Raw genomic sequence first — 57,671 nt, 5'->3', positions numbered from 1 at the left:
TAATTGCTGCACACCCGTACATTCGGGCAGGTGCTGGCAAAGTAGCCATTCAACGCGGCCCACTCGTTTATTGCATCGAAGAAGCAGACAATGGAGCACCGCTCACTTCAATCGCGTTGGCTGCGGGGCCACAATTAACCGAGTATACTGATCCAGATCTACTAGGTGGTTGTGTCATTGTAGAAGGTGACGGTCTCGTGACTGACGACAGCAATACATGGCTAGATGGGATGCCGTACCGTTCTTATATTAAGCAGAGAAAGGCTGTACGTTTCAAGGCCATTCCATATTATTTATGGGGGAATCGCCAGGCTGGTGAGATGAGCGTATGGCTCCGTTATTAAAGAGGACGTAGGATCACTGGAGGCTTTTTTCGCAGTCACTCGCCAAATAAGCATAATAGAAAAAACGAAGGCAGTTACCTTCGTTTTTTTTGTTTTGATGGACGCTACCGATTAGCCGCTCTTATAAAACTGAATTAATGTGACGATCGTGACTCATGACATTTGGATGCTGCTAACCGTGGCGATATTCAAGTTCTGACAGACATAATCAACAAGTTCAGGGAAACCGATAAGTGAGCAACTACAGCCCAATATCGATAAAAAAGTTGCGAAGCTTTGCAGCTTTGGATATGATTAATCAATTGATGATAAAGATAGTGAGGTAGAAAAAATGATCGCAAGAACAGAAGAAGATTTTAATGGTTTGAAGGAAATTGGCAAAATCGTCGGCTCTATAAGAGATGAATTGGTTCAAAGAACCATCCCAGGCGTAACAACTAAAGAACTTGATGATTTGGCAGGAGAGCTTTTTGAGAAAGCTGGCGCAGTGTCTGCTCCAAAAAGTGAATATAATTTCCCGGGATTTACTTGTATTAGTGTTAATGAAGAAGTGGCACATGGTATCCCGGGAGAACGAATTATTCAAGAAGGCGATATCGTGAATATTGATGTGTCCGGCTCCCAAAACGGTTATTTTGCTGATACGGGAATATCAATTGTCGTAGGCGAAGGCGAAGAAGTATTAACGAAAATATGCGACGTTGTTAAACTGGCATTCGAAGCAGGACTTAAGAAAGCAAAACCGGGTTCCAAAAAAAGTGGAATTGGAAAAGCGGTATTCCAAACGGCCAGACAGCATGGATTAACCGTTATTAAAAACCTTACGGGGCATGGTGTTGGACGTGCGATACACGAAGCACCTGACCACATCTATAATTATAATGATCCATCGGATGATGAATTGTTAAAAGAAGGCATGGTTATTGCATTCGAGCCATTTGTCTCAACTTCAGAAGAAGAAGTATTCCAGACCGGAGACGGCTGGACCTTTGCTACCAAAAATAGCTATGTAGCTCAAATCGAACATACGATTATTCTGACTAAAAATGGTCCAATTATTGTTACACTCTAAGATGTTTCAATTGAAAGTCGCTAATTTAGCGGCTTTTTTTGTTTTTGTTTTAATGGTACGTCAAAGTAAAACATAATATAAACGTTCACTTATTATTTTATGTTGAAATTTTGGAAGGATTTAACGTATATTTAGATCTGATCTTTATGTTATAGACAGAGGTGATTGATTGAGCACATCAAAAAAGCGTATCCAATTAATAGATGGACTGCGCGGATTCAGTCTGGTCGGCATCGTGCTGGCAAATATGCTGGCTTTCCAATACGGGATGTTCGGCCAGAGTAAACCCCAACTGTTCGGGATCGGCGGTGCAGACCAAGCTTTTCTCTCGTTCCTGCTTGTCACGGTGGTGGGCAGTTTTATGCCGATTTTTGCATTTATGTTCGGCTTTGGCATGATTAAGCTATCGGAAAGCCTAAAATCACGAGATTTACGACCAAAGTGTCATCTGGCTCGACGCTTTCTACTGCTGTTTGTTATCGGATTGCTACACATCATCTATCTGTGGGAAGGGGATATCCTGGCGTTTTACGGTGTACTGGGTTTCTTCCTGCTGATGTTTCTTAATCGGAAGCCCAAAACATTGCTTATATGGGCGTTAATACTACTCGCTGGAGCAGGGCTGCTAGGTCTACCGGCATCCAATCCAACGAACCCACTGGCTTTTGAATCCACGCATATGGAGAACTACATCGTTCAAAGTCAGGATGTATACGGCAGCGGCAGCTACGCGGAGATCAGGGATTTCAGCAATAACGGTGATCCATTCGGTGGGGATTTAGAGGCGTCATACGCCCTCATAGCCTTGGTGCTGGCCCCACTTATGACGATACCGATGTTCCTGCTCGGCATGCATGCTGCAAGAATTGGTACGTTTAACGATCCTCAGGCAATGCGACATATGTATCTTCGTCGTGCCTTGTTTTTGATTCCAGTTGGTTTGATGCTCAAAGCATATGGCGTACTGGCGCCACAATTTGGTGCGGAAGGATGGCCCGGAATCGGAATCAGGGAAACGCTTGGAGGAACGTTGCTTGCACTCGGATACATTTACGCTTTTGCGCTGTTGTATGCGGGAAGACACCGTTCCAGCCTGATGGGCAGGTTCGAGGCGGTTGGTCGTCTATCCTTGACGAATTACCTGATGCAGAGCGTAATCTGTACGACCATCTTTTATGGATACGGCCTCGGACTGTTTGGTCGTGCTGGCGTGTTCATCGGAGCAATTATTGCGCTTGCTGTCTACGGCATTCAATTGTGGCTTAGTCCACTATATCTTAAGAAATTCAGCACTGGACCGGTCGAGTATGTTCTACGGATCTGGACATATCTGTCCTGGAATGGGCAGCCAAGAAAGAAGAAAAGGTCGAACACAGATTTGCATGAAAATGCGCCTGGTATTCAGTGAGATAAGCAGTTGTTATCTTGACGTCAAAAGAAGCCCGTTCTGAAAGGGCTTCTTTATGCCGTAGCGATTCATGCTGGTAATTTTGATGCGTATATTACCTTTATTTGTTATACTCACTGAAGAATAAGAAATGTCCCTAATGTTTCCTATTAAGATTTTGTAGTTTTTATAGATTTAACAGAGCAACTCTAATACATAAGCTTACTATTATCGTGCGGGCAGTGGTGAGGTAATGCGAAATGAAAAATGTAGCATGTACATTCAAATTTTTCCACTCAGACTTGAAAGGATCGTTATTGTGTTAAAAATAATTAATTTTCTTCTTTTTTTGCTGATCATTTGGGTAGTCATCTTTTATCCTTTTCGTTTTGTTTGGTATGAAGGTGTAAAACAGATTCCCGCAGATCTTCATGGTGTTTATTTACTTTTCTTGTTCTTTGGATATCTGATCTGTTCATCTGCAATGGGACTTATGGTTGGCAAGATGTTTTTTAAACGAAAAGAACAATAATTGTGGGTAAGAATAATCTTCTTTGATCGATGTATTCTCCAAAACAGGAGGCGATATATGAATAACATTCTAACAGTTATAGAAAAGCTAAAGTTAAATGTCTTACATATTGAAGATGTTCCAGAGTCATTTAGTTCTGATGTATACAAACTTACTCTTGTCAGTGGAGAAAACGTATATGTGAAAATCCCATTTAATAAGGATAAACTATTCCGTGAATTTCAGATGCTTGAACAATTAAAGGATGTAATACCTGTTCCCAAGGTATTGGACATTTGGTACGGGGATGAAAGCGCTGTTGGAGCGTTGCTCCTTTCAGCAATTCAAGGTATACCTTGTACAGGAGAGATTGATGAGAATCTTTCTTTTCAGATTGGCATGTGTCACGCTATGCTCCATGAGGTTAAAACTCATGGGTATGGTTACCATGGATCCGATGGTTTTAAGTTACTTGACCAAAATAATTGGAGATTACATATCAAAAGTAATTTTGAAAAGTGGAAAGTACCCTGTAAAGAAATTCTCGACTCTGAATTGTATGAGAGATGTATCCATCACTTTGATGGCGTTTTCTCTGCTTTACCGCATCCTGACGGGCCGTGCATTGTTCACATGGATTTTAGACCAGGTAATATATTGGTGAATGGTAACGAGCTTGCTGGCATTATTGATTTCGAGAGTGCTCGTAGTGGTTCCTCGGAAATAGATTTCACTAAAGTTAATCGATATATCTGGAAAGTTAATCCGAGAACAAAGATCCCGTTCATAAAAGGTTATGAATCGATTCGACCTATGCTGGCTCTGAAAAGCGTGCTGCCATTTTACGATATGTACGATGCTTTCAGCGCAGTTGTTTGGTGTAAAACTAGAGGCATTGAAAAAAATCATGCTTTTCTTCAAAAGAATATTCTTATTCTAAGAAATTCGTTGGGTTTCAAATCAGGGTAATAGAAGGGGGATTTGACTTAACATGAATGAACAAAGTGCTAAAAATAAGGTAGCTTGGGAACATCGGGCATATGAATTTTGGAATAGACGAGATGGTTCACCTAAGGAAAAAGCACAACAAATATTAGCTAATCCCCTTGCACAGCTAAAAAAACATAAGCAGTATTTTGAACAGATTGCCGGGAAAAAGATTGCTAACCTTTGTGGTTCAAACGGAAGAAAGGCAGTCCCAATAGCATTGTTAGGGGCAGACGTTACCGTATTCGATATATCTGAAGAAAATAAAAAATATGCTCTAGAACTGGCAGATGCCGCCAATGTGTCTATTCAATATGTTGTTACTGATATTTATGATATAGATATAGAAAAGTATGGTGGTCATTTTGACATGTTATATTTGGAAGGCGGAATTTTACACTATTTCAATGACATTGAAAAATTCATGTCGCTACTGTTCTCATTACTTAATGATAATGGTGTAATGGTTCTGAGTGACTTCCATCCTTTAAGAAGATGTCTCGCTTCCTCTAATTCTCAAATCGAATACCCAATCCAACCAAACTACTTTGACGAAGAATTACATAATGGCGATGTAGCATATAAACATTATTTCGATCAAGATGAACAACAGGACTTTCCAGATGTTTCGATTAGGCTGTATACCCTTAGCGAAATAATAAATTCTGTTATTACTACTGGTTTTAATATAAGAAAATTTGATGAGCACCGTGGTTGGGAAAATGAGAATATACCATGGGAATTCACAATTATAGCTAATAAATAAATTAAAACTATTGTCCAAAACAGCCGATGTTGGAGATATTCAGAATGAAATTCCAATATTAGAGATGTGTGGGGAAGAATTTATGATATCCCTTAATGGGAAGTTCTTTTTCGATATACTTCGCAACATGGATTGCGCGAGTGTACGAATAAGATACGCAGGGAAAACCAGTCCCATCGTTGTACTTCCAAATGATTCGCTCATGTCCAGTTTGTTCTTAATTACTCCAGTGATGAGCCGGTGAGCCTTATCACCAATGGGTATAGGATAGATTGGACGATTATTTTATCTTGAGGGGGTTAGGTATGGATATTAAAATACGAGAAATTATATCAGATGATTATGCTGAAGTTGTTTTTTTATGGAACGATGTGCTTGGAATGAGCAATGTTAATATTGCAAACTTTCGAGTGACTATGGAAGAGATGAATAAGGCCGGGAATTACAAAACATTTGTCGCACTAATAGATAATGATCTCGTCGGTTTTGTAACTATGGTACAGTCACTATCTATAGGAGTCCCAATAGGTTATCTACATATTCAAGGTCTTGCTGTTAAAAGAACTGTTCAAAACAGGGGAATCGGTACAAAACTACTAAGACAAACTGAAAATTATGCCAAAGAACGAGGAATATCAAGTATTATTTTATGTAGTGGAATGAAGCGAACCGATGCCCATGCTTTTTATGAACATAACGGCTATGACAGAGATTCATATTGCTTTGATAAAGTGATTGATCTAACTAAAGGTTAAACGGCACTAAAAGGCTCAACTCACTCTGTAATCACAAGAGTAGGATGTTGGGCTTTTTCCGTACTGCATTGCACATATCATTCAAATAACCTATTTATACAAAGTTATTGATGAATCATATTTCTACGGTACTGATAGGGCGTAACCCCATATTCCACCTTGAACAACTGGATAAAATATTGATTTTTTCGGTAACCGACCATTTGCGCGATATCGGCTACACGGAGTTCCGAATCTTGAAGCAGTTGAGAAGCTTTCTCCAATCTCTTCTTAGAAATGTAGCTTGATACATTTTCGCCCGTCTCCTGTTTAAACAGTTTGGAAAAGTAGACCGGATGTAGATGGGCAACTTTGCCCAGCTCATCTAAGCTAAGGCCGTGTGACAGATTGTCTTCGATATACGTTTGCACTTTGTCGACAATCGTTTGAATGGACATCTGTTTGTTGTTTCGGATCCGACTAACCCGGTCCAGGAGAGTTGAGGATAGTTCATCAGGATGCCGTAATTGATTGAATATCCAATTCAGGGTTTCAAAAGAATTACGATCCTTATCCGTCTGATATACATATTGAATGGTTTCCATAAGAAAGATTATTTTTTGCTTTTGAAGACAGATTTGATCATATTTTTTGAGTATAACTCCGGCTGACTCCCAATCACCGCATGATGGAGAAGAGTTGAATATGCCAGTAAAGTCTTCTGAGCTTACATCCACATTATGGAAGAACCTGTAGAATATCTGTCGGCTCACTTGCCGATCAGTCAACACAAAGGGAGGAGACACGACCAATGACTCCAGTTTAATGGTCAGTTCTGAAGCAGTTTCTTCCGGAACAAAAGCGACCAATTGGGCTCCAGCAGCCCATACGAGACGGTCCCATTGTTCTCCTACAGCATGTTTTAGAATTCTCTCATCTTCCTGCGTAAAACCCTCCTGCTTGAGACAGCAAAAGCGGCGTTTCCCTATAAATTCAGCATAAGCCTCATATTCCCTCATTAATATCTCATTATGGCCAAGCAGTGATAGCAGAAATTCCAATCCATCAAAGTTCTCCCATGCGACAGTTTGAACGGGAAGTGTCTTTGTAACATTCTGAATGGCTTTAGACATGGCTTTCTCTACATCATCTTTGTCTACAGGTTTGAGCAGATAGTCCAGCGCACCCAAACGGATTCCTTGTTGCGCATATTCAAACTCGGAGTAGCCGGAAAGGATGATGACTTTGGTTGACAAGTTATGTTGGTGAATATACTGAAGCAGATCAATACCTGAGACCTCAGGCATTCGGATGTCAGTGATCAGGATATCAATATGGGTTTGAGTCAGCATGTCCCTTGCTTCAATCGAATTGGTCATCGTCTCGATCTGATGTATACCGAACGTTTTCCAATCGAGCAAGTGCTTCATATACTCAACGACATAGTGTCCGTCATCCACAATTAATAAACGCATGAACTATCTCCTTTCACTTCGGGAATGCTGATCAGCATCAGGACGGACAAGCCACCCCAATCATTCGTAGTAAAATGTAAACCGCTTTGTTCGCCGTACGTATTTTTCAGTCGTCGATTTACATTCCAGAGCCCTACGCCTTTCATTCCTTCAGGCGGGGTATCACTCTCAAGCCGAGTCTCCAAGCTGCGGATATCATCCAGCGAAAGACCTTTTCCGTCATCGGAGACCTTGATCATTATCGCAGTCTCTGTCTGTTTGACATCAATTGTCACCCGATGGGCACCTTGTTGTCCTTCAATTCCATGTTGAATCGCATTTTCAACCACTGGCTGGATGATCAGCGGCATGAGGGGAAGGGAGGACAGTTCTTGCGGCAGATCAATGCTGTACTCCATTTTTTTGCTGAGCGCCATAATAATCAGGAAATGTTCCGCGAACTGAAGCTCGCTTCCCAACGTGACTTCATGTCGATCCAACTTGGTTAGATACCGATAATATTCAGCCAGATGTTTGCTCATGCGCATGACCGAATCAGGTGAAAACTGGGCCACCGACATGATGAAAAACAAACTGTTGTACAAAAAATGAGGATTGATCTGAGCCTGGAGTTGTTGAAGTTCCGCACTTCGTCTGAGGTCCGTTTCGGTCTTCAGGGATACGAACAGATCCTGGATCTCGGTAACCATATGATTAAAACTTCTAAACAGGCTGTAAAACTCTCTATCCGTATTTTCGGTAATACGCGTGTTATGATTGCCTTGTTCGACCTGTGAAAACTTTCTCTCCAACAGACGGATATTACGGTAATAGTTCCGGTAGAACGTAAAGATCACTACCAAACCAAGCGTAAAAACAGCTAAAATGCTGGCAAAGAATACTTTACGGTTTCGGTCAAGCGGTTGCAGGAAATCATTCGTCTGTGTATATGTAATCAGGTAGGCGTCAATCGATTCAATATATCGCGAAAGAACATAGTAATCGTCCGAATTGGTGTGATAATCATATTTTAAAGTGACATCCGTCTGTGGAGAAAGCATATCAGTAACCGCTTTCAAGAGATCATTATCGACTTCTTTTTCACTCCATAGCTGCCGGGGATTAAACCAAAAAAAAGCGTTTGAGCTGTCGTTGTTCACAGCCTTTTTCAGCAGATTCTTCAAATAATCGGTATTCAGCTTTACACCAACGACGTACTGCGTCGGTTCAGTTTGTCCCGATTTTTGAATGTAAGGGTAGAGGGCGAAGTAATACAAACTATTGCCGACAATTTGCCATCCTCGCTGATGAACATCCTTGAACGGAAGTCTCGCCTCCGGCGTACTGTTGGTGGACAGAAATGTTTCTTCAGACTTCCAGTAGATGCCGATTGATTCGATGGATCGACTGGATAGGAGAGTTTGGCGCAGGCGATCAACGATATCGTTTTTCTTCATTTGGGAATCGTAATTGCTTAGCTCGACAACATGCCTCTGATAAAAGCGGACATCACTGTCAGCTGCATACTGAACCCCGTACATATTTGCCTCGTATATAATCCCGTCCAGAATACCTGTCACATAATCCAGCTGGTTTTTGGAAGCGCCTATCAGATTTTCTTCAAGTGTCTTGGAGCTCAAACGGTTCATTATGAAAAACAAACTCAATGTCAGCAACAGAAAAAAAACAAAGAAATAGATGAATCGCTTCATATACATTTTTCGGATCATATGTGTTTCCTTTCATATCGGTACACGTCGAGGTTAAAGCACGGATCGGATTAACTTTAATATAAGCCAAACCTTCCAAAAGCGGAAGAGCAATACCCACGATAAATGAAAGCGTTTTTAAAATGCTTCAGGGCGGGGTGATGATCTTGAAATTTTGGCATTTTGGATTGAAAGCGCTTTTGTTAAGCTTATCTTCAAGGATCGCTTTCGAAAAGCCATCATAGAGGAGGTATGCAACATTAACGAGATTGTGCCCGCCAGATCCGCAAGAAAAACAAAAGCAAAGATTCCCCAGCGGACTTCATTCAGAAAGGAACTCAAGAAAAGCTGGCCTTTGTACGTCCTGTGTATTCCCGCTTTTGTGTTTGTCTGCATCTTTTCTTATGGCCCGATGGTAGGTTTGCTTATGGCATTTCAGGACTACAAGCCATGGCTGGGCATCACAGGTTCACGGTGGATCGGGCTAGATAACTTCGAACGAATTTTCCAGTACAAAGAAGCCACACAAGCGATCGTCAATACGCTGATTATCGCCGTTTCTAAAATTATCGTTGGTATCATCGTTCCGATCGTCATGGCCATTCTGCTGAGCGAGATCCGAAATATGGGCATTAAGAAAAGTGTTCAGACACTGGTGTATCTGCCGCATTTCTTGTCCTGGGTTACTGTGGCAGGCTTGATGATCGACATTCTCGGATTAGACGGAGGCATCAATCACATCTTGACAAGGATTTTCGGGAACGATCCTATTTACTTTTTGGGTGATCCTGATCTGTTTCGATTCACCGTTGTAATTAGTGACGTGTGGAAGAGCTTTGGCTTCGGTATGATTGTTTATCTCGCAACCATTGCGGGAATTAATCCTTCTTATTACGAAGCGGCCGAGATCGATGGGGCCACACGCCGGCAGCAGATTCGATACGTCACCTTGCCTAGCATGTTGCCCATGATTATCGTCATTTCTACACTGAGTCTGGGCAATATTCTGGATGCCGGCTTTGATCAGGTTTTCAATCTGTACAACCCACTTGTCTACAGTACAGGAGATATCATTGACACCTATGTCTACCGTTCATCCTTGTTAAACGGACAATACGGCTTCGGGACCGCTGTAGGACTGTTCAAATCGGGAATAAGCCTGATCTTGATCGTTGTCTCCTACAGGCTGGCCTATAAATATGCCAATTACAAAATATTCTAACAAGGAGGGAGAGGGATCATGTACCATAAAACGACAGGCTATAGAGTATTCTCCTATTTTAATTACGCATTCATGATACTGGCAGGTCTGGCGTGTTTTCTACCACTGCTTCATCTGCTCGCGCAATCGCTCAGCAGCAAAGCGGCTATTAGCGGGAATATGGTGTCATTTTGGCCGGTGGGATTCAACGTGGATGCCTATGTAAAAACGTTCAACAATTCCAATTTCAACGGTGCCATGCTGACATCCATTACTCGGACCGTATTGGGTACGACCATCAGCATGTTTATCCTTACCTGTGCAGGATATGCCCTGTCCAAAGAATTCCGAGGGCGCAACGTGCTCATGTGGTTTTTTATCTTTACCATGCTCTTCTCGGGGGGCTTGATACCTTCTTACATATTGATCACAGCCCTTGGATTAAAAGACACGATATGGGCTCTTGTGCTGCCTGGCGCTTTCGGTGCTTATAACCTGATACTTCTCGTCAATTTTTTCAAAACGATTCCCAAAGCCTTGGAAGAGGCGGCATTCATTGATGGAGCATCCTTCTTCGTCATTCTCAGCAAAATATATTTACCATTATCTCTGCCAGGCATTGCGACCGTATCCTTGTTCATTATGGTGGGGCACTGGAACTCATGGTTTGACGGGATATTGTACATGTCCGATGCGAGTAAGTATCCGCTGGCCTCGTTCTTACAGACTGTTGTTGTACAGAGCAATATGCAAAATATGGCGATGAGCCAGTCCGAGGTGGCTGCCATGTCGGAACAAAGTATCAAGGCAGCCCAAATTTTTGTCAGTACGCTACCGATCATTTTGGTTTATCCATTTTTGCAACGATATTTTGTGAAGGGGATTGTACTAGGAGCCGTCAAAGAATAGTTAGAGTAAAGGGGACATGAATCCATGAGAAAAAAGAACGTTTTATGGAAAATGGTAAGTATCGTTATGCTGTCAGCTATTGTTGTAGCTGGCTGCAGCCAAGGGGAGAGTACTTCCGAGACCGCACCAGCATCGGTGCTTAAGGATGGAAAATATGATCCGCCGTTTACGATCACTATCGCCAAACAACAGGATGAGAATGCCGGGAAGTACATCAATGGGGAGACGTTGAATGACAATGTGTTGACCCGTTGGGGCGAACAAAACCTGGGTATCAAAATCCAAACCACCCTGCTGGGAGGTGATGCTTCACAATATAATACCAAGCTGCGGCTGGCACTGACAGGTTCCGAGAAACTGCCCGACGTTCTGCCCGTCTATGATACCATGCTGGTCAATGATCTGATCGAGTCAGGGCAGGTCAAGGAGATTACGGAAGACATATTAACCTACATGCCTGAACGAATAAAAGAAATTTACAAACAATACCCGACTACCTTCAATCCAGTGGTTAGGGAGGGTAAGGTCTACGGAATGGCGATTGCGCCGAATCTGACAGAAGGCGAAGTCATGCTGATCCGCCAGGACTGGTTGGACAAATTAAATATGAAAGCGCCAACAACGATTGAAGAGTTTGAGCAAGTCATCGCGGCATTCACCAATGAGGACCCGGATGGGAACGGCAAGAAAGACACTTACGGCTTTACATTTTCGGGTAAAGATTCCTACAATACGGGCTGGGTCAGCGATCCGGTCATGATATTCAGCGCATACACCGGCAAGCAACTTCCAAGGCAATGGCATAACGACAACGGCAAACTTACTTATGGATCGGTGGCTGATGGCAACAAAGAGGCACTTGCCAAGTTACGAGATTGGTATGCGGAAGGGTACCTGAACAAAGAATTGGCCACCCAAGGGGCCTGGGACGCTCTGTCCGATTTTACGGAGGGGAAAGCTGGCATCATCATTGGTCGTCCTTGGCTGTACGACAGTGTGAAGGACGTGGAGAAAAATGTTGAGGGTGCAAAAATTAGTGCATATCCGACCATTCAAGGCGTGAACGGTGACAAGACCTATCAGTCCGCCCAGTTGAACGATGGCGTGTTCATGTTTAACAAGGATTTTCAGAACATGGAAGCCTTCTTCCTGTACTACGATAAAATGTACGATGCGGCGTTCAGCACGGGAGATTTTAAATATGGCTACGCTCAAGGATACGATTACGATATCGTCAACGATGAGGTCACTTTCGATCCGACGAAATTTAATACGCCACTCGAGGCCGTGCAAGGCGTAGGGAAAATGGCATTTACCAAAAATACACCGAGTGTTGATGGTCCCGGGCAATCGTACTACGATCTGGCGAACGGCGTTAAAGCCGACACGGGAGTCCTCATTCAGAGCGCTTCAAAGGACCAAACGACCCAGGACGGATACCGGATTTCATATGAGAACAGGGATGTTTTGCTGCCCAATGCGTTTAATGGTCCGCCAACACCAACAATGCAAAACGTGTGGGAACAGTTGACCACGATGGAACAAGAAACGTTCACCAAAATCATATATGGCAATGAACCACTTGAAGCATTTGATACCTTTGTGAAACAGTGGCACGAAAAAGGCGGGGACACGGTTATCGAAGAAGTTAACGACTGGTACAACCAAGCCAGCAAGACGGATGTCATGACACTGATGAATTTGAAATAAAGTCAAGTTCACCTGGATCAGCCTTCCTGCGACAGGAAGGTTGGTCTTCCAATAAAGGAGATGATGAGACATGATCAAAGGTAAATCGTGGATTGCTGTCGTCATTGCATTGATGTTGTTAACCGTTCATTTAGCGTCCTCAGCTCAAACCGTTCATGCTGCTGGGGAAGAGACCCAGATTGCTGCAACATTGTTTGTATTGAAAAATGAATCCGAAGTATCCAATGCCAAAATTCATTGGGCACCTGTCCAGGGAGCGACTGCATACGAATTGTACAGATCTGAGAACAGTGCGCCCTATACTTTATTACAGACATTAAAAGGTATAACGACGGATGATTATGACCTTAACTTGGGTAGCACTTACAAGTATCAAGTGAAGGCATACGTTGGAACTTCCTTGTTAACCTCCGCTGTCTCGCCAGATTATATCCCTTACAGCCTCCCGGATAACCTCACAACTTTTGATAACACCACGCAATCTACTCTCATGCTCCCGAATGAACTTAAAGTGGGGGGTACCTACTACAGGTTTAACTTTGTACAAAAGTCATCCGGTGGATTCGGCGAAATGATTCAACAGACGTCAACGGATGATGTTACTTATAGTAACGACAAAGTGGTTCTTTCCTACACGGATCATCCGGATCTTGCCAATGCTAAGTTTGAGGGAATTAATATCCTGTACCATGCGCCCACGAACAAATTCGTTTTTTGGGCTCACTATGAGAACAGTACAGATTACACACTTGCCAGAGTATCAGTCGCTTCGGCCACGCCAGGAGAAGACTTTACATTCCACAAAAGCTTTCGGCCGGAAGGAAACGAGTCAAGAGATATCTCCATTTTCGTAGATGATGATTCGGCATATCTGATCTCGACGGCTAACAATAATTCGGACACAATTCTGTATCAATTGACTTCAGATTGGCTGGATGTGGACCATCAGGTTTCAGTTATTTATCAGAGCCAACACAGGGAACTGCCCAAGATGATTAAAAAGGATGGCATTTATTATCTGTTCTCTTCCCAAGCGGCAGGTTGGTATCCGAGCATACCTATGTATTCATCAGCAACAAGCATAGACGGAGATTGGTCAGAATTGCGGACGATTGGCAACACATCAACCTTCTCGGCGCAGTCGGGTTCCGTTATGCGGGTGAAGCCAGATACGGGCAACAATGTGGTTATGGTTGCTTATCGCTGGATGTTCGGCTGGGCAGGTACGCAAAATGGAACAACGGAGGAACGATTACTTCCTGTGTGGTTCTCCGATGGTTATGCATTTTATGATTATTTTGATCAAGTCCTGTACAACACAAGTGATGATACGCTAGTTCCAGTTCAAAATGGAAAACTCCTGTCACAAGGTAAACCGGCAACAGCGCAAACGGCTAACGGAACGAACCCTGCAAGTTATGCTAATGATGGTAACTATCAGACCGAATGGGTCGGTACAGGCGGTTCCTGGCCGCATTGGTGGAAGGTAGACCTCGGCTCCGTTCAGCAATTGAATAATGTGCAGATCTCCTGGTGGATGCAAAAAGGCTCCGAAGGGTTTTACAAATATAAAATTGAGACCAGTACGGATAATGTAAACTGGACCGTAGCATTGGATCGAACCAATAATACATCTTACGGCTTCACCTCAGATAGTCTATCAAACACTGCTGCCAGGTATGTAAGAATTAACATGATCAATGCGACGCTCCACAATAACCCTAACAACTGGTACACCCCTAGGCTGTGGGAAGTGAAGGTATTTGGATCGGATACAAATTAACCAAGTGCTTACAAGAAGAGAGGTAACGGTGTGAATAATCGATTAACCAATGGTCGCATCTGGAGTGATACAAGCGGTAATCCGATCCATGCCCATGGTGGACATATGTTATTCCATGGCGGTTATTATTACTGGTATGGTGAGGATCGCAGAGAGGATATATATGTGAGTTGTTACCGTTCCAAAGATCTATTCAACTGGGAGTTTCGGAACCATATCCTGACGGCTTCTACGCCAGCTGAACCCATTCGAGTTCGGACGAATCTGGCATTAATGAACGACAAAGGTGGAAAGGTGAATCTCGAACGCCCTAAAGTGATTTTCAACACGGCAACGCAGAAGTTCGTTCTCTGGGTTCACTATGAGAATGGAAACCATTACAACGATGCCGCTTGCGCCATTGCCACATCTGATTCTCCAGATAGCCAGTTCATTTATCATGGCAGCTTCAATCCCTTTGGTTACATGTCGCGTGATTGCACGCTCTTTCAGGACGATGACGGGACGGCATATTTTATATCCGCTGCCAGAGATAATGCGGACCTTCACATCTATCGTCTGCAAGAGGATTACCTTAATGTCGAATGTCTTGCCGGAAAGCTGTGGCAGGGGGAATATCGGGAAGCACCAGCTGTCTTCAAGCGGAACGGGACGTATTATATGGTGACCTCATTTTGCACGGGTTGGGCTCCCAATCAAGGGAAATACGCGATGGCTAATACGATGGATGGACCGTGGGGGATGCTCAGTGATTTTGGTGATGACACGACGTATCGAACGCAACCAGCGTTTGTACTGAAGCGATCTGAGAAGGAGTACCTATACTTTTCGGATCGCTGGAACGGATCGAATTATTTTCAGTCCAGCTATGTGGTACTGCCCATTGAATTCAATGGGGACATTCCCATACTAAAGAATTATGCCACGTTATCTTTGCGAGAGGATACACATCTGATTCATTTTGAAGGATAATTTGAACGATAAAACGACTGATGAGAAAAGACTTTGTTCCTACAGAGAATGCAGGTTCAAAGTCTTTTTGGATGAATTTTATAACTTCAAATCGATTGAATAGCGATCGCGAAGTACTGATAAATGGTGAAGTTCATGTCCAGCCATAACAAATGCAATCGATCGAGCTGAAGCAGGATTCTCACTGACGATTCCTCTACAGAGCCAAGCTTCAGGTGTGAGTCGACGGAGCATAAGAATGGTTGAGCGGCGTGTGACGGCATATTCTTCACTTAAATCGTCGAGGTTATATGTATTAAAAGGGTGGGTTTGCATGAGCACATCCTGATCATATCCAGGATGATTTGTTTTGTCACCTCTGGCGATGCGAAGCAATCGGCTGCTCATGATTCGTTCGTTATCCAGAAGGTGGCCGATGACCTCTTTCACGCTCCATTTGCCTTCGGCATAACGATAATTTGCTTGCTCCTCTGTTAATGAAGAGAGCAACGTTGGTACGATGTTGGCTTGCAGCTCTAAGCGTTCGATGATGTTCCCTTCAGGAACAAGCTGGATATAACCTTTATAAAAAGCTCCATATTCATCTTTAGTAGGTCTTTCAATCATGGTAATGCCTCCTTTGGAATTCATAACTCTGGAATATATTGTAGCATATATCTTGCTTCCAGCATTAAAATTGGCCCTCCGCTTGATTGGCGGAAGGGCCGTTTCATGTGATTTTTTGAACAGTTTATCTCGTTGGGGTGTACCACCTTTAATCCGTATGTCCTATTCCTTTTTTCTGGGCAAACTTCTCCAAAACCGCAAAATCCTCTGTTACTTTTTTGAATGGCAATGTGTCCAGCACCTGTTCCCGGTAACTCTTTTTAGCCGCTGCACTGAGACGGGAGTCAAGTATGCTGAGAATGCCAAGGTCCGTTTCACTACGGATCAAGCGACCTGTTCCTTGCCGTAACCGAAGAAGCATGTCCGGTACAAAAACTTCCATGAACGGATTCTCCGTTACAGATGCCTTATATTCATATACAGGATCGGAAGGAACAGGGAAGGGCAGACGGAAAATAATAACCTGTGACAGGTCAGAACCCTCGATATTCACACCTTCCCAGAATACACCGGTACCCAGGAGTACACCTTTGCTTTTCCTGAATTCGGCGATGACACTGTCCTGGGAAGATCCCTCTTTTTGAACATGGACTGACCATGTATTTTCACTCCCACTCGAACTCAACTTCTGGTGAATTTACTTCATATCCTCCTTTGCTGAGAAAAGGACGATGGTTCTTCCCTGAGTTAGATTACAGAGTCGAACCATCTCTTGGTAAGCTGCTTCAAGATAGTTTTCGCGCTGGTCATGGTGGTAATATGGAACGTTGTTCGAGATGTACATCATGGCATGGTTGGTGTAGTCAAAAGGGGAGGATTTGCGATCCATGAACTCCCCCTTATAACCGAGGGAATGTGTCAAATAAGCGTATTGTTCCTCCAGTGTATCTCCGCCTTGGCACAGCGTTGCCGACGTTAGGATTACAGGTACCTTGCCATTAAATAAAGCGTATTTCAGAAATTGGCTGATATCTTTGGGACAGATGCTGATCGTGGCTACTCCGAGGGGACTGCTCGCCCATAAGAGATAGTTATCCTCTGATTCAGTCAAGACATGCATGAGGGTAATGAGTCCGTTGATGCCTTCAAATGCGTCATCTATTTCTCGTTCCCGACGTGAGGTCAAAATGGAAAGGCGTAGACTGAGATCTTTCAGATTGCTCAAAACTTGGTTTAATGGTATTCCTCTGATCTCGGATACTTTGATTCGGTCGTTATCCTGCTTGGCATGGTGGACCAAATCTGCATTGATCTGTTGGAATATACGCTGGGCACATTTTTTAATAGAATTGGATTGGGAAAAGAGTTCCTTATCCCCGGACTGCTTCGTGAGAAGCTGCACCGTGGTATCGAGAATACGGCAGAGTCCACGATAAGTGAATTCAAGCGTTCTGGCATCCCGCACTTTTGTCTCCAGATTATGTGCTTCATCAATGACGATCAGAGCAGGCTGTTCCGAGATAATGCTCTTGGTTCCTTCTTTCTTCTTCATCAAATCCCGTATGAGCAGGTCCTGGTTCACGATAATAAAATCAATCTCGTGATCTTTTGCGTTCAATTTTGCTCTCATATCGTAAAACAAACATGCATTTTTATGATGACAACGTTCAAATTTGCAATCATTCACGGAAACATGGGACCATTCGGCATCACTAATTCCAGCTTTAATATCCGCTCTTTCATCAATTTCATAATCTAATATACGCTGGGCGAGGGTAGACACGGAGGAGTTTGCATCACTAAGACTGATCAATTCTGCTGCCCTGCTTCGGCAAGCATACTGGCCCATGCCTTTGCCCACGACGGAACGAACCGTTGTAAATCCCAATCTGCTTCCAATGATCCTTAAATCTTTATGTATCTGTTCCGAAAGCTGAATGGAGGAAGTTGCTATAATAACTGGTTTCTGAGAGATTTGATTCGTGAGCAGACTTGGGATCAGATATCCAAAAGACTTGCCGATTCCGACACCAGCTTCAATCATGGCATTCTGTCCATGGATATAAGCATCGGCTATGTCGAGGGACATTTCTTGCTGTCCGATCCGCTCTCTAAGGCCCATTCGGGGGAACCGGTCATATATTCGGAAGATGGCATTGACCAAGGAACGTTCGATTTCCTTGTCCGGTTCCCGCTTATTTATTTTATAGAGTTCATTTAACCAATTCATAACGTTCGCCCCTCTTCCGAATATTGATCTTCTTGTACTACGTTTTGGAGGCGAATTACCTCATGATGGGGTTGTGGCGGCATTTTTTAATCTGGATATGCCTTCCTGTAATTGTGCGTCAGACAAATGTGCAAAAGACAAATACAACCCATATTTCGTACCAGCAGCGGTTGAACTGCTGACTTCTGAGTATACCACACCTTGTGACTTTGCCGATGCCCGAAAGGCCTCATACGTGGATACATTACCTCGCCACCAGCCGAACACGTGCAGACCCGCTTCATTCTCCACCCAATCAAACCCTGTAGAGAGTTGCTGGTTCAAGAGTTTGAGTAACAGATGGAATTTGCGACTATATAGTCGATTCATCCTGCGTAGATGACGCTCATATTGACCACTTGTCATAAATGCGGCTAACGCGCGCTGTTCAATCAGATTAACAGGCCTTGGCTCGTATAAAGCCTGTGCCTTTCTAAAGGTGTCTGCCAAGGTAGGAGGGAGAACTACAAAACCAAGTCGTACTTCAAAAGGTAATGTTTTTGTAAAACTGCCCAGGTAGATTACTCGTCCTGCTTTATCTAGTGTTTTCAGCGGTTCAACATGCATTCCGCGATATCGGAATTCGCTATCATAATCATCTTCGACAATCATGGCATCATGACGATGCGCCCAATCCAGCAAGGTTTGTCTGCGTTCAAGGCTGAGCATTTCGCCAGTAGGAAACTGTCGTGAAGGCGTGACAAACAACATGCGCGCTTCCCAGTCTTGGGGCACAACGCCCTGACCATCGAGATTGGCTTCAATCAACTTGGCACCCGCAGCCAAAATGGCTTTAGAAATCCCGACATAACAAGGGCTTTCCGTCACAACATGATCCCCCGGATCTGCGAGTAATTGAGTGAGTAGAGCTATGGCTTGCATGGAGCCTGCAGTCACGGCAATATGATCCGGATCGACTTGAATTCCCCGCATTCTTCGAAGGTAGGCAGCAATGGCTTCTCTCAATCTCGGTTCGCCCATTGAACTTACAATAGAAGAGGTGGCTTCCAGGTGATGCTCACGCTGTCTTATCTCTGCATACAATCGATTATTCCATTCATCGTAAGGGAATTTGGATAAATCAGGTTGGTATTTGCTGAAATCGATAACTTCATCGCTCTCTAGACTGGCATCATGGTTATCAACATTCGCAGGTGCATTTCTTTGAATTGTCTGTTGTTCAAACTGCTGGATACGATTCCCCCAGGCTGACAAGTGATGGGTACAAGTTTTCACGGTGGACGCATCATTACTTAAATCCAACTGATAAGCAACAAAGGTTCCTCTTCCATGTTCTGATTGAATGTAACCTTGAGCAGTCAACGTATCATAGACCTGATTCACGGTTCCCCTGGAAATGTGATACGTCGCTGCTAACTCTCTAGTAGATGGTAACTTCTCGCCATGTATAAGATGGCCTTCATGAATAGCATCACGAATGGCATGATAAAGAGCCTTCATCTTGGTATATTTTCGGTTCAAATATGAACTGTAAGCTACATGAAATTGCATATGTCCTCCAGGAGTTGAATTTAAAGTGGTACAATAAAAACCGAAATTATTGGATCTTTTTATATGACCATTCTCATTTTATACTAAATCATAGATTAGAGCGATGCCTTTATTGAAAACCACCCAAAAGTTAATTAGGAGGACTACAATCATGCAAACAGGTACAGATCGTGTAAAAAGAGGAATGGCTGAGATGCAAAAAGGTGGCGTCATCATGGACGTTATGAATGCAGAGCAAGCTAAAATTGCCGAGGCGGCCGGGGCAACAGCAGTTATGGCTCTGGAGCGGGTACCTTCTGATATTCGTGCGGCTGGCGGTGTAGCTCGCATGGCGGATCCAACCATTGTTGAAGAAGTTATGAAAGTTGTATCTATTCCAGTTATGGCCAAAGCGCGTATCGGTCATTACATAGAAGCCAAAGTACTTGAATCGCTGGGTGTGGACTATCTCGATGAGAGCGAAGTTCTCACACCTGCAGACGAAGTGTTCCATATTGATAAACATGAGTTCACTGTACCATTTGTATGTGGAGCCAAAGATTTGGGAGAAGCTCTTCGCCGTATTGGTGAGGGAGCATCAATGATTCGTACAAAAGGCGAGCCTGGAACGGGTAACATTGTAGAGGCAGTTCGTCATATGCGCCTAATTAACAGCCAGCTTCGCAAAGTGCAAAACATGTCCAAGGACGAGCTGTATGCTGAAGCTAAAAACCTGGGTGTAGCATATGAGCTACTCCGCGAAATTCATGAAAATGGCAAACTTCCTGTCGTTAACTTTGCAGCAGGCGGTGTAGCTACTCCAGCTGACGCAGCACTAATGATGCACCTGGGAGCAGACGGTGTGTTTGTAGGATCAGGTATTTTCAAATCCGATAGCCCTGAGAAATTCGCTCGTGCAATCGTTGAAGCTACAACACATTACACGGATTACAAACTGATCGCCGAAGTATCCAAAAACTTGGGCGCCCCTATGAAAGGGATCGAAATTTCGAAGTTGGCTCCAGAAGAGCGCATGTCCAACCGCGGTTGGTAAGAGTAGAAAGAACAATTGTAGTTTGAACATAGTGTCATCAAAGCCGATCAATGGATAAAAATTGATCGGCTTTTTGCTATTGTTGACGAATTCTTTCTAAACGATTGAGAATGATTATACTTCTCATTTACGAGATTCGACATTTGCTGTATACTGACAATAACTATTTTACATAATGCATAAATAGAAAACTATGAATTCAAAAGGGAGAGAATCAAATGTCTACACGCTTTAAAAAAGGAATGTTATTTTGCTTTATTGCTGCACTTGTTTTTGTACTTGCAGCCTGTTCCAGTAGTAAGGGTGAAAGCAATGAGGCAAACAATAGCTCACAGGAAGCAACGAAGGAGGTTGCAGCAGATGAGAAGACATCGGGTGCAGATGCTTCAGGTGCAGCTCAAACCACGTATCCGATAACCGTTTCAAATTATACGACAGAGAACGGCACATGGGTGAAGAAGGATCAAACATTTGACAAGGCACCTGAACGAGTAGTTGCCAATACGCAAGGTGCAGCCGAGCTGATGATTCGCCTGGGTTTGACAGACAAGCTTGTAGGTGTAGCAGCGCTGTTCGGCAGTGTGCCTGATGATATTGCTGATGAGTTCAAAAAAATTCCTGTGCTGGCTGAAGGCTATGTAGGTAAGGAACTGACCATTGGTGCTTCGCCTGACCTGGTTGTGGGACGTGGTGGATTGTTTGAGGATGCGGATTGGGGTGTTGGTACAGTAAGCAGCTTGAATGATATGGGGATCAAAACGTATGTACAAAGCACCAGTGTTCCTGATGCATCGTTAGATAGCCTGTATCAGGATATTACTGAATTAGGTGAGATATTCAACGTACAAGCGAATGCTGCCGCATATATTGAGACGCTAAAAGCACGCGAGACTGCGTTGTCGGCCCGAGCTAGCGCTGAAACGATCAACTATGCCTCTTTTTCGGATAATGGTGATGGAACCATCGGAATTTATAACGGAAACGGAGATACATTTATTGAAAGTGCAATGTCATTAATCAATATGCATAATATGCTCATCAATGAAACCGGAACACTCAGTCTGGAGAAGCTCATCGAGCTGAATCCGGATGCTCTGATTATTTCTAGGTATGCAGGTGGCATTGATCCTGAACAGACGATTGAAAAACTGCTAGCTAACAAACAGGTACAAAACATCAACGCAGTTAAAAACAAGAAAATCTACATTATTGATTTCAACAACTTCTGGGGATATGGAGATTCCATCTTCACAGGTGTTGAAGGGCTCGCTGATGATCTAGGTTTGTAAATGAGTAACATATAAACACCAGTTGCTAATTAATAATTAATGCACGACCAATAGTTAGCCGTGCAGTCAGAGAGCCAATAACCCTATTTCGTGGTTATCGGCTCTTTTATAGTTCAGGCTGTTTGCCATTACGGATGCTTATCCGGCCCCAGTCCTGCCAGTATTATTATTAAGCCTCGCTTCGTGGCTCCATTAACATGATATGACATTCCTTTTCGGCGGAAGGCTTAATCTCGACTCCCTTGGGGACAATATACATTTCGTCCTTAGAAATCTTCACTTGCCCATCACGAAAATCAATTATCATTTCACCTTCGAGCACAAAAAACAACTTATCAGTTTCCTCATGAACATGCCACTCAAAATCTCCAGCAATCTTTACGATCTTAAATTGATAGTTATTCATTTCTCCAATGAGTTTCGGAGACCACAGATCGTTTATTTTCGAAAACTCCTCATTCAGTTTAATAGATTGATAGTGCATCGTAATTCCTCCTGTGTATTATTTGTTTAAGTTCAGTATACTGATTTGGATTATGGTATAACATGGATGCCTGTTGAAATCAGGATGGATTATTGATGAACTTCTGACGATACTCCGTAGGAGAAACACCATATTGTTTTTTGAACACTCTACTAAAATAAAAAGGATCGGCGATGCCCACCGTTTCAGCAATCTGTTGCACAGACACATCGTTTGCCAATAACATTTGTTCTGCCATGTCCATACGATATTTTAATATATATTCTGCTGGCCCCATACCTGCATGTCTTCTAAACACATAGGAAAGTCGATTTCGATTAACGTTATTTTGTTCTGCAAGCGATGCGATAGACAGACTTTGACCATAGTATTCCTGAATATAGGCAGAGACCCGTTCAAATAAAACATCTGATTCACAACTTTTTTGTCTATGGTCAACACATAACAAAGTTTCATTCAGTACAACGCGAAACAGCATCTCGGTCTGAAACCTTGAAATACCTCCATGCTGGTTATACACATGCCAGAGACCGTAATTAATTCGATTAGACGAGAGGATTGGCCCGTTGATAATTCAAAATGCTGATGAGAAAAGCTTGACTCTTTCAGGTCTGAACTACATATTCGGTATAAAACCAAGATATACTCCCAATCATTTTTATTAAACACGGTTTGGTCAAGTTTCATATTTGCTCCCCCATGTACAACTTTTCCTGGTGAAAAGATATAGGGCTTCCCATCAAATTCAAATTGTATTTTTCCTGTCAAAGGAAACACAAATCCAGGGAAAGAATCGGTATATTCAGCGTGGGGCACGCCTGGATTTTAGCATATCGATATATTCCTTCGACTTGAAAAGGAATGTGTGCAAAATGCGCTGCTAACTGATTAACGTCTACTTTCACATTACATACCTCGTTTCAATAATGTTGCCAGTCCTGTTGAGATAAATCGTTACAGATCTTACTACAAGACTATTGATAATCATTCTCACTGTCAACATGTTAAACAAAACCCTTCAAGAATCACGAGAGTATGAAACCTCATTTTTACATATGGGCAATTGAATCGATCTTGTGTTAACATGTGCACTAACTAATCCAAATGTTTGCTTGAGAAGGGGAACCCCATGTCCATTCGAATAAAAATGCTGCTGTCCTTCACGGGCATGCTTGTTATAAGTCTACTGTTCATCCTGCTTACGGCAAGCTTATACACGATTGCAGCCACAGGGGATCTACAGAGTTTTCGCGATATTTACAAGGTACATTATCAGATCAATCCACTAACTGAACAGGGAGAATCGATCTTTCAAGAGATGAAATTTCTGGCCAAAAATGACCCGGACGATCTGCAGAACAAGGTTTTACTGCGTGAATATGACTTGAAGCTGCGAGCTGAGAAGTCAGGGCTCTACGTCAGACGGGAGAATAGCCAGATCTTTGAATCGTTGACCTTCAACCAGCCAGAACTAAAGCAAGCACTGCCTGCCTATGATCTGAACAATTATCAGATTCGAAGCACCTTCAATATTGGAGAACGATTTTATGCGTATGCTAAGTTTGATTTTCAATATTCAGATGGAGAACGGGGGAGTATCTTCGTCATTCGTGAGAGAAGCCCCTTCGCAGAGCTTACTCGCAAGCTGCTACCTGTGATGTCATTACTGCTTATAGGCGTCCTGATCATCGCGAATCTTCTCTTGTTCCGCTGGATCACGCGTAGTTTCATTAAGCCGCTCAATCAACTACGAAGCTCAGCGGAGCATATTAAAGATGGCAATCTATCCTTTAAGATTCAATTAAACTCCAATGATGAGGTTGGGCAACTCAGTGAAGCATTCGAGAGTATGCGGAATCAATTGCAGCGCTCCTATGCGCTACGACAGCAGGACGAAGCAAACCGCAAAGAGCTCATTTCCAACATTTCGCATGATCTCCGTACCCCGATTACCAATATCAAAGGATACATTGAGGGCATTCGTGACGGAGTGGCTAATACTCCGGAGAAAATGGAGAGTTACGTTAATATCATTCACTCCAAAGCAGTTAGCATGGATAAGCTGGTGGATGAACTGTTCTTGTATTCGAAGCTTGACTTGAACCAAGAGCCTTTCCTGTTCGAAACAGTTGATATTGCTGATTTTCTTGAAGATAGCATTGAAGAGCTGAGATACGACATGGAGGATAAAAGCGTTGCCTTGCATTGGAATAACCAGGTGTCTGGTCCCGCTATGGCTGCTGTGGATCCGGAGAAGTTGAAACGTACCGTTGTTAATGTGGTGGATAATGCACTCAAATACATGGAGAATGAACACAAACGATTCGAGATTACACTTCAAGCGGATGAAAATTGGATTACGATGGCGTTTAAAGATAATGGCAGAGGAATACCCAAAGAGGCATTACCTTATATATTTGAACGTTTCTATCGCGCAGAACAATCCCGCAATTCGTCAACCGGTGGAAGTGGGCTTGGGCTGGCCATTGCCCGCCAAATTATAGATGGACACGGAGGTTTTATCTGGGCCGAAAGTCAGCCCAATGATGGCACGAGCATATATATCAGACTGAAACGGCTGAATGAAGAGAGGGACTAGTGAGTATGGCTAACATATTGATTATTGAAGACGAAACAACGATTGCTGAACTGGAACGGGATTACTTTGAGCTCAACGGATTTTCCGTGGATCTCTGCCACACCGGTGATGATGGCCTGAAGCAAGCACTGGAGGGGGACTACAATCTGATCATTGTTGATCTGATGCTCCCTGGACTCGACGGGTTCGAGTGTTGCAGGCGCATTCGTGAGGTGAAGGAGGTACCCATCCTTGTCGTTTCGGCGAAAAAGGAGGAAATCGATAAGATCCGGACGTTCAATCTGGGAGTCGATGATTTTATTACAAAACCGTTTAGCCCAAGTGAAATGGTTGCACGAGCCAAGGCTCATTTAACCCGATACGAGAGACTACTTGGTAAAAACAAGCCAGCCCAGCAGGATGAAATTCATATCCGCGGGCTTCACATCGACAAAAGCTCACGCCGCGTTTTCGTTAATGGTGAAGAAGTGGCGATCACAACCAAGGAGTTCGAGTTACTTGTATTTCTTGCGAGTCATCCCAACCGTGTATTTAGCAAATCTGATCTGTTTGAGCGCATCTGGGGTATGGATTCCACCGGAGACATTGCAACAGTTACCGTCCATATTCGCAAACTCCGTGGGAAGCTGGAGACAGACCCCAAAAATCCCGAATACATCGAAACCGTCTGGGGTGCAGGCTACCGTTTCACCGTATAAGTTTTGAGAAAATTTAGACCCAGTTTATAATTTGTTAATGATTTTGTCCTTGGGAGTTTCTTTTTGTCCTCTATTCTATAGATACAGGCAACTACAACCTATAGAGGAGGAATTCAAACATGAATTCTACAACCCGCAAAATCGCTACATTTCTAACCATAACTGCACTAGGTACAGCCGCATTCCCACTAACTGCGAATCAAGTACATGCAGCTACATACGTTAATACCATTGCGGCAACAACCGCACAGCTTACTCCACAGCAAATTGATGCTGCTGTCAAAGATCTGAATAGTTTGGGAATCATGAACGGGTACGCAGATCAATCCATGGGTGAACATCGAGCAATTACACGTGCAGAGTTAGCATCATTGGTTTTTAAAACATTTCATTTGGAGAGCAAGACGGGAGAAACCGTAGAAATGACGGACGTGAACCCGAATGCGTGGTATGCACCTTATGCATCAAAGCTTGTTGAACTTGGCATCATGCAAGCGAACGATGGACAATTCAATCCGCAGACTCAAGTGTCGGATGCTGAACTTGAGCAGGTCGTATCCAAAGCGATGCAGCGTGATGTAAAGTCCGTTCACCATTGGATGAGCAAGTTCTACTCTGAAAACGGTTCGGCAACGCGCGGCGAAACAGCGGTGCTCCTGCAAACTGCCCACCAGGCCATTCCTTCGGAGCAGGCTCAAATCGAGAGCGTTCGATCACTGAATGCCATTACGTTAATCGTCACGTTTGACAAACCACTGACAGCAACGGATGAAGCTTTTGCCAAGGCACAATTGGACTTTGCGTTTAGTGGTGGGCTGACCTTAACCAATATGCCCCGTTTGAAAACAGGTTCGATTGCCACTTACATCGTTCCAACGTCCGTACAAGATGCTGGTGAAGTGTACAGCCTTACTTACAAAGGTCAAGATGCTGGTTCCTTTGAAGGCAGTAGCACGAAAATAAACATGACCACAGCTAGTCAAGTCACGAATGATACCTTCGAGATTGAAGCATTGCAAGAGAATGGAGTCGTGGATTACGGTTATATTATTGCGGCTTACAGCGGGGGTCGAGGAGCTAATGCGTTCGTGCTGAATGATCAGGAGCAAGCAGGTGGCAAAACGTTTCAAATCATTTCTTCCATGCAGGCAAGACAAGTTGTAATTACGCCAGAAGGTGGCGAGCCCATCATTGCCAGATATGTGCCGTTCACACAATCCACAGACGGCAAACAAGAACCGAAGTTCCGTTTGCCTGAAGGACAAACGCTGCAATCAGGTGTCACTTATACGGTTTCTTCGGATTGGGCCAACATCGAAAATGCTTCATTCACTGCCAAGTCGTTGGATGCGCTGGAGGTTGCAAGTGCTCAAGCAGTCAGCGAAAACTCCATTGAAGTTACGCTTGTCCAAGATCCTGGAGATGAACTGTTCTCTGGTCGAAGTGTAACATTAACTTCACCTAGCGGGGATGTTCTGACGGCCACGTATAAATATTCAAGTCGAAAAGGTGCGACAGGTGTATTCGACCTCGCTAATGATGGGAAGTTGACTCCAGGTACGACTTATACATTAAACCCAATTGGGGATTGGAGCGTTTCTTCTTCGGTTACCCTGACACTGGAGTAAAGGAGGCAGTATGAGTAAGTCGCTAATCATCGTTATTCTAATAAGTAGTATGTTCATCGTGCAAGGCTGTGTACCTGAAGTGAAAAACGACTCGACTGTGGAGGAGAAGAACATGACTTCACTGGAAGAACAGTTGTTCAAGGCGGTAGAGGATAGAGATAACGAAAATATTCAAAAATGGATTCAAGCGGGCGCCCATATCAATGCTCAGGATCAGAGCGGAAGAACGGCTGCCATGATTGCAACTTACAATAATGATCTACCATCGGCCAAAGTGTTAATTAAAGCGGGTGCGGATGTGAATATACAGGACGATATGAAGAATAACCCGTTTCTGTACGCTGGTGCTGAAGGATACCTGGAGATTTTGAGGCTGACAATTGAGGCGGGAGCGGACCCAACGATAACGAATCGATATGGAGGGACAGCACTTATTCCGGCTTCAGAGCATGGATATGTGGAAGTAGTACAAGAGCTTCTGACTCAAACTTCAGTGAATGTGGACCATGTTAATCAACTGGGATGGACAGCATTGCTCGAAGCGATCATTCTTAACGATGGCAATGCCCGGCAGCAGGAGACGATACAATTACTCATTGACCATGGAGCAGACGTGAATATACCGGATCGTGATGGTGTGTCACCGCTCAGTCATGCAAAGAAGAAAGGCTTTAAAGAATTGAAGACATATTGGTACGGGCTGGAGCCCAATAGAAATGATCTAGGGTCAATAAAGAAACCAAAATGTTGAGCTACATGTAAAATGGTATTTATAGAGCGCCTGGTTCCTTCGATGCTGAGGGGCAGGCGCTTCAATATATTAAAAAATGAATATCTCTGCTTTAAAGTTTGCTATAGTGTACCCCGCTGCATCCAGATAAAATGGAAATACCAACCATGTAAGCGCTGTCTATTATTGTAGCTCAGGTATCTTTATCTTTTGCACCTGCTACTCAGTAGCCCTAACTTGAACAGGTTGGAATCATTCATGGAGGTGTATGATGAAAAGGAAGTCTTGGTATACGTTGGTGGTGACAGGTATTGTTTCTTTGTTTTTTTCGGTAAGCGCTTTCGCAGGTTATGTGTTCTGGGAACCACTAACCTATTTTAACGCAAGTACATGGCAAAAGGCGGATGGATATTCCAATGGGAACATGTTTAACTGTACGTGGAGAGCTAACAATGTTAATTTTACAAGTGACGGCAAGCTTAAGCTTGGTTTGACCAGCTCTGCACAGAACAAGTTTGATTGCGGAGAGTACCGTTCCACGAATACGTACGGGTACGGCTTGTATGAAGTCAGCATGAAACCTGCCAAAAACACTGGTGTGGTATCCTCATTTTTCACATACACAGGTCCGTCACATGGTACCCAATGGGATGAGATTGATATCGAATTTTTAGGAAAAGACACAACCAAAGTGCAGTTTAATTATTATACCAATGGCGTTGGCAATCATGAGAAGGTTATCAATCTGGGTTTTGATGCATCTCAAGGTTTCCATACGTATGCTTTCGACTGGCAGCCGGGACATATCAAATGGTATGTGGACGGTGTCTTGAAACATACGGCAACCAGCAATATTCCTTCAACACCTGGAAAAATCATGATGAATCTGTGGAATGGAACAGGTGTTGATAGCTGGCTTGGTCCATATAACGGTGCCAATCCACTCTATGCGGAATACGATTGGGTTAAATATACAAGTAATTAAGTAGACTGAAGCAGCCGTTAGTGGCTGCTTTTTTACTGTTTTCGAACGTTGCATTTATTAAATATATGTATTCAATATCCAATATCCTAAATTAATGCAATAAATGTTGCAATATTAGTATGGGCATAAATATCATTCATTCATTATGATAAACGTGTAAGCAACATTACATAGACTGGGGGAACGAAGTTGGACACAAGTAAAAAGAGACGCGTAGGCAGCTTGGTCATGATCGGTGTATTGGCCCTATCAGCAGCCTTGAGCGGATGCAGCAGCGGAAACGACAAACAGACAGAAACGAGCGCACCGGCGACAACGTTGGAGCTCAAAGATGGGAAATATGATCCACCCGTATCTATTACATATTTACGGCCATGGGGTCCCGATGTGAAGTTTAAGCCGGGTGAGGATCAGGATAACAACGTGCACACCAAATGGGCCAAGGAGAAACTCGGTATCGAGCTGAAAAACCAGTGGATTTCTCCTTCCACCAACAATGCATTTGAGACAAAGCTGCGTCTGTCACTTGCTTCCAATGCGGACATGCCGGACATTATTTCGTATCGCGGCGAATTCAATCTGGTGCGTGAATTGATTGAGTCCGGAAAATTTGTCGATGCCGGCGAATTGTTTGACCAATATGCAAGCGATACATGGAAAGCAGCCGTAAACGAAGATCCTTCCGTATGGTATCCATACATGCAAGATGGCAAAAAGATCGGTATTCCGATTCTGGACTATGCCTATAACGGTGATCCTGTCATGTGGATCCGTGAAGACTGGATGAAGAAATTCAATCTGGAAGCACCTAAAACGATAGACGATCTTGAAGTCATTATGGAAACGTTTACGAATCAAGATCCGGATGGTAATGGGAAACAGGATACCTACGGACTGACCATCGGTTTCAAGAACTGGCTGAACACATGGATGTCAGAAGCTGGATGGGTATTCGGTGCTTATGGTACAATGCCGAACCAATGGAATCTGACGGCAGACGGTAAACTTGAATACGGTTCGGTTACACCGGGTGCCAAGCAGGCTTTAGCCAAGTTACAAAGCTGGATGAGCAAAGGTTATATCCCGGAAGAAGCCGGCGTGTATGACGAGACAAAAGCTGCTGAAGAATTTACTGCTGGAAAAGCAGGTATTGTGGTAGGTCCTCACTGGATGCCATCCTGGCCACTGGAGGATGTGAAGAAGAATAATCCTGAGGCTGAATACAAGGCGTATCCGATTCCTTCCGGTCCGGACGGTCAAGCAGGAAGACATGGTACGTCGAACGGAAACGGCGTAATTCTGATTAACAAAGACATGAAGAACCCGGAAGCCTTTTTCACCTATCAGAACTATCTCTTTGATCACTATGCGAATCCTAAAGAGGGCGATGAGTTCGAACATGGATTTGCAGAAGGATACGATTGGGTTATGGTCGATGGGAAACCATCAACTGATGCAAGTCTTACAGGTGGTTATGCTCCCGAGAAGTACACGTTAACGTTTGATGGAGCGCGAATTCCAAATCTGAGCATGACAACACTCGCGAAGCTGGCAAGCGGTGAAGAAGCGACCACGCCTTTCGAGAAAAAGATCAAATCAGGTGTACCTATACCTATGCTTGATGCAGCCAAGATTGTATTGGATCAAAAGGACATCGTGTTCAATCAAATGTTTACCGGTGCACCTTCCATGACAATGCAGATGAACAATGATATTTTGACGAAAATGGAGAAAGATACCTTCTCCCAAATTGTATATGGCAAAACCTCCGTGGATGCATTTGACTCGTTTGTTGAGAAGTGGAAATCCTCAGGCGGAGATCAGATTACCAAAGAAGTAAACGAGTGGTATGATTCCGTGAAAAGTGGAAAATAGGACGAGGGCAGAGCCGCAAACATGAATTTGATGCGGTGCGGTAACATAAGCAACATAAAGGCATTGCAGGAGAGCAACTCCCGCAATGCCTTTTGTTATGCCATATGAAAAATGGGGGACCAGTGAGTCTATTTGAACGTCAAATCTGATCTGAGTACACCTTAAACCGGCAGATTTTCCCGATATTCTTGTGGAGTGAGATCATAAAATTTCTTAAAAACTCGAATGAAATAAGCGGTATTGTTGTACCCGACAAGTTCTGCGATCTCAAACACTTTGGCGGTAGAAGTTCGCAAATGATAGGCTGCTTTCTCCATTCTTAATCGGTATACGTATGCTGTAAGTGCTTCACCGGTCTCCGCTTTGTATACCTTGGACAGGTATACCGGATGAAGATGCACATGGTCAGCAATTGCAGGCAGTGATACATCTCCAGCCAGATGAAGGTCGACGAAACTTTTGACGCTGCGTACAATGGTGCTGTGATTGTCTCTAAGCTCTTGTTCAGCATCATCTCTTATGTAATGAAGTGTGCGTATGGACCAGTCCTGTAATTGCTGTGCAGTGGAGTAACTCGGCGCTTGAAAATAGCGATAGGACTCTGCTGGAATCAAAGAAGAGATTTGTTTGCCATTTTTATGAATGATGTACGCAAACGCACCTGCAATAGCAAAATACACCTCAAAGGTGGACTCCGCTATATCATGATGTTCATTGGAATGCAGCAGTTCCTCAAAAATGTGCTCGATTTTCTGTTCCACATCCTCAAACCGCCCAGCTTCCAATAGGCTGATCAACGTTGGCGGCTGATAGAGTGACCTGATTGTATGTAGCGGGTTGGCGTCCGTTTCATCGGAAGCTGTGACAAACAATCCTTGTACTTGACCCATCCGTTTACGCATGGACATGACCGTTCGCTCATAAAGTTCACCGATCTCGTAAGGAAACTTGCCCCAGCTGGATACAGAGATAGAGATTGCACCCTTTAAGTATAACTGAACATTGGTTTGAATCTGGGCAGCATACTGCTCAAGCAGAGTCTGAGGCGTCTCGTTCCTGCTATAGCTCATCGCTGTGGAATGCTTCATGCTAACCAGAACAACGATGTAATCATGAACATCTCGGGTGTGCCAGATATGAAAATGATTATGCATCACTTCACTAATGATATTACATATCGCATATTGCATTAGGGCCAGATCACCGTGTGCCATTTCGGATAGATGTTTTTCCATACGAATAATCAGCATACCGAGGTCTTCACCTATGGAGTAGGGAAGTTCCAGCAGATCAAGCTTGTCTGCCAGTGTCTTCGGATCATAGACTTTTCCAGTCAGCAACTCATGCAGCATCGTGGATTGAAGCAATGGAAGATGATCCTGAAAAGCATGCAAGGCTCGTTGATGAGACGCTGCCGTTTCCCACTTTTCTTTAATTCGATGAACAAGACGTTGCACGGATTCAATCAGATCTTCATCGCTAACGGGTTTCAGCAAGTAATCGAAACTTTCTTGCGCAATGGCCTGTTTGGCATATTCAAAGTCCGCGTGACCTGATAAGAGAATCGTCTGCACATGAGGCCACTTTTCATGAATCGCTGTAATAAGTGCAATGCCTGACATTTCAGGCATACGAATATCGGTAATTACAATGTCAATGTCGTGATTGTCCATGATTTCCAGTGCTACTGCACCGGATAAAGCTTCATGGACCGTACCAATTCCGCAGCTTTCCCACGGGATGGTCTCTGCCAGCGTTTCCACGACCGAACGTTCATCATCCACCAGTAATATTTGCAGCATGGGTCTTTCACCTACTTGTCTGTATTGTCGTGCCATGTGATGTTAACTTTAATCCCACCCATTGAAGATTGTTCATAGAAAAGTCCCGAACCTTCACCGTACTGAAATGACAAACGTTGATGCACGTTCCATGTACCACATCCCATGTTCTCATCCAGCGGCTTAAGAAGATTATCTCTCAGCAGATCCAGCTGTTTCTCAGACATGCCAAGCCCGCTGTCCTCCACAATTATCGAGTACACATCATCCTCGCAGTCCGCATAGATTTTAATCTCACCATCCACTGATTTGGGCTCCAGACCATGAATAATAGCGTTCTCAATAATAGGCTGAAGGGTTAGTCTCGGAACTGTTTTATCTAAAATATCATGAGGCACATCGATTGTAAAATGCATTCGTTCCAGACGAAGTGACTGGATTTCCAAATAATTTTTGACCATCGTCAACTCTTCCCGAAGCGTGGCTTGATCCTTTTCGGACCTGGTTATGTATCGGTAATACTCTCCCAGATTCAGTGCCATGGCTACCACGGCCTTTTCATTTTTCATTCGGGCCATGTTCTTGATATAGAAGAGACAGTTATAAAGAAAATGCGGATTAATCTGCGATTGAAGCTGTTTGAGCGTAGCCTCGCGGCTCCTTAATTTCTCCTCATATACATTCTCGATTAACTCTTGGATTCGCTGGGCCATGATGTTGAATCGTGCAAATAACAGACTGAATTCATTGCGTGCCGGGTGATGCAGCCGAACGGAAAAATCCCCGGTGGATAAGCGATTTGTCCCTTTTACCAGCTGGAGGAGCGGAAGCTGTACACTGCGATAAAGTGTATATAAAACAACGACACTCATTACGATTAGAACGGCAATTGAAGCGTAAAACAGATTTCGGCTGCTCGTAATCGGTTTCAAAATCTGTTGCATGGGCACATAGTCAACATAATACCAGCCCAGGCTCTTGGATTGAATATAGGAGACGTAATATTCCGTTTTGTTTAACGTTGTGGTGAATCCACCGCTGGCTCGCAGTTTTGCTTCTTTCAAAGAGGGCAGTATGGCATTCAGCGTTTCCTTTCCAGAGCTATTGCTGATTAAACCATAATCGGGATGAAACATGAATGGATCGCCCTTATTGTTTAACTTGTTTTGATTGAGAAGGGTAGTTAAGTGATGAACTGGAAAACTGATTTTGGTAATTAATCGAGCTTTGTCGGGTTGCACCATCGCTGTCGTTGGGTCTGTCGTGTACCAGATAAACTGATTGTCTGCATAGGTCCAGGACTGCGATAGAGCCTCCTTAAATTCATTATCACTGTACGGAATGTAAGCATAGTAATCCGTTGATATGACTTTTTTCATCCGAGGAAAGTATAGCGTGATGGTCGAATGCCATTTGCTTGCTGCATTGTACAGATTCATCTTTTCCAGTATGGCACTTCCAACCTTCACACGTTCATAGGGAACATCCTTGTAGTCAGGGCGTTGATATTCCTGAATGCTGGAATCTTGTCCTATAGACATCCCATATAATGACAATTGGTAAATATTGGATTCTACTGAATCAGCAAATGTCGACAGGTGATTCATTGTATTGTTCTGAATCTCGTGTTCAATGACACGTACACTTTCCCGGTTCGAGTATGTGTAGAGAAACAATACCAGAATAAGCAGCATCACAAACAACAATGTAATTTTGGTAAAGACATTCATGCGTGTAAACAAAGTCCAACCTCCTAAATCTCATTTAAATATTGATATCGTTGTTGCAATATTAGGATATAGATCGCAAATTTCCATTGCTATAATTTTAATATACAAGTTCACGATGACTTGTAAAATATAAATTTTAGAACATGGGGGATGCAGGAGTGAAGGAACATACGTTAGAAACGCCGCATAAACGGCGCTCCACCAGGGTCAAACAGCGCTGGAATATGCAACGGAATTGGACCTTGCATATGATGCTCGTACCAGCCGTATTGCTGGCACTGGTGTTTCAGTACATACCGATGGGCGGCATTGTCATTGCTTTTCAGGATTTTAAGCCTTACTTGGGATTTTCTGAATCCAAATGGGTTGGTTGGGACAATTTTAGATATTTATTCTTATATCCGGATGTAGGTCAGGTGATCTGGAATACACTGGTCATTGCATTTTTCAAAATCATCGCGGGACTGTTCGCTCCATTCTTGTTTGCCATTTTGCTCAATGAAGTTCGCTTGACGGCATTCAAAAGAGTGAGCCAAACGCTTGTGTATCTGCCGCATTTCCTATCATGGGTTATTCTCGGTGGGATTCTGCTCGACATCCTGTCTCCTCAGGGCGGCATGGTGAACCAGCTTGTCGTAGCCTTTGGAGGAGAACCGATCTTCTTCCTGGGAGATGGCACATGGTTCCGTATTACGCTAATCGTCAGCGATGTCTGGAAAGAATTTGGTTTTGGTACGATCGTATTTCTGGCTTCTCTATCAGGAATCAATCCTGCGCTCTACGAGGCTGCCGAGGTGGATGGGGCCAACCGCTTCAAACAGACGCTGCACATTACAATTCCGGCATTGATGCCGATTACAATCGTACTGATGACACTCTCTATCGGCAATATCCTGAACGCTGGTTTTGATCAGGTGTTCAACTTGTACAATCCGCTTGTGTATGACAAAGGCGACATCATTGACACCTTTGTATATCGACTCGGGATCTTGAACGGGAAGATGAGTTTTGCCACAGCAGTGGGGTTATTCAAATCAGTGGTAGCTACCATTTTGATTGTTATATCGTACAGAATGGCTTACAAACTGGCTAATTATCGAGTTTTCTAGAGAGGAGAAAAGGGCTTGTATTATAAAACAAAAGGATACCGCATATTTAGCATCGCTAACTATACTTTTCTTGGGATATTATCGTTACTCTGTATTTTACCAATTATTCATATATTGGCTGTTTCATTCAGCAGTATGGCGCCGGCATCATCGAATCTGGTCAGCTTCTGGCCCATTGGTTTCACAACGGACGCTTATGTGAAAACCTTCGGAAATTCAAATTTCATCAACTCGCTTCTGGTGTCTCTTAAACGGACTGTGCTTGCAACGATCATCGGTATGGTCATCATGCTCATTACCGCATTTCCGTTGTCGAAGGAAGATATCAGTTTCAAAGGTCGCTCGTTGTATACATGGTTCTTTGTTTTCACCATCTTGTTCAGCGGCGGTTTGATTCCCAGTTACATTCTGATTCAGAAGCTTGGTCTGATGAATACGATCTGGGCACTTATTTTGCCCGGCGCTCTGTCCGTGTGGAACGTTATTCTGATGATGAACTTCTTCCGTGGTCTGCCCAAAGAACTTGAGGAAGCAGCCTACCTGGATGGAGCAGGTCATATCAAAACATTGATTCTGGTCTACGTTCCGCTGTCGCTTCCGGCGATCGCAACCTTGTCCTTGTTTACAATGGTGTATCAGTGGAACTCCTGGTTCGACGGCATGATCTATATGTCTGATATTAAAAATTATCCGCTGGCTTCTCTGTTACAGACCATTATCGTTCAGCAAGATCTCAGCAAAATCAATGTGGACCCTTCCATGTTGGAGAACATCTCACAGCGAACCGTGCGCGCAGCACAGATCTTTATTGGTGCGCTTCCCATTCTGATGGTATACCCGTTTTTACAACGTTTCTTCGTAAAGGGAATTGTTATTGGAGCAGTCAAGGAATAGGCTATGCAATACAAGGATAACCGAGCTGAGGGAGGAAGTAAGATGAGAAGAGGATTGGCATGTATGGTGGTGTGGAGCTTAATGGCTACCCTCGTTTATCCAGCAACTGCTGGGGCAGAAAGTGTACAAGATCAAGCAGAGGTAGGAAATGTGCAGGCGAAAAGCCTGCACTCCTCTGTTTCCTATAATGACCTTACCGGGCATTGGTCACAATCCGCAGTTACACGATTGCAGGACTTGAATCTATTGAAAGGTTACACCGACGGCACATTCAAGCCCAGTCAGGTCATTAGCCGAGCTGAATTTGTTATGATTCTGGATCGGGCGTTTGGTTTCACCGGTAATGCGGCGACGGGTTCATATGCTGATCTGACTTCAGACGATTGGTACCATGATGTGATGGTTCGGGCCAATGGTTCTGGCATTATTGAAGGCACAGACCGTGAACATCTGTCACCGAAACAACCGATTAGCCGGCAAGATGCAGCGGTTATGGTGGATCGTGCTTTTCAACTTTCAACGAGTGCGAACGATGAGAGTGAACTATTGAAATTTCAGGATGCAGATGATATTTCCAGTTATTCAAAGAAAGCGCTTACCTATCTGGTAAAAGAAAATATTTTAAAAGGCTTTCAAGGTAAATTAAATCCCAAATCTCCGATTACACGAGCAGAGACAGCAACCATGTTGTCAGCGATGATTGCCGATGTGAAAAGCGCTCCTGGTATATATGAGTCCCGGGTGGATGGCAACTTCATTGTTAAATCGACGGATGTCACGCTGAAAAATACACTTATCAACGGAAATCTGCTACTGGCAGAAGGCGTTGGCGAAGGGAATGTTGTTCTTCAGGGCGTAACCGTTACAGGAAGTGTCATTATTAAAGGCGGAGGCAGTCATTCCATCGACATTAGCAACTCCAAGCTGAATCGAGTAGTCGTTGACAAACGTGGGGAACCCGTCAGAGTTGCCATTGCGGGAGAAAGTAACATTCAGGATCTGCATGTCATGCAAAAATCCATTCTGGAAATCTCTTCAGAGAGCCTCATTGATTCCATGAATATTCATGCAGAAGCGAATCAGACCCGAGTGGATACCAAAGGTACGATTCAACAATTAAGTGTTGATGCGAATGATGTTGTTATTAATGGAGAGAAAGTGAAACAAGGTCTGCGTACATCCATGACAGGCGAAGTTCAGCAACCTGTATCGTCACAGCCTGGGGGTTCAACGAGTGGGGCAAACACGCCAACGCAATCTACTCCTGGAGAGCAAACACCATCCAACCCATCGATACCAAGCAATCCTGCGGGTGAAAAACCGGTTCCTGCTACAACGATTCCGCATGACCAATGGGAACTGGTCTGGAATGATGAGTTTAACGGTTCTGCGATCGATTCTTCCAAATGGACCGTGCAGGATACAGGTCTGGTTTATAATAATGAAATGCAGTATTACAGCCCGGATAACACTCGTATAACGAGAGATCAGAACCGAAGCGTGTTACAGATTGAAGCGAAAAAAGGTCCGAAAAATGGTAAGGATTACAGCTCCGGCAAACTGATCTCCATGGGGAAAGGCGACTGGACCTACGGTAAAGTGGTAGTACGTGCAAAGCTTCCTATTGAAAAAGGCATGTGGCCTGCCATCTGGATGATGCCTACGGATGAAGCGCATTATGGTGGATGGCCGGCATCTGGAGAGATCGATATTATGGAGCTCATCGGTGGCAATGAGAGTAATAACAAGGTATATAGCACATTGCACTATGATAGTGTGAAGCCTGATGGTTCCCATGGACATGATCAGGGAAGCCTTACTCTTCCGAAGGGAGAGACTTTTGCTGACGATTATCATGATTTCCAGGTGGAATGGTTGCCGGGCATGATCCGCTTCTATGTAGACGGTAAACTGCATCATGAAGTGACCAACTGGCAAACAAAGGCCGCGGGCCAACCCGAGTATTATACGTTCCCAGCACCATTTGATCGTCCATTCTATCTGATTCTGAATCTGGCAGTTGGCGGAGACTGGCCGGGCTCACCTGAGAGCGACTTCACTTCTGAAACGATGAATGTTGATTTTGTGCGTGTGTACTCTTACAAAAATCTCAACACATGGCCTGATGTAACAACCAATCCCATCGAGCCTGTACAACAGCGTGAACCACAAGCCGATGGCAATCTAATCTACAATGATCGTTTTACGGAAGGGTCTGAAGAAAATGGAGTGCCTCTGCAGTGGAAATTCATTACGAATGCTGACGGAGCGGGCAGTGTGCAAGTTGTAGAGGATGAGCAGAAAGGCAAAGCAGCACAAGTTACCATTGATGCATCGGGGACTGAAAACTATTCAGTTCAACTCACACAGATGCCGATGTACATCCAGAAAAATAAAAAGTACAAAATACAATTTGATGCGAAGGCATCTGCTAACCGTACAATCATGTCCAAAGTGAACCAATATGAAAAAAGCTGGACGAATTATTCGGGTGAGAACACCTTTGCACTCACGACTGAGTGGAAATCCTATGACTATACCTTCAATATGCGGGATGGATCGGATAACAATGCCAGATTCGAATTCAATCTGGGGCTGGATGATACAAGCGTTTGGTTTGCCAATGTCAGGCTGATCGAGGTGGGTGATGCTGATCCGCTAACGGTTGAACGCAACGCGTTACCTGATGGCAACTTCATTTACAATGGAACGTTTGATCAAGGTAAAGAGCGTCTGGGATTCTGGTCAAGCAGCATTCAAGAAGGTGCAAAGGCTCAGATCGGCGTAAATAACTATTTGAAATTCCCAATTATGGAGCGCGAGCTCGTCGTTGATGTTACTCAAACGAATGGTGAGCCGCAGCAGGTGTCTGTGAACCAACCGGAGTTGAAGCTGGAAGCGTATACAACGTACGGCTTCTCCTTAGAAGCCAAGGCAGATACACCACGAAGTATGGATATCGATCTTGTCAGCAGCAATGGACATTCCGTGCAGATTCATCAGGGGAAAAACCTTTCCTTGGGCCAAGAAATGAAGACATATACTGGAGAGATCGTTATTGGAGATGGGACATCCATAGCCCAGTCCGAGCTACAACTGTTATTCGGTAGTTCGAAAGGCAAGGTATATGTGGACAATGTGCGTCTGACCAAACGAGGCAAACCGCTGTCCGTGAATGGCTACGCACATGTACCTGCAACCGAAGCCTGGGCGATGCAGGGCCTGCAACTGGAGGACTCCGCAGAAGGTGGTAAACATGTCAGTTACATGGATCAGGGAGATCTGCTGCAATATAAAATCGATGTGGCCCAAGAGGGAGAATATGTTCTGTCTGCGCGAATGGCCAGTGGGAAAAGTGATTCTGAGGTACGGTTCAGCATTCAGGATGAACAGGGTACAATCGTTGCTCAATCCGAACTGAATCTCGGAGACACGGGGGGATGGCAAACATACAAAACCGTGTACTTCCCAGGGGTCAACTTGACAGCAGGCAAACCCTATTATGTGAATTTTGAAGGAGCAAATTATAATACACGTTGGGTGGATATTTCACTAAACAAAGTTCAAAACAGCCAGCTTGCAGCGGATCTGAATCATTGGGAGCTAATTCCTAATGATCTGACAGCTTCACATGAAGAGGGCGAAGGATTAACGATTAACTTGCCTGGTACAAATGAACATTGGTGGGATTCATTGCTGCAACAAGGTCAGATCGAACTGGATGCAAATAAATCATATCGACTTACCTTCGAGGCATCTGCTTCAAGTCCTAAATCCATGCAAGCGGTTCTTTCTCAGAATGTAGGGGATTTTGTGAAGTATTTCGAAGAAGAAGTGCAATTAAGCACGGAAACACAGTCGTATAGTTATACCATCACCATGGGGGATGCCTCAGATTCGGCAGCCGTACTTGCATTCGGACTAGGTTACCCGTTATCTACAGGTGAACATTCGATTAACATTCATAACATTCAGTTATACGAAGTTAATCCGAATGCAGATCAAGGAGGGCAACCGGCTCATGTTAATCTTATTTCCAATGGAGACTTCTCCAAAGGCAAAGACAGCTGGTTTACCTACGCGGATGGTAATGCGGCTGATCTTGAGGTGCAAGTTAGCAATCAACAGCTTCATGCCAAGATTGGTAATGCAGGACAGAATCCATGGGATCGTCAAGTCATCAATGAAGGATTTGGCATACAGCAAGGTTTTAAATACAAATTGACGTTTAAAGCCAAAGCCGAGAAGTCCAGAAAAGTGGGTTTGGGAATTGGATGGGTCGACGCAGCTGCCAACTATGAATGGCATGGATTCTTTGGGGCACGAGTTGATTTGACGCCTGAAGAACAGGAATTTACTTTTACATTCGATGCAACAGAAGCCAGCTATGCGAATACTCGCATCTCATTTGATCTCGGTAACATCGATGGCGCAGAAGATGGTAACACAACGGTCTCTTTGTCCGATGTCAGCTTGATTAATCTGGGTCCTGCCAATTAGCTTCTAATCACATTCTCGTAGCAGCTAAAAAACGTAGAATAAAGTTGCCTTACAGTGACATCATAAAGAGGTAGTACACATCTCAGTTTCCAGAGGAGGATCTCTTTTATGGCTGACCAGAAGAAACGAAAAGAAGCTGCCTGGAAGTCACGAAAGCAAGAACAGCATCCCCATGGTAAAATCAAATCGCTAAAAGAATTATCCAGCGAGTATGAAGAGAAACCTACTACAAATTAAGCAAAAGACTGTCAGTTAATATTGCTGGCAGTCTTTCTTTCATATGTTGCAGACAATGAGTACTAACTACATACCATGTTCTAAAAGCGAATAAACACAAGTTATAAGGTATATATAGTTCGTAAATAACTGTGAACAATTCGTAAAATCGTTGACAGTGCATGTTATTTTAATTAGAATACGAAATGGACTTCAGGTTAAAACAGAGATGAGTATCTTTATGTTTCGTTTTTATGTTTCGTATAGAGCATAGCTGTTAAAACTTTAATCCTAAAAACGAATATAGGAGCGTTAATATTACAATCCTATATGAGGCTTAGGATTTTTTGTTTTTAGCTTAGGAGTATAATTTGAAGGTTGGAGGCTGGCTTTATCATGGACAAATGGTTCAAACTCAAAGAAAGAGGCACGAGCATTCCCACAGAAATTATCGCAGGGATTACAACATTCTTCACAATGGTATACATAGTTATCGTAAACCCAGGAATACTCAGCAGCACAGGCATGGACTTTAATGGAGTATTCATAGCAACCGTACTGGCAAGTATTGTGGGAACTCTCATTATGGGGATATGGTCCAATTATCCGATCGTCATCGCACCGGGTATGGGGCTGAATGCATTCTTTGCCTATAGCGTAGTTGCCGGATACGGCGTATCTTGGCAGGTTGCACTGGGAGCCGTATTTATCGCAGGGATTTTGTTTATTATTTTATCGCTTACTTCGTTCCGTTACATGTTGCTAGATGCCATTCCAGCAAGCTTAAAACATGCAATAACCGCAGGGATCGGGTTGTTTATTACAACGGTAGGTCTTCAAAATGCCGGCATTATTGCCGATTCAGAATCGAATTTGATTACAATCGGAAACCTGGCTGAGCCAATGGCTTATCTGACTATTATCGGATTGATTATTACCGTTGTGCTGATGGCTTACAAAGTGAAGGGTTACCTGTTCATCGGCATGGTGGTTACAGCGATACTGGCCTGGATCATGGGACTATTCCAAATGCCGGAATCCATTGTATCCATGCCGCAAGGCCTGACGTCAACGGCTTTGCAACTGGATCTGGCAGGTGTATTCTCAAATGGCTTGTATACGATCATATTTACGTTCCTGCTGATCACACTGTTTGATACGACGGGCACGATGCTCGGCGTTGCCGAACAAGCAGGATTGCTGAAGGAAGGTAAATTTCCACGCTCGCGTGGCGCACTATTGGCAGATGCCGTAGGAACAACCAGTGGCGCTTTGCTCGGAACAAGCCCAACATCGGCTTACATCGAGTCCAGCACAGGGGTGGCTGCAGGAGGAAGAACGGGACTGACAGCGGTAACGGTAAGTGTGCTTCTTGCTCTGACATTGTTCTTCACACCGATCGTAAGTGTAATTTCAAGCATTCCAGCGATCACTTCTCCGGCACTGATCATTGTTGGGTACTTTATGATTAACGTTATCAGCAAAATCAAATGGGATGATCTCGAAGAAGCATTTCCTGCCTTCCTAATTATCATCCTTACTCCACTCACGCATAGTATTGCGACAGGGATCGGCGTAGGTTTCATATTTTATCCGGTACTCAAGCTGCTTCGCGGAAAAGGTAAAGATGTTCATCCAATCTTCTACATTTTTGCTGTATTGTTCTTCATTCAGCTTGTATTCCTGGACCACTAAACAAGGTCTAATCATAAAGAGAACTGCTCTCACAAGCAGTTCTCTTTTTTTTGGGTAGTTCATACTCCGTTCATATTCCCGTCACGAAGGGTACATCTTCCATGGTTACACTATACCTATGTCGCAAGAGCGGCTCTACAGATATAAAGACAGGAGAAGATGGATGTGGACAGAACAGAAGATACAACAGTAACGGGGACTAAGGGCCGTAAAAAACGGAAGTTATGGTTGAAAATAATTGGTGGTATTATCGGCGCGCTGGTGCTGTTTATGGGTATCACCTTTGTCGTTCATACAATCAGTACCGGGATCGAGAAAAAGAAAATTGAATCGTATGGCCAATATGTTAATGTCTATGGGAAAAACATGAATGTGTCCATTCAAGGCAGCGGTGAACAAACCATCGTGCTTTTACCTGGACAAGGAACCCCGTCGCCAGTACTCGATTTCAAATTGTTAATTGATGAATTGACCTCGGATTACAGAGTTGTGGCAATCGAACCTTTCGGTTATGGTTTAAGCGACCAAACCGAGACGGAGAGAACAACGGAGAATATCGTCAGCGAAATTCATGAAGCTGTACAGCAGCTCGGGATTAACCGCTACATTCTGATGGGCCATTCCATCACGGGACTATATGCAGCGACGTATGTGAACACGTATCCGGATGAAGTTTCAGCTTTTGTCGGGATTGATAGCAGTGTTCCAAATCAACCTGGCATGGATGTCAAATTACCTTTGAACTTAATGAAATTTCTTAAACAATCCGGTCTGATGAGAGTAATCTCAAAAGTGAGCGGTGATTCAGATGCATCACTTGCATACGACGAACATACCAAAGAACAGATGAGGTTGATCTCGAATCAAGTTTCAACAAATCCGACAATGGTCGATGAGCTTGAACACTTGGGTTCCAATTTCAAAAATGGAGCAAACCTCACTTACCCTCGTGATATGCCAATGCTTTTATTCGTTCAATCCAATAACGAGCTCAATCCAAATTGGATTCCGCTGCATGAGGAGCAAGTGAAACAATCTGCACAGGGCAAAATGATCCCGATGGAAGGTTCACATTACCTGCATCATACGAAATATAAAGAAATCGCCGAGGAATTCAAGTCTTACATGAAACAAATTCAGTAATATAAATGATCATTAAACTGCGGTGCCATCATTGGTACCGTGGTTTTTTTGGGTTTTCAGGAGGGTCGACAAGTTAATTACAGATATGAGGTATTCTTTTAGTTTAGATTTAGAAACTTATTTATGTTCATTCAATCCAGCTAAACAAAGAGTTTGTTCGAGTCGATTCAAATCCACGAAGAAGTCCTCTAATCCCGGAAAACACTCCTGTGTTGTCCCGTCTTCTTGCCCATACATCATATAATAATCAAGTTCGTTATGATTGCTGATCATCCAGTAAGTAGGTATTACATGCCTGATATTCCTTTCCTGCAAAATGCAAGATTGGCCAGTCCTGCTCCATGCGGTGCGACGATTGCCTCTGCGGAGGCAAAAAGTTGAACTTGCTGGGCTATGGTCCAATCTTCCAGGCAGATAGGAATAAAATCGTACGCCTCCAAATGCCGGATGACTTTATCCTCATTAGCTATTCGTCGGGCCAAAGCTTTGCTCCGAGAGATAAAAATGCGTAGGGGAGGATCAAGTGTTCTGTCAGCCCAGGGTAACATAAACTTCCGAAGGATAGCTGTAGCCCAAGGTGGATAATGGGAATTCATCATTAGGGAAGGCACAACCAACCGATCTGCCTGAATTTCCAGATCATCATGAGTACGAATCACGGTCGATTCCGATACGCCAAACATGAATAACGTTTCTTTGACAAAAGATTCATGAGGGTTCGGATTCATGACCAGGAATTCAAAAGGAACATTCAGCATCCGAAGCATACCCAGTCGCGGCAGAACATCATATAACCAATGAAAATAATTATGACTCCCGCAAAAAGTCAAACCGGCAACAGTTCCTTGTAAATGATGATGTTTTTGAACCTTTTTCCGATGCAAAGCGGGGTGTTCTTCCAGTGTCATCATTCTGTTTTTTTGTCCATCGTATTCTGGGGAAAGGTCAAAGATCAGTTTGCCGTCGGATGTGAGGATAGCACCTGATGTTCCCCAAACACGCCCATTTGATATGAATGCGACATTTCCACCCTCGGGATGAAGGGTATAGGGCATCAAATAACGGTGAATCTCCGTTTCAAGGGTTTTAGGAATCTTGAATTCAGCGGCTCCACCAAAATCAAACGGGGCGACCCTGTCATCGTTGCCGGGTGACACGGAAACAATCCATTCCATAATGTCTTTGTAAAAACCGGACTTATTTGGGTTGGAGACTGTGGATTCAACATCTCTGTATATTTCATTCATAGTTTTCCCCTCCACGAGCCTGTTGCTTATGATGCTAACTTATGCAAATGCTCCATGAATGGGACGAAGATGAGATGAAATCATAACTTTAAAATAAAGACTTGACCTTAGGTCAGCCCCAAGGTTTAAGCTTGTAATATGAAAAACAGCAAAGGTGTTGATTGGGTTGAGTGATGAAATTACGATTAGCGAGCTGGCAAAGCTGATGAAAGTCTCTGTCCATCAAATTCGTTACTTTGAAGAAAAAGGGGTGTTGAACCCTGCCTATGTAGCAGAAAACCAATACAGAATGTATGGGGTTGAAGAAATTTATCGTCTATCTCATATTTTATTACTCCGCAAAATGGGGCTGTCTGTTCAAATGATTAAGGAATGTCTGAGTAATCTGACATCCGATCAAATCACATCATTATTTCACCAAGCGTTGGCTGACACGGAAGCAGCTATTCATCAGCTTCAGCAAACCAAACACCTGATCAGCAAGTTGTTGCATGAGAAAGAGCATATCCCACATGAGGATCAAGTGAAATATTATATCGTTACTCGTGACGAGATTCACTTATCACTTTGGTTCCATATGCAAGCGCAAGGGTACTTGCACGCAAGACAGCTGGTCAAACAGAACAGTAACATTCCCCATTTATTTGAAACCGATATTCATTATGTGTATGGAGAGGGAGACACTGTAGGAATTTATACTCAAAAGGAGGGAGCTAACGAATTAGTTTTACCCAGAGGGAAATACCTTTCTCGGCATGTGTTTGTCCACATTGAAACTGAACTCGAAGAACATATCACCGAATTCTATGCTTATGCTGAACATAATGACTACTCATATCACGGTCCACTTGTGATGGTAGAGAAATCATATTTATCTTTATTCACACCAGAGAAGCTTCATTATGAGCTATTGTTAAAAATAATCGATTAGGGGGGACGCAGAGTGATAACTTCCATTCAGATAGAACCCGTTCGTATCCAGTTTCATCAAGCTGTTGCTGAACTCATGGCTTATGGTTTTGGACACAAATTTCAAAAGATCACTTCATTGTCTACATATGATCTGGCTTACGTATTTGAACAGTTACTCAAGCATCCCGCTAAGGAACAGCATACTCTTCGAGTCATTGCACGCCATAATGAGGAGATTGTTGGCACCATGGGCTTGAAATGGAAAGAAGCAAGTAACAGAGCAGCAATAACAACTCTTCATGCCTACTCCCATTGGTGGAGAAAGTGCAGTAGGATAGGTAACTGGAAACTGCTTCAGCTAATCATTGGTCTACATCTGCTGAAGCATACGCCTGAATTACACGAATGTTATGTGGAAGATCTGGTTGTACATCCACAGCATCAAGGCAAGGGGATTGGTACCCTGTTGCTCCAATGGGCACAGATATACATGTTGCAGTCCAGAGCGCTATCATTTCTTAGCTTGCATGTCGCAAGTCACAATTATCATGCAATCCAGTTATATGAACGCCATGAATTTCGCAAGCAGCGTAGCACGAACAGCTTCCTGACTGGCCTGCTCTTGGATGAAAATCAGTGGCATTACATGACTTATGAAGGAGATTATTATGTTTAAACGAAGAAAAGTGTACATCTCCGTTATGGTGACGATTTTATTGATGGTTGGTACAGGACTATACATACTCGATCAAAATGATTTTGACATGGTGGAACAAGCCATTGAAATCCAATCACCTCAGGGCAAGTTAACAGGTACGCTGACTGTACCCAGAAACCATTCAGGCAAGCTAGGATTAGTGTTGTTTGTTCACGGTGATGGTCCAATAGACTCTACTCATGGTGAGGGATACAAACCTTTGTGGGAGCGGCTGGCATCGATTGGTTATGCGTCCTTGTCGCTAGATAAACGAGGCATTGGCGGATCAGAGGGAAACTGGCTAGATCAAAGCATGGATGATCGCGTAGTAGAGGCACAGCAAGCTATCGCATGGGCAAAAGAACAATCCATCATTGATGATTCCAAAATAGGTGTATGGGGTGCCAGCCAGGCCGGCTGGGTCATCCCTAAGCTTGCTGGCAAAGAACACCTGGCTTTCAGTATCTTGGTATCGCCAGCAATAAACTGGTTACAACAGGGGGAATACAACACTCGCAGCCAAATGGCGAAGGATGGTCATTCCCCTGAAGAGATTCAACATCAGGTCGATTATGAAAACCAGATTAATGAGATTCTAACAAAACAGGGCACATATGAAGAGTATACCAAGATCGCTCGAGAGAACGATCTGATTTCCAAAGAACGATGGAACTTCATAAGAAAAAATTATGCTTCTGATGCCACGGAGGACTTGCACCATTTCAAAACCCCTGTATTACTTCTGCTTGGAGAAGATGATGTGAATGTGGACATTGCAGATACAGAGCAAGCATACCGCAAAGGCATTCAGCCATCTTCATTGCTTCATGTGAAAATATTTGCTCATACAGAACATTCAATGCTGCCAACATCTATTGCAGACTCCCAATGGAAACAATCCCTACGATTTCTGTTTGCACCGAGAACCATTACAGTTGATGGGTATATGGACGAAATTGAACATATGTTGACCAGCCCTTCGTTGTAGTTGGCGGTTTACGATCTCTGCGTGAGACTGGATAGACCATTGTCATGTGGGAATAAAAGAGCAGGGTAAGGCAGTATTTGTTATCCTGCCTTATTGCGTGTAATAGGTAACTTACTGTGCCAATTGTGCCATATCCGGCTGTAATTTGGTACGCAGAACATATAACATGATGGCCCCAACAAGGAACGCAACAGCATCCGCAATAACGAGTGACCAGATCACTCCATGAAAACCGTTCAGTTGATTAGCAATATACAATACAGGAATCAGCGTAATTCCTTGAATGATCGACATAATAAAAGCGGCGGTTCCTTGAGCTGTAGCTTGGAAAATCCCAATAAACAACGAAGTCAATCCTGTAATAAACAAGGATAAGAAGGTCACATGGAGAATGTAGCTACCCATTTCAATTAATTGTGGATCCGTCGTAAATAAACCAATCAAGTGGTCAGAAATCAGATAAACGATAACGCCGAACAGGACGGCCAGGGCCAGAATAGTTTTAATCGTGAATCCAATGGTTTGTTTCATGCGTAATTTGTTCGCTGTAAATGAGAAGGCAATCAACGGCACGACTCCCTCGCACAAACCCATCAGAATGAACTCAGGAAACTGCAACAAACGCGATGAAATCCCATACCCCGCAATGGCCTGATCCCCATATTCGACAAGAAAAAGGTTAAGAATAAGCGACATCGCACCCAAGAAAACACTCATTACAAAAACAGGAACTCCGATTTTGAACACATTGCTCACAATCTCCTTGGTAACCTTGAACCATTTCAAAGAGACAGTTAAGAACGGGCTCTTATAACTGATGTGGAAAGCGTAGAATGCACTTGCAACCATGTTGGAGATGACCGTTGCAGATGCGACACCAATCACGCCCCAATGGAACACAAAGATAAATAGCGCATCAAGAATAATATTCACGACAACACTGAGCATCATGCCGATCATTGACGTGATTGCTGAACCTTCTGAGCGCACGATATTCTCCAACGTGAAAAACAAGATGACAAATGGAGAACCGATAAGCATGATCGTGACATACTCTTTCGTAAATCCGAAGGAGTCGGGCGTTGCGCCCAACCCATGAACAATGGGCCCGATCAAAGGGAGGCCAACAGCTAGTACGATAATTCCAAGAACTAAACTGCTGTAAAAGGCAAATGAAGAGACATGCTTCAGATCATCCACTTTTTTCTCACCCAACAAACGGGAGATGAATGTCCCGCTACCTATGCCTATTAAGTTGCCTAGCGCCATAATGACTGCGAATAATGGCAACGTTAGGGCGAGCGCGGTTAACATGGCCGTATTGCCCAATGTACCAAGGAAATAAGCATTCAAGATGGAATAGATGACACTCATTGACGTGCCCAGCATCATTGGGACAGCGAAGTGAGCTACAGCTTTGGCGATCGGTGCTTTTTCAAAGTAATGGAGGTTTTCTGTATCCATGTGGATCACTACTTTCATCATTAATTTTGATCTAATCTAACACCGTTAGATTGAACCTTACAGTGTTAGATGTTATCATTAACTTATGAACCTGTAAAGCATAAACTTACACTGTTAGATTAAAGGGCGGATAATGATGAAAAAACAACAGCCTCAGATTTCGGAAGATAAGATTTTGGAAACCTCGTGGCAGCTTCTGGCGGAAGAGGGCATTGAGAAATTCAGCATGAGACGTTTGGCAGACAAGCTGGGGATTCAGGCTCCATCTCTATACTGGTACTTCAAGAGCAAGCAGGCACTCTACCAGCGTCTGGCCAACCAGATATCGAAAATTATTCTCGACGAGTTTCAGGCTGAAGGGGATTGGAAGGAACAGATGGAAGGACTTGCACTAACCGTGCGGAATGTGCTCAGCCGATACCCGTGCTCCACACAGCTCATGATGATGACGCTACCCCACGAGCCGGACATGATCCGGTTTACTAACCGCATGTTGCTCTGCATGGAATCAACGCCACTAGAGCAAGAACAAAAACTACAGGCCGTACTCACGCTTGTGAACTATGTGTTTTACTTCGTTCTGGACAAATACCAGCATCAGCGTAATATCTCTGCTGTTATTAAGGACAACGAGCAACTTCAGGGTGAAGAGATGATCCACCTTCTGGACACCATGAGTGAGAAGGAAGCTGGACTATTCAGCAGGATGTATAAGAGCGGGATGTTTGAGGTGATGGGAACGGACGGAGCTTTCGAGTTCGGCTTGAAACTGATCTTGTTGGGGATCGAACAAGTGGTTAAAGAGCATGAGAAGTAGACGCGTGATGCTATGGAGACAGTAACGAGGGTTACTGAGTGGTAATTGGATATGTAAAATAACAAAGAATGATAACAACAATCCGTCTAAAGAAGCGGCTAGTTGGTGTTATCATCTTTGTTATTCGAGGATCAAGAAGTTGATTCTTTCGGAAGCTGCAGAGCCAGTGACCTTAAACAAGGACCAGCGTTTTCATATTAGTTTTTAGGCATTTTGCTCTCATCCATATACAACAGGTTCCAGCGGTGACCGTCCAGGTCGGCAAATCCTGCGCCATACATCCAGCCATCCGTTTCACCCGGCTTGCCAAAGATGGTTCCTCCGGCAGTCTCTACTTTTTGAATAAAAGCATCAACTTCCTCTCTGCTGTCAGCTCCAATGGAAAAGATAACTTCTGCGCTATGGGAAGTATCTGTGATTTTTGCACCTGTAAATTTCTCAAACGCTGCATCCGGAAACAGCATGATCGTTGTTTGGCCAATGACAAGCTGGGCTCTCTCGTTACCAACATTCTTCCCATGGAATCCAATCTCATTGAAAAAGGTAGTGGATTTCACAACGTCTTTCACCGGAAGGTTAATCCAGATATTTTGTGACATGGCTGCAGCCTCCTAGAGTATATTTTCAACACTCTTACTATACTCTACTTAATCCGTAATTACATAATCAGGTACGTACAATAATGAGATGTTTAGAAATAACGGGTATAATGAAGGCTGATTTAGAGAAATCTGCTTTGTAGTGAAGGGATGATTCAGATTGATAGATCACGATAATCTTGAAGAGTATCTAGACCCGGTTAATTATGATCTTGAGTTTGGCGGCGAAACGAATAAATACAACTTTTATCTTGAATTTGCCAAATTAAATCCAGGCGAGGTGTTGGAACTTGCATGTGGTACAGGGTTGACTACCATTCATTTATCAAAATCGGGGATAAACATAACAGGTGTTGATATTTCTTCGTCAATGCTTGAATATGCGCGGGTTAAAGCTCAAGGTTTGCCTGTTGAATTCATTGAAGCTGATGCCCGTACATTCAATTCCGAACAGCGTTTTTCCATGATTTATTTGACAGGAAATGCATTTCAGGCTTTTTTGAGCGATGAAGATCAAAGGGCCTTACTTGAGACTGTCAACAAACATCTAGAGCCTGATGGATTGTTTGTTTTTGAAACCCGAAACCCCTTGGGGACCGATTTATCCAACGAAGAGGAAAGCACCTGGGGAGAGTTTATCGATAAAGATGGAATTACAGTCAAGGTATCAGGTACACAGACGTATGATACAAGTCACCAGATCATGCACTGGGTCACGTTCCGTGATTGGGGAGGATCGAAGAAAACCATTTCTCGAATTGCATGTCGCTTTATGGATAATGATATGCTTCAGGGTTTATTAACGAGCTGCGGCTTTTGTATCGAAGATCAATATTCGAACTGGGATAAAACACCGTTCAATCCTTTATCTCCTTCCATCATTAGTGTTTGTCGAAAAATACGCAGAGACTAAAACGAACAATCCCGGAATATTCACCCAAATCGTTCTAGTTACTTCAAAACCATGACAAAAGGAGCAATCTCCAATGAGGTTGCTCCTTTTGTCATGGTTTATTTTGCCTAACGGTGTACACGCAGTTTCTTCCTCCGGCAAGAATGTATTCTCCCCGTTCAATATGAACATTATCGCCTAGAACTGTTTTGAATAAATGTAGCTCATTCTTGCATAGTCCGGTACAGACCGCAGCCGCTTCACAGATGGGACAATGCTTCTCAATGAGTAGGAGACTGCCATCATCCTGCTCCTTAACCTCGGCCATATAACCTTCATTCGTACGAATTTCGGCTAATTTCTCCAACTTCTCTCTAACTTCTGATGCATCGCCTAGATACTCAAGATATTGTTTTTGCATATTTTTATTTCGAACATCCAGCAGCTTGTCCAGCCCTTCATTACCAAAGGCTTCTTTCATCGAATTGATGAGGCTGACGGATAAATCCGAATATCCGCTCGGGAAAAAACGATTAGCCGAAGGAGTTAATATCCATAGCTTGGTGGGTCGACCCATCGGACGTGCTTCTTCCACAGTCGTAACCAATCCTTCTTCTTTTAGCGCATTTAGATGTTGACGAATTGCCATTCCAGATAATGAAAACTGAGAGGAGAGTGCCACAACATCCATTCCCCCGCGCTCCTTTAACAGATCAATAATCGCTCTCCGGGTACTGGTTGAGACATCTTTTTTAGTCTGATTTCCGCTCATGGTGCACCTCCTTGTGACGTAACTGAGTCTACATGACTAACTACATTTTAAACAAAAATGTTGACAAAGTCAAAGCCGAACGGTAGCTTAGACATTATAAACAAAAATGTTTACTAAGTATCCGGATACGATGTATACATACCAATTTTCTTGGAGGTCACAGTTCATGTCGTCTAATCATCAAAGTATTTTCAGCCCGCGTTATTTTGCACTAACCATAGGGATTATTTTATCAGTGATGGCCGTTGGATTCGAAGGTCTATCCGTAACCACCATTGCTCCTTCGATTGCTGGAGACTTGAACGGTCTTAGCCTGTTCGGATGGATATTCAGTACATATCTGCTTGCGCAGATTATCGGAACGCTGGTCGTCGGTCGGATCATTGATAAAAGAGGACCTGCAGCACCATTCACTTTTGCACTTCTGTTGTTTATCGTAGGGCTAATCGCTGCCGCAACCGCAGGCGACATGTATACCATGATAGGATCACGGGCTCTACAAGGCTTGGGTGCTGGAGCTATGATGACTTGTGTGTATACAGCTATATCGTTAAGTTACCCGGATGAGTTACGTGCCAAAATACTTGGAGCATTTGGCACAGCCTATGTTCTTCCGTCCATGCTCGGTCCATATGTAGCCGGTCTTATCGCGGATCAGTGGTCCTGGCGCTTTGTATTCTGGGGGATCTCACCACGAAGATGAATATGAAAGTGGGTGTACAGACCATTGTTCACAGAAGATCCGAATAAACTATTTACAGCTTATCGTATCATCGGAACGAAATGGACGATCCATATTTTATGTGCTCTGTCCCAAGGCCCGAAGAGATTCGGTGAAATATTCGAAAGTATTCCTTCCATTTCCGAAATGATCCTTTCCAGACGCTTAAAGGGTCTTCAACATGATCATTTGGTCAAAAGAACAATACGGACACACCCTACACAAATTATTTATGAACTTACGCCAAAAGGAGCTGCTCTTGCGGCATTCATACCCTGTCTAATGGACTGGGATACCCAATTTCAAAATGATACCACCGGGAGGAACAAAAATGATCATTAAGGTCAGTGATAAAGCATCGGACAAAATTGTTGAGATCTTATCAAGTGCGGATATCCAAAATGCCTTCCTTAGAGTAGGCGTTGATGAAGGGGGATGCAGTGGTTTATCTTATACCCTTATCGTGGACGAGCAGCAGGCAGAAGAAGACATGGTGTTAAATAAAACGCAATTCAGGATATTGGTTCATGCGAAAAGTATTCCATATATTGATGGTCTTGAGATCGACTATGAAGAGAGTGGAATGCTGGGCGGATTCACAATGAATAATCCAAATGCCAAAGTCTCGTGTGGATGTGGGGCCAGTTTTAGAATGGCCAATTATCGTGGCGAAGTAAAAAAATGTGATTAAACTGAGGGAAGGGGTGCAAAGCAATGATCTCATTTGTAGTATCTGATCAAGCAATCGATTCCTTTAAGAATGAATGGGAGTTGGAAAAGGGCCAATATGTTAGGATTTACGCAAAATATGTTGGAGGAGGCTCCGATGCTTTTACAATTGGCATCAATGCGAGCGCTACACCAGTCGATCCCGCTTTGGTTCAATCCATTGGAGGCTTTCATTTCTTTGTTGAAAAAACAGATGTCTGGATCCTGCAGGATGAACTTCTCCGAATTGACTGTAATGAAAATGGCATATTTTCAAGCAAAATCTCCTATTGAACATGGGAATCAAATTTTAAACCATAATCTTACTTTTTAAACATTTAACTTTACATAGTATAACACTTAATGTATATTCAGGGAGTTAAAAGGATTAATTTACCATAAATAACAACAAATTATGGAGGTGTAGAAGACAAATAACAATCAGATTGGGATTTTTGATGCTCAGTACAGGGCGCCTACAATAGGGATTATGTTGGTTCTGGCAACCGTAGCATTCGAAGGACTGGCTATCACGACAATTGCCGCGAAGATGGCACAAAGTTTAGAAGGTATTCATTTATATGGTTGGATTTTCAGCGCATTTTTGTTATCTCAGCTTATTGGAACCTTGGTTATGGGTCAGCAGATTGACAAGCGCGGCGTTTTTACATCCATGCTGATATCTTTTAGTGTTTTTGTGTTAGGAACTGTGGTCTCCGCTGTCTCTATCGATATGTACATGCTTATTGCCGGAAGAGCCCTTCAAGGTTTTGGAGCGGGGGCCCTGATCACATGCGTTTATACCTGTGTGACGTTACATTATCCAGATACACTTCGTACTCAAATCCTGGCCGCATTCTCCATGGCATTTGTCCTGCCTACCTTAATCGGACCTTATGCAGCAGGCCTTATTACTTCCTACATCTCGTGGCGATATGTTTTCTGGATCGTTCTACCCTTGATTGGAATAGCGCTCAGTCTCACATTCCGTTCTTTCCGTAATTTGCAGCTTCAGCAAGATCTGACAGGTCCAGCGCGAGCAACGGACTCAAAGATTATGTATGCGATTCTGCTTGCCGTTGGAACGGGGCTGTTACTCACAGGACTTGGTATGATAACCGATTGGAAAGGCATAGTGCTCACTTTGGGTGGATTAGTCGTCATGATCCCACCAATGCGTAAATTGCTGCCTATGGGCACTTTCTCGGTACAAAAAGGATTGCCTGCTACTTTAGTTTCGAGAGGGCTATATGTTGCTTGTTATTTTACAACGGAAAGTTTTGTGATCTTGGCACTAACCGAAGTGAAGGGGTTATCAGCTGATCTTGCTGGCCTCATTGTAGCAGCAGGTTCTCTGAGCTGGTCCGCCGCAGCGTGGTTGCAAGCCAAGCTTGATGCACAAGATCAAGGTCGTGCCCGAAAGGGCAGGGTCATGACCGGCATTGGCATTATGATCGCTGGAACTGTACTTGTGATCCTGGCTCTTATTTTGACGGACGGCGGGATTATACTCATCCTTCTCTCACAAATGATTACAGGGTTCGGTGTTGGATTGGCCAACCCTACAACGGCAGCCATTGCTTTACAACATGCCTTGCCCAGGAAAGAGGGAGAAATGTCCGCGAATCTGCAATTTGTGGATTCCTTTTATATGGGAGTAAGTATTGGAGTCGGTGGCGCACTGATTGCCTTGTCCGAAACGTTACAGTGGGGCATATCGACTGGCGTCTTCATCGTGTTAACACTGCAATTATTATGGGTCTTGTTAAGTTTCTTAGCATCACTACAAATTACCAAACTCGTTCATCAAGAACATCATCCAATCAACCAAGTGAAGGATAACATCTCCATGTAACGGATGACGACCGCGTCGTTAAATACATCATGAAGAACGGGGGGACTAATTACATTGGGAGGTGGATAAGATGGCACGTGTATTAGTCGTCATTACTCCAGCTGAAGGACATGTGAATCCATCTTTAGGATTGGTTACTCAGTTGATTGACAACGGTGAGGAAGTTGTCTATGTGTGCACGGAGGAGTACCGTTCCCGAATTGAACAAACCGGTGCTCAGATCATTACCTATCCGTTTCCACAAGATGCCTTCTCTCATGATCCGGTGTTGAAACCCCAGGAATACAAGCATTCTTATCAGTTCATTTATATGATGGTAAGCGGTATTATTCGGAGGATCATCCCCAATGTGCTGCAGGTGATAGAGGATCAAAAGTTCGATTATATGATCTTTGATTCTTTGATGGGATGGGGAGGGGCTATTCTTGCAGAAAAACTTAGAATTCCTGCGGTGTGCTCCATTGCTTCCTTTGCTTTTGTGGAGCCTCTGGGGTCAAGCTCAGTTCTGAATGATACGGAGACGAAGGAGCTTTATGAGGCTACGATGAAGATCGCAACGGAGTTAGCCGAAGAGTTTCAAGTGAGTATTCCAGCCATAGAAGAGATTCCGGCACATGCAGGTCAGTTAAAGCTCGTGTACACCAGCCGTTATTTTCAGCCGCAGGCAGAAAAGCTGGATGATCGATTTATTTTCACGGGTCCTTCGATCATAACACGTCAAGATGCTCCGAGCTTCTCGTTTGAGGTGCTGCGTGAAAGCTACCCGCAAACCGTCTACATTGCTATGGGTACGATTTTAAATAAAAATTTGGATTTCTATCAGCTTTGCTTTGAAGCATTAGGGGATCTACCCGTGAATGTTGTTCTATCATCAGGGAAATACACGGATATGGAGCCGCTGGCTGATCAAATACCTCCTAATTTTATCGTTAAGCCCTACATTGCCCAGTTGGACATGCTGCAGCATACCGATGTTTTTATTACACATGCTGGAATGAACAGCACAAGTGAGGCGTTATATTACAACGTTCCGATGGTGATGATTCCATTAACATCGGATCAGCCTCTTGTCGCCAATCGGGTACAGGAGCTGGGCGCGGGTATTACTTTAAATAAACATAACCTCAGTGCAACTAATTTGAGAGAGGCATTAACAGAAGTGCTACACAATTCACTTTATAGACGGCAGGCTTACCTCATTGGTGAATCTTTAAGGCAGGCTGGCGGTTACAAGCGAGCTGCCGAAATGATCATGAGTCATATGGGTTCAGGCCGGGGAAGTTACACAATTTAATGGTTTTCCATTCAAAGTCGCTTAATAAGCGGCTTTTTTTGGTTTTAATAACCTAAAGACTTGACCTACAGTTAACTCTATGACTTATACTCGATTAGGCTTGCAAATTATATGAGGAATTGGAGATTTTATTTATCATGGCGAAGAGCACGAATTGGAATGTTTTTGGACTCGCAATACTACTAGGTTTATTTTCTACATTAGGTCCATTTACGATTGATATGTATTTACCGGCTTTCCCGGAGATTGCACAAAATATGAATACAACGGCATCACTTGTACAATTTAGTCTTACTGCTTGTTTGTTAGGACTAGGTGTAGGACAACTCGTTATGGGTCCTTTGAGTGACGCGTACGGTAGACGTAGACCATTGTTGATCTGCATGGCAGCCTACATTATTTGTTCCTTGGCATGTGCGTTTGCTCCGAATATCGGACTATTGATTTTAT

Annotated in this window: 51 protein-coding genes and 1 pseudogene (2 of these 52 running past the window's edge); 38 read left to right on the top strand and 14 right to left on the bottom strand. The window is 43.6% G+C overall.

Annotation, left to right across the window (positions count from 1 at the left end; genetic code table 11):
- From MHH93_RS02960 to MHH93_RS02930, 7 genes are all read left to right on the top strand, one after another.
- Window positions 1–344, top strand: partial view of a glycoside hydrolase family 127 protein gene (locus MHH93_RS02960; protein WP_500052717.1) — the end only. Its footprint begins 1,597 nt before the window's first position; 344 of the gene's 1,941 nt are visible here — the last part of the coding sequence; the start codon falls outside the window, past its left edge; the stop codon is at window positions 342–344.
- A gap of 331 nt (window positions 345–675) precedes the next feature.
- Entirely contained in the window at window positions 676–1,416 is a 741-nt protein-coding gene (gene map, locus MHH93_RS02955) for a type I methionyl aminopeptidase (protein ID WP_500052716.1), read from the top strand.
- Window positions 1,417–1,585: 169 nt separating this feature from the next.
- Window positions 1,586–2,824, top strand: coding sequence for a DUF418 domain-containing protein (locus tag MHH93_RS02950; protein ID WP_500052715.1), 1,239 nt, complete (start codon window positions 1,586–1,588; stop codon window positions 2,822–2,824).
- A 568-nt stretch (window positions 2,825–3,392) separates the two neighbouring features.
- Complete coding sequence (locus MHH93_RS02945) at window positions 3,393–4,283, top strand: phosphotransferase family protein (protein ID WP_500052714.1); 891 nt, start codon at window positions 3,393–3,395, stop codon at window positions 4,281–4,283.
- Window positions 4,284–4,305: 22 nt separating this feature from the next.
- Window positions 4,306–5,067, top strand: coding sequence for a class I SAM-dependent methyltransferase (locus MHH93_RS02940; RefSeq protein ID WP_500052713.1), 762 nt, complete (start codon window positions 4,306–4,308; stop codon window positions 5,065–5,067).
- A gap of 10 nt (window positions 5,068–5,077) precedes the next feature.
- A complete protein-coding gene (locus tag MHH93_RS02935) occupies window positions 5,078–5,311 on the top strand; it encodes a hypothetical protein (RefSeq protein WP_500052712.1) in 234 nt (77 codons plus the stop codon).
- A 61-nt stretch (window positions 5,312–5,372) separates the two neighbouring features.
- A complete protein-coding gene (locus MHH93_RS02930) occupies window positions 5,373–5,822 on the top strand; it encodes a GNAT family N-acetyltransferase (RefSeq protein ID WP_500052711.1) in 450 nt (149 codons plus the stop codon).
- A 104-nt stretch (window positions 5,823–5,926) separates the two neighbouring features.
- Here the strand turns inward: MHH93_RS02930 and MHH93_RS02925 are convergent, their stop codons facing one another.
- Together MHH93_RS02925 and MHH93_RS02920 are read right to left on the bottom strand one after the other, a co-directional pair.
- Window positions 5,927–7,276 carry a response regulator transcription factor gene (locus tag MHH93_RS02925; protein ID WP_500052710.1) on the bottom strand — a complete coding sequence of 450 codons (1,350 nt, stop codon included), beginning with the start codon at window positions 7,274–7,276 and terminating at the stop codon, window positions 5,927–5,929.
- Complete coding sequence (locus MHH93_RS02920; RefSeq protein WP_500052709.1) at window positions 7,264–8,904, bottom strand: sensor histidine kinase; 1,641 nt, start codon at window positions 8,902–8,904, stop codon at window positions 7,264–7,266. The genes MHH93_RS02925 and MHH93_RS02920 overlap by 13 nt, the downstream gene beginning before the upstream one ends.
- A gap of 487 nt (window positions 8,905–9,391) precedes the next feature.
- Here MHH93_RS02920 and MHH93_RS02915 point away from each other — a divergent pair, with 487 nt between their 5' ends.
- From MHH93_RS02915 to MHH93_RS02895, 5 genes are all read left to right on the top strand, one after another.
- Entirely contained in the window at window positions 9,392–10,186 is a 795-nt protein-coding gene (locus tag MHH93_RS02915) for an ABC transporter permease (RefSeq protein WP_260632754.1), read from the top strand.
- A gap of 18 nt (window positions 10,187–10,204) precedes the next feature.
- On the top strand, window positions 10,205–11,074 hold the full coding sequence (locus MHH93_RS02910; RefSeq protein WP_017688372.1) for a carbohydrate ABC transporter permease: 870 nt from the start codon (window positions 10,205–10,207) through the stop codon (window positions 11,072–11,074).
- Window positions 11,075–11,098: 24 nt separating this feature from the next.
- Window positions 11,099–12,784, top strand: a complete 1,686-nt coding sequence (locus MHH93_RS02905) for a type 2 periplasmic-binding domain-containing protein (RefSeq protein ID WP_500052708.1) — start codon at window positions 11,099–11,101, stop codon at window positions 12,782–12,784.
- 70 nt (window positions 12,785–12,854) lie between these two features.
- On the top strand, window positions 12,855–14,567 hold the full coding sequence (locus MHH93_RS02900) for a discoidin domain-containing protein (RefSeq protein ID WP_500052707.1): 1,713 nt from the start codon (window positions 12,855–12,857) through the stop codon (window positions 14,565–14,567).
- A 30-nt stretch (window positions 14,568–14,597) separates the two neighbouring features.
- On the top strand, window positions 14,598–15,539 hold the full coding sequence (locus tag MHH93_RS02895; protein ID WP_500052706.1) for a family 43 glycosylhydrolase: 942 nt from the start codon (window positions 14,598–14,600) through the stop codon (window positions 15,537–15,539).
- Between the two features lie 78 nt (window positions 15,540–15,617).
- Here MHH93_RS02895 and MHH93_RS02890 read toward each other — a convergent pair whose 3' ends face one another.
- The 4 genes from MHH93_RS02890 to pdxR all read right to left on the bottom strand — a co-directional run bounded on the left by MHH93_RS02890 (window position 15,618) and on the right by pdxR (window position 19,866).
- On the bottom strand, window positions 15,618–16,145 hold the full coding sequence (locus MHH93_RS02890; protein WP_500052705.1) for a DinB family protein: 528 nt from the start codon (window positions 16,143–16,145) through the stop codon (window positions 15,618–15,620).
- A 148-nt stretch (window positions 16,146–16,293) separates the two neighbouring features.
- On the bottom strand, window positions 16,294–16,770 hold the full coding sequence (locus MHH93_RS02885) for a helicase C-terminal domain-containing protein (protein ID WP_500052704.1): 477 nt from the start codon (window positions 16,768–16,770) through the stop codon (window positions 16,294–16,296).
- 12 nt (window positions 16,771–16,782) lie between these two features.
- Window positions 16,783–18,315 (bottom strand): ATP-dependent DNA helicase, encoded by a 1,533-nt coding sequence (locus MHH93_RS02880; RefSeq protein ID WP_500052703.1) that lies wholly within the window; start codon window positions 18,313–18,315, stop codon window positions 16,783–16,785.
- Window positions 18,316–18,375: 60 nt separating this feature from the next.
- Window positions 18,376–19,866: a MocR-like pyridoxine biosynthesis transcription factor PdxR gene (pdxR, locus tag MHH93_RS02875; RefSeq protein ID WP_500052702.1), complete on the bottom strand. Its 1,491-nt coding sequence runs from the start codon at window positions 19,864–19,866 to the stop codon at window positions 18,376–18,378.
- 151 nt (window positions 19,867–20,017) lie between these two features.
- On the opposite strand from pdxR, the gene pdxS reads away from it, so the two are divergent.
- Window positions 20,018–20,899, top strand: coding sequence for a pyridoxal 5'-phosphate synthase lyase subunit PdxS (gene pdxS / locus MHH93_RS02870; protein ID WP_500052701.1), 882 nt, complete (start codon window positions 20,018–20,020; stop codon window positions 20,897–20,899).
- Between the two features lie 218 nt (window positions 20,900–21,117).
- On the top strand, window positions 21,118–22,188 hold the full coding sequence (locus tag MHH93_RS02865) for an ABC transporter substrate-binding protein (RefSeq protein ID WP_500052700.1): 1,071 nt from the start codon (window positions 21,118–21,120) through the stop codon (window positions 22,186–22,188).
- 169 nt (window positions 22,189–22,357) lie between these two features.
- On the opposite strand, the gene MHH93_RS02860 is transcribed toward MHH93_RS02865, so the two are convergent.
- Together MHH93_RS02860 and MHH93_RS02855 are read right to left on the bottom strand one after the other, a co-directional pair.
- The gene (locus MHH93_RS02860; RefSeq protein WP_500052699.1) at window positions 22,358–22,672 is read right to left on the bottom strand and encodes a cupin domain-containing protein; all 315 of its coding nucleotides are present in this window, start codon (window positions 22,670–22,672) and stop codon (window positions 22,358–22,360) included.
- Window positions 22,673–22,751: 79 nt separating this feature from the next.
- Window positions 22,752–23,577: pseudogene (locus MHH93_RS02855) on the bottom strand (helix-turn-helix transcriptional regulator).
- Between the two features lie 224 nt (window positions 23,578–23,801).
- Between MHH93_RS02855 and MHH93_RS02850 the strand changes: the two are divergent.
- From MHH93_RS02850 to MHH93_RS02825, 6 genes are all read left to right on the top strand, one after another.
- Window positions 23,802–25,271: a sensor histidine kinase gene (locus MHH93_RS02850; RefSeq protein ID WP_500052698.1), complete on the top strand. Its 1,470-nt coding sequence runs from the start codon at window positions 23,802–23,804 to the stop codon at window positions 25,269–25,271.
- Between the two features lie 5 nt (window positions 25,272–25,276).
- Window positions 25,277–25,969 (top strand): response regulator transcription factor, encoded by a 693-nt coding sequence (locus MHH93_RS02845; protein ID WP_500052697.1) that lies wholly within the window; start codon window positions 25,277–25,279, stop codon window positions 25,967–25,969.
- A 119-nt stretch (window positions 25,970–26,088) separates the two neighbouring features.
- Window positions 26,089–27,597 carry an S-layer homology domain-containing protein gene (locus tag MHH93_RS02840; RefSeq protein WP_500052696.1) on the top strand — a complete coding sequence of 503 codons (1,509 nt, stop codon included), beginning with the start codon at window positions 26,089–26,091 and terminating at the stop codon, window positions 27,595–27,597.
- 10 nt (window positions 27,598–27,607) lie between these two features.
- The gene (locus tag MHH93_RS02835) at window positions 27,608–28,348 is read left to right on the top strand and encodes an ankyrin repeat domain-containing protein (RefSeq protein WP_500052695.1); all 741 of its coding nucleotides are present in this window, start codon (window positions 27,608–27,610) and stop codon (window positions 28,346–28,348) included.
- A gap of 250 nt (window positions 28,349–28,598) precedes the next feature.
- Window positions 28,599–29,312 carry a beta-glucanase gene (gene bglS, locus MHH93_RS02830; RefSeq protein ID WP_500053308.1) on the top strand — a complete coding sequence of 238 codons (714 nt, stop codon included), beginning with the start codon at window positions 28,599–28,601 and terminating at the stop codon, window positions 29,310–29,312.
- A gap of 189 nt (window positions 29,313–29,501) precedes the next feature.
- Entirely contained in the window at window positions 29,502–31,187 is a 1,686-nt protein-coding gene (locus MHH93_RS02825) for an extracellular solute-binding protein (protein WP_500052694.1), read from the top strand.
- 161 nt (window positions 31,188–31,348) lie between these two features.
- Here MHH93_RS02825 and MHH93_RS02820 read toward each other — a convergent pair whose 3' ends face one another.
- Together MHH93_RS02820 and MHH93_RS02815 are read right to left on the bottom strand one after the other, a co-directional pair.
- A complete protein-coding gene (locus MHH93_RS02820; RefSeq protein ID WP_500052693.1) occupies window positions 31,349–32,989 on the bottom strand; it encodes a response regulator in 1,641 nt (546 codons plus the stop codon).
- Window positions 32,990–33,000: 11 nt separating this feature from the next.
- Window positions 33,001–34,710, bottom strand: a complete 1,710-nt coding sequence (locus MHH93_RS02815; RefSeq protein WP_500052692.1) for a sensor histidine kinase — start codon at window positions 34,708–34,710, stop codon at window positions 33,001–33,003.
- A 146-nt stretch (window positions 34,711–34,856) separates the two neighbouring features.
- Between MHH93_RS02815 and MHH93_RS02810 the strand changes: the two genes are divergently transcribed.
- The 6 genes from MHH93_RS02810 to MHH93_RS02785 all read left to right on the top strand — a co-directional run bounded on the left by MHH93_RS02810 (window position 34,857) and on the right by MHH93_RS02785 (window position 44,255).
- Complete coding sequence (locus MHH93_RS02810) at window positions 34,857–35,807, top strand: ABC transporter permease (protein ID WP_421889768.1); 951 nt, start codon at window positions 34,857–34,859, stop codon at window positions 35,805–35,807.
- 15 nt (window positions 35,808–35,822) lie between these two features.
- Entirely contained in the window at window positions 35,823–36,701 is an 879-nt protein-coding gene (locus MHH93_RS02805; protein WP_253435956.1) for a carbohydrate ABC transporter permease, read from the top strand.
- Between the two features lie 42 nt (window positions 36,702–36,743).
- On the top strand, window positions 36,744–41,201 hold the full coding sequence (locus MHH93_RS02800; RefSeq protein WP_500052691.1) for a carbohydrate binding domain-containing protein: 4,458 nt from the start codon (window positions 36,744–36,746) through the stop codon (window positions 41,199–41,201).
- A gap of 108 nt (window positions 41,202–41,309) precedes the next feature.
- Complete coding sequence (locus MHH93_RS02795) at window positions 41,310–41,438, top strand: DUF6254 family protein (protein WP_219845137.1); 129 nt, start codon at window positions 41,310–41,312, stop codon at window positions 41,436–41,438.
- Window positions 41,439–41,813: 375 nt separating this feature from the next.
- A complete protein-coding gene (locus MHH93_RS02790) occupies window positions 41,814–43,112 on the top strand; it encodes an NCS2 family permease (RefSeq protein ID WP_253435962.1) in 1,299 nt (432 codons plus the stop codon).
- Between the two features lie 159 nt (window positions 43,113–43,271).
- A complete protein-coding gene (locus tag MHH93_RS02785; RefSeq protein WP_500052690.1) occupies window positions 43,272–44,255 on the top strand; it encodes an alpha/beta hydrolase in 984 nt (327 codons plus the stop codon).
- Window positions 44,256–44,542: 287 nt separating this feature from the next.
- On the opposite strand, the gene MHH93_RS02780 is transcribed toward MHH93_RS02785, so the two are convergent.
- A complete protein-coding gene (locus tag MHH93_RS02780; RefSeq protein ID WP_500052689.1) occupies window positions 44,543–45,502 on the bottom strand; it encodes a glycosyltransferase family 61 protein in 960 nt (319 codons plus the stop codon).
- A gap of 166 nt (window positions 45,503–45,668) precedes the next feature.
- Here MHH93_RS02780 and MHH93_RS02775 point away from each other — a divergent pair, with 166 nt between their 5' ends.
- The 3 genes from MHH93_RS02775 to MHH93_RS02765 are packed head-to-tail and all read left to right on the top strand — an operon-like array spanning window position 45,669 to window position 48,099.
- Entirely contained in the window at window positions 45,669–46,433 is a 765-nt protein-coding gene (locus MHH93_RS02775) for a helix-turn-helix domain-containing protein (RefSeq protein WP_500052688.1), read from the top strand.
- 12 nt (window positions 46,434–46,445) lie between these two features.
- On the top strand, window positions 46,446–47,090 hold the full coding sequence (locus MHH93_RS02770; protein WP_500052687.1) for a GNAT family N-acetyltransferase: 645 nt from the start codon (window positions 46,446–46,448) through the stop codon (window positions 47,088–47,090).
- Window positions 47,083–48,099: an alpha/beta hydrolase family protein gene (locus tag MHH93_RS02765; protein ID WP_500052686.1), complete on the top strand. Its 1,017-nt coding sequence runs from the start codon at window positions 47,083–47,085 to the stop codon at window positions 48,097–48,099. Before MHH93_RS02770 ends, MHH93_RS02765 begins: the two co-directional genes overlap by 8 nt.
- 111 nt (window positions 48,100–48,210) lie before the next feature.
- Here the strand turns inward: MHH93_RS02765 and MHH93_RS02760 are convergent, their stop codons facing one another.
- Window positions 48,211–49,563 (bottom strand): MATE family efflux transporter, encoded by a 1,353-nt coding sequence (locus tag MHH93_RS02760; protein ID WP_500052685.1) that lies wholly within the window; start codon window positions 49,561–49,563, stop codon window positions 48,211–48,213.
- A gap of 136 nt (window positions 49,564–49,699) precedes the next feature.
- On the opposite strand from MHH93_RS02760, the gene MHH93_RS02755 reads away from it, so the two are divergent.
- On the top strand, window positions 49,700–50,380 hold the full coding sequence (locus tag MHH93_RS02755; protein ID WP_500053307.1) for a TetR/AcrR family transcriptional regulator: 681 nt from the start codon (window positions 49,700–49,702) through the stop codon (window positions 50,378–50,380).
- A 197-nt stretch (window positions 50,381–50,577) separates the two neighbouring features.
- On the opposite strand, the gene MHH93_RS02750 is transcribed toward MHH93_RS02755, so the two are convergent.
- Window positions 50,578–50,979 carry a VOC family protein gene (locus MHH93_RS02750; RefSeq protein WP_500052684.1) on the bottom strand — a complete coding sequence of 134 codons (402 nt, stop codon included), beginning with the start codon at window positions 50,977–50,979 and terminating at the stop codon, window positions 50,578–50,580.
- Between the two features lie 160 nt (window positions 50,980–51,139).
- Between MHH93_RS02750 and MHH93_RS02745 the strand changes: the two genes are divergently transcribed.
- Window positions 51,140–51,892 (top strand): SAM-dependent methyltransferase, encoded by a 753-nt coding sequence (locus MHH93_RS02745; protein WP_500052683.1) that lies wholly within the window; start codon window positions 51,140–51,142, stop codon window positions 51,890–51,892.
- Between the two features lie 91 nt (window positions 51,893–51,983).
- On the opposite strand, the gene MHH93_RS02740 is transcribed toward MHH93_RS02745, so the two are convergent.
- Window positions 51,984–52,643, bottom strand: coding sequence for a helix-turn-helix transcriptional regulator (locus MHH93_RS02740; protein WP_500052682.1), 660 nt, complete (start codon window positions 52,641–52,643; stop codon window positions 51,984–51,986).
- Between the two features lie 166 nt (window positions 52,644–52,809).
- Here MHH93_RS02740 and MHH93_RS02735 point away from each other — a divergent pair, with 166 nt between their 5' ends.
- The 7 genes from MHH93_RS02735 to MHH93_RS02705 form a co-directional block, all read left to right on the top strand.
- Window positions 52,810–53,346 (top strand): MFS transporter, encoded by a 537-nt coding sequence (locus MHH93_RS02735; protein ID WP_500052681.1) that lies wholly within the window; start codon window positions 52,810–52,812, stop codon window positions 53,344–53,346.
- A 12-nt stretch (window positions 53,347–53,358) separates the two neighbouring features.
- Window positions 53,359–53,706, top strand: a complete 348-nt coding sequence (locus MHH93_RS02730; RefSeq protein WP_500052680.1) for a winged helix-turn-helix transcriptional regulator — start codon at window positions 53,359–53,361, stop codon at window positions 53,704–53,706.
- Entirely contained in the window at window positions 53,696–54,055 is a 360-nt protein-coding gene (locus tag MHH93_RS02725; protein WP_500052679.1) for a HesB/IscA family protein, read from the top strand. Before MHH93_RS02730 ends, MHH93_RS02725 begins: the two co-directional genes overlap by 11 nt.
- A gap of 23 nt (window positions 54,056–54,078) precedes the next feature.
- A complete protein-coding gene (locus MHH93_RS02720; protein WP_500052678.1) occupies window positions 54,079–54,366 on the top strand; it encodes a HesB/YadR/YfhF family protein in 288 nt (95 codons plus the stop codon).
- Between the two features lie 196 nt (window positions 54,367–54,562).
- Window positions 54,563–55,927, top strand: coding sequence for an MFS transporter (locus tag MHH93_RS02715; protein ID WP_500052677.1), 1,365 nt, complete (start codon window positions 54,563–54,565; stop codon window positions 55,925–55,927).
- 70 nt (window positions 55,928–55,997) lie between these two features.
- Window positions 55,998–57,221 carry a macrolide family glycosyltransferase gene (locus MHH93_RS02710; RefSeq protein ID WP_500052676.1) on the top strand — a complete coding sequence of 408 codons (1,224 nt, stop codon included), beginning with the start codon at window positions 55,998–56,000 and terminating at the stop codon, window positions 57,219–57,221.
- Between the two features lie 137 nt (window positions 57,222–57,358).
- A protein-coding gene (locus MHH93_RS02705; protein WP_500052675.1) for a multidrug effflux MFS transporter crosses the window boundary here: on the top strand, window positions 57,359–57,671 show its 5' portion. It continues 917 nt past the right edge of the window; only the first 313 of its 1,230 coding nucleotides appear in the window; the start codon lies at window positions 57,359–57,361; its stop codon lies beyond the right edge, outside the window.

It is taken from the genome of Priestia sp. FSL H7-0729 (genome assembly GCF_038005685.1).
In the GTDB taxonomy this organism is placed as follows: Bacteria; Bacillota; Bacilli; order Paenibacillales; family Paenibacillaceae; genus Paenibacillus.
The sequence above is the reverse complement of the archived record's forward strand: the minus strand, read 5'-3'. Positions and strand labels throughout refer to the sequence as shown.

What these genes read in the sequence shown, in the direction of transcription:
- MHH93_RS02860 (WP_500052699.1), bottom strand. Translation starts at nt 22,672, where the DNA reads ATGCACTATCAATCTATTAAACTGAATGAGGAGTTTTCGAAAATAAAC.
- MHH93_RS02940 (WP_500052713.1), top strand. Translation starts at nt 4,306, where the DNA reads ATGAATGAACAAAGTGCTAAAAATAAGGTAGCTTGGGAACATCGGGCA.
- MHH93_RS02910 (WP_017688372.1), top strand. Translation starts at nt 10,205, where the DNA reads ATGTACCATAAAACGACAGGCTATAGAGTATTCTCCTATTTTAATTAC.
- map (WP_500052716.1), top strand. Translation starts at nt 676, where the DNA reads ATGATCGCAAGAACAGAAGAAGATTTTAATGGTTTGAAGGAAATTGGC.
- MHH93_RS02780 (WP_500052689.1), bottom strand. Translation starts at nt 45,502, where the DNA reads ATGAATGAAATATACAGAGATGTTGAATCCACAGTCTCCAACCCAAAT.
- MHH93_RS02715 (WP_500052677.1), top strand. Translation starts at nt 54,563, where the DNA reads ATGTTGGTTCTGGCAACCGTAGCATTCGAAGGACTGGCTATCACGACA.
- MHH93_RS02920 (WP_500052709.1), bottom strand. Translation starts at nt 8,904, where the DNA reads ATGAACCGTTTGAGCTCCAAGACACTTGAAGAAAATCTGATAGGCGCT.
- MHH93_RS02890 (WP_500052705.1), bottom strand. Translation starts at nt 16,145, where the DNA reads ATGATTGAAAGACCTACTAAAGATGAATATGGAGCTTTTTATAAAGGT.
- MHH93_RS02725 (WP_500052679.1), top strand. Translation starts at nt 53,696, where the DNA reads ATGATCATTAAGGTCAGTGATAAAGCATCGGACAAAATTGTTGAGATC.
- MHH93_RS02850 (WP_500052698.1), top strand. Translation starts at nt 23,802, where the DNA reads ATGTCCATTCGAATAAAAATGCTGCTGTCCTTCACGGGCATGCTTGTT.
- pdxS (WP_500052701.1), top strand. Translation starts at nt 20,018, where the DNA reads ATGCAAACAGGTACAGATCGTGTAAAAAGAGGAATGGCTGAGATGCAA.
- MHH93_RS02905 (WP_500052708.1), top strand. Translation starts at nt 11,099, where the DNA reads ATGAGAAAAAAGAACGTTTTATGGAAAATGGTAAGTATCGTTATGCTG.
- MHH93_RS02785 (WP_500052690.1), top strand. Translation starts at nt 43,272, where the DNA reads ATGGATGTGGACAGAACAGAAGATACAACAGTAACGGGGACTAAGGGC.
- MHH93_RS02925 (WP_500052710.1), bottom strand. Translation starts at nt 7,276, where the DNA reads ATGCGTTTATTAATTGTGGATGACGGACACTATGTCGTTGAGTATATG.
- MHH93_RS02945 (WP_500052714.1), top strand. Translation starts at nt 3,393, where the DNA reads ATGAATAACATTCTAACAGTTATAGAAAAGCTAAAGTTAAATGTCTTA.
- MHH93_RS02735 (WP_500052681.1), top strand. Translation starts at nt 52,810, where the DNA reads ATGTCGTCTAATCATCAAAGTATTTTCAGCCCGCGTTATTTTGCACTA.
- MHH93_RS02760 (WP_500052685.1), bottom strand. Translation starts at nt 49,563, where the DNA reads ATGGATACAGAAAACCTCCATTACTTTGAAAAAGCACCGATCGCCAAA.
- MHH93_RS02790 (WP_253435962.1), top strand. Translation starts at nt 41,814, where the DNA reads ATGGACAAATGGTTCAAACTCAAAGAAAGAGGCACGAGCATTCCCACA.
- MHH93_RS02915 (WP_260632754.1), top strand. Translation starts at nt 9,392, where the DNA reads ATGGCATTTCAGGACTACAAGCCATGGCTGGGCATCACAGGTTCACGG.
- MHH93_RS02740 (WP_500052682.1), bottom strand. Translation starts at nt 52,643, where the DNA reads ATGAGCGGAAATCAGACTAAAAAAGATGTCTCAACCAGTACCCGGAGA.
- pdxR (WP_500052702.1), bottom strand. Translation starts at nt 19,866, where the DNA reads ATGCAATTTCATGTAGCTTACAGTTCATATTTGAACCGAAAATATACC.
- MHH93_RS02750 (WP_500052684.1), bottom strand. Translation starts at nt 50,979, where the DNA reads ATGTCACAAAATATCTGGATTAACCTTCCGGTGAAAGACGTTGTGAAA.
- MHH93_RS02755 (WP_500053307.1), top strand. Translation starts at nt 49,700, where the DNA reads ATGAAAAAACAACAGCCTCAGATTTCGGAAGATAAGATTTTGGAAACC.
- MHH93_RS02880 (WP_500052703.1), bottom strand. Translation starts at nt 18,315, where the DNA reads ATGAATTGGTTAAATGAACTCTATAAAATAAATAAGCGGGAACCGGAC.
- MHH93_RS02900 (WP_500052707.1), top strand. Translation starts at nt 12,855, where the DNA reads ATGATCAAAGGTAAATCGTGGATTGCTGTCGTCATTGCATTGATGTTG.
- bglS (WP_500053308.1), top strand. Translation starts at nt 28,599, where the DNA reads ATGAAAAGGAAGTCTTGGTATACGTTGGTGGTGACAGGTATTGTTTCT.
- MHH93_RS02835 (WP_500052695.1), top strand. Translation starts at nt 27,608, where the DNA reads ATGAGTAAGTCGCTAATCATCGTTATTCTAATAAGTAGTATGTTCATC.
- MHH93_RS02930 (WP_500052711.1), top strand. Translation starts at nt 5,373, where the DNA reads ATGGATATTAAAATACGAGAAATTATATCAGATGATTATGCTGAAGTT.
- MHH93_RS02765 (WP_500052686.1), top strand. Translation starts at nt 47,083, where the DNA reads ATGTTTAAACGAAGAAAAGTGTACATCTCCGTTATGGTGACGATTTTA.
- MHH93_RS02795 (WP_219845137.1), top strand. Translation starts at nt 41,310, where the DNA reads ATGGCTGACCAGAAGAAACGAAAAGAAGCTGCCTGGAAGTCACGAAAG.
- MHH93_RS02840 (WP_500052696.1), top strand. Translation starts at nt 26,089, where the DNA reads ATGAATTCTACAACCCGCAAAATCGCTACATTTCTAACCATAACTGCA.
- MHH93_RS02800 (WP_500052691.1), top strand. Translation starts at nt 36,744, where the DNA reads ATGAGAAGAGGATTGGCATGTATGGTGGTGTGGAGCTTAATGGCTACC.
- MHH93_RS02865 (WP_500052700.1), top strand. Translation starts at nt 21,118, where the DNA reads ATGTCTACACGCTTTAAAAAAGGAATGTTATTTTGCTTTATTGCTGCA.
- MHH93_RS02820 (WP_500052693.1), bottom strand. Translation starts at nt 32,989, where the DNA reads ATGCTGCAAATATTACTGGTGGATGATGAACGTTCGGTCGTGGAAACG.
- MHH93_RS02720 (WP_500052678.1), top strand. Translation starts at nt 54,079, where the DNA reads ATGATCTCATTTGTAGTATCTGATCAAGCAATCGATTCCTTTAAGAAT.
- MHH93_RS02845 (WP_500052697.1), top strand. Translation starts at nt 25,277, where the DNA reads ATGGCTAACATATTGATTATTGAAGACGAAACAACGATTGCTGAACTG.
- MHH93_RS02710 (WP_500052676.1), top strand. Translation starts at nt 55,998, where the DNA reads ATGGCACGTGTATTAGTCGTCATTACTCCAGCTGAAGGACATGTGAAT.